71 protein-coding genes (1 of these 71 running past the window's edge) are annotated in these 54,449 nt (G+C 69.8%); 62 read left to right on the top strand and 9 right to left on the bottom strand.

Annotated elements, in window-relative coordinates:
* The 3 genes from ACH4K4_RS35060 to ACH4K4_RS35070 all read left to right on the top strand — a co-directional run.
* Positions 1-2,186: hypothetical protein (locus ACH4K4_RS35060; RefSeq protein WP_398173271.1), on the top strand; the 2,186-nt coding region annotated here is incomplete at its 5' end.
* A 30-nt stretch (positions 2,187-2,216) separates the two neighbouring features.
* Positions 2,217-2,756 (top strand): hypothetical protein, encoded by a 540-nt coding sequence (locus ACH4K4_RS35065; RefSeq protein WP_398173273.1) that lies wholly within the window; start codon positions 2,217-2,219, stop codon positions 2,754-2,756.
* 18 nt (positions 2,757-2,774) lie between these two features.
* Positions 2,775-3,437, top strand: coding sequence for a restriction endonuclease (locus ACH4K4_RS35070; RefSeq protein WP_398173275.1), 663 nt, complete (start codon positions 2,775-2,777; stop codon positions 3,435-3,437).
* Between the two features lie 9 nt (positions 3,438-3,446).
* Here ACH4K4_RS35070 and ACH4K4_RS35075 read toward each other — a convergent pair whose 3' ends face one another.
* From ACH4K4_RS35075 to ACH4K4_RS35085, 3 genes are all read right to left on the bottom strand, one after another.
* Positions 3,447-3,773, bottom strand: a complete 327-nt coding sequence (locus ACH4K4_RS35075; protein ID WP_398173277.1) for a DUF6233 domain-containing protein — start codon at positions 3,771-3,773, stop codon at positions 3,447-3,449.
* Between the two features lie 141 nt (positions 3,774-3,914).
* Positions 3,915-4,223, bottom strand: coding sequence for a hypothetical protein (locus tag ACH4K4_RS35080; RefSeq protein ID WP_398173279.1), 309 nt, complete (start codon positions 4,221-4,223; stop codon positions 3,915-3,917).
* Positions 4,224-4,529: 306 nt separating this feature from the next.
* Positions 4,530-5,219, bottom strand: a complete 690-nt coding sequence (locus ACH4K4_RS35085; protein WP_398173281.1) for a hypothetical protein — start codon at positions 5,217-5,219, stop codon at positions 4,530-4,532.
* Positions 5,220-5,342: 123 nt separating this feature from the next.
* Here ACH4K4_RS35085 and ACH4K4_RS35090 point away from each other — a divergent pair, with 123 nt between their 5' ends.
* Complete coding sequence (locus ACH4K4_RS35090) at positions 5,343-5,879, top strand: hypothetical protein (protein ID WP_398173283.1); 537 nt, start codon at positions 5,343-5,345, stop codon at positions 5,877-5,879.
* A complete protein-coding gene (locus ACH4K4_RS35095; protein ID WP_398173285.1) occupies positions 5,860-7,425 on the top strand; it encodes a terminase large subunit domain-containing protein in 1,566 nt (521 codons plus the stop codon). The genes ACH4K4_RS35090 and ACH4K4_RS35095 overlap by 20 nt, the downstream gene beginning before the upstream one ends.
* A gap of 61 nt (positions 7,426-7,486) precedes the next feature.
* On the opposite strand, the gene ACH4K4_RS35100 is transcribed toward ACH4K4_RS35095, so the two are convergent.
* Positions 7,487-7,714, bottom strand: a complete 228-nt coding sequence (locus ACH4K4_RS35100) for a hypothetical protein (protein ID WP_398173287.1) — start codon at positions 7,712-7,714, stop codon at positions 7,487-7,489.
* Positions 7,715-7,842: 128 nt separating this feature from the next.
* Between ACH4K4_RS35100 and ACH4K4_RS35105 the strand changes: the two genes are divergently transcribed.
* The 33 genes from ACH4K4_RS35105 (at position 7,843) to ACH4K4_RS35265 (ending at position 36,051) form a co-directional block, all read left to right on the top strand.
* Entirely contained in the window at positions 7,843-8,163 is a 321-nt protein-coding gene (locus ACH4K4_RS35105) for a hypothetical protein (RefSeq protein ID WP_398173289.1), read from the top strand.
* A gap of 87 nt (positions 8,164-8,250) precedes the next feature.
* Positions 8,251-8,394 carry a hypothetical protein gene (locus ACH4K4_RS35110; protein WP_398173291.1) on the top strand — a complete coding sequence of 48 codons (144 nt, stop codon included), beginning with the start codon at positions 8,251-8,253 and terminating at the stop codon, positions 8,392-8,394.
* Positions 8,395-8,447: 53 nt separating this feature from the next.
* A complete protein-coding gene (locus tag ACH4K4_RS35115; RefSeq protein ID WP_398173293.1) occupies positions 8,448-10,406 on the top strand; it encodes a hypothetical protein in 1,959 nt (652 codons plus the stop codon).
* A gap of 65 nt (positions 10,407-10,471) precedes the next feature.
* Entirely contained in the window at positions 10,472-11,266 is a 795-nt protein-coding gene (locus ACH4K4_RS35120; protein WP_398173295.1) for a hypothetical protein, read from the top strand.
* Between the two features lie 113 nt (positions 11,267-11,379).
* Positions 11,380-12,114: a hypothetical protein gene (locus ACH4K4_RS35125; RefSeq protein ID WP_398173297.1), complete on the top strand. Its 735-nt coding sequence runs from the start codon at positions 11,380-11,382 to the stop codon at positions 12,112-12,114.
* Between the two features lie 12 nt (positions 12,115-12,126).
* Entirely contained in the window at positions 12,127-13,188 is a 1,062-nt protein-coding gene (locus ACH4K4_RS35130; RefSeq protein WP_398173299.1) for a major capsid protein, read from the top strand.
* A gap of 3 nt (positions 13,189-13,191) precedes the next feature.
* Entirely contained in the window at positions 13,192-13,521 is a 330-nt protein-coding gene (locus ACH4K4_RS35135) for a hypothetical protein (RefSeq protein WP_398173301.1), read from the top strand.
* A 77-nt stretch (positions 13,522-13,598) separates the two neighbouring features.
* The gene (locus tag ACH4K4_RS35140) at positions 13,599-13,934 is read left to right on the top strand and encodes a hypothetical protein (protein ID WP_398173303.1); all 336 of its coding nucleotides are present in this window, start codon (positions 13,599-13,601) and stop codon (positions 13,932-13,934) included.
* Positions 13,931-14,758 carry a hypothetical protein gene (locus tag ACH4K4_RS35145; protein WP_398173305.1) on the top strand — a complete coding sequence of 276 codons (828 nt, stop codon included), beginning with the start codon at positions 13,931-13,933 and terminating at the stop codon, positions 14,756-14,758. Before ACH4K4_RS35140 ends, ACH4K4_RS35145 begins: the two co-directional genes overlap by 4 nt.
* Entirely contained in the window at positions 14,755-15,096 is a 342-nt protein-coding gene (locus ACH4K4_RS35150) for a hypothetical protein (protein ID WP_398173307.1), read from the top strand. The genes ACH4K4_RS35145 and ACH4K4_RS35150 overlap by 4 nt, the downstream gene beginning before the upstream one ends.
* The gene (locus ACH4K4_RS35155) at positions 15,093-15,632 is read left to right on the top strand and encodes a 3'-5' exoribonuclease domain-containing protein (protein WP_398173309.1); all 540 of its coding nucleotides are present in this window, start codon (positions 15,093-15,095) and stop codon (positions 15,630-15,632) included. The genes ACH4K4_RS35150 and ACH4K4_RS35155 overlap by 4 nt, the downstream gene beginning before the upstream one ends.
* 68 nt (positions 15,633-15,700) lie before the next feature.
* Entirely contained in the window at positions 15,701-16,015 is a 315-nt protein-coding gene (locus ACH4K4_RS35160) for a hypothetical protein (RefSeq protein WP_398173311.1), read from the top strand.
* A gap of 283 nt (positions 16,016-16,298) precedes the next feature.
* Positions 16,299-16,523, top strand: coding sequence for a hypothetical protein (locus tag ACH4K4_RS35165; protein ID WP_398173313.1), 225 nt, complete (start codon positions 16,299-16,301; stop codon positions 16,521-16,523).
* Positions 16,516-16,893, top strand: coding sequence for a hypothetical protein (locus ACH4K4_RS35170; protein ID WP_398173315.1), 378 nt, complete (start codon positions 16,516-16,518; stop codon positions 16,891-16,893). The genes ACH4K4_RS35165 and ACH4K4_RS35170 overlap by 8 nt, the downstream gene beginning before the upstream one ends.
* Positions 16,893-17,333: a DUF6093 family protein gene (locus ACH4K4_RS35175; protein ID WP_398173317.1), complete on the top strand. Its 441-nt coding sequence runs from the start codon at positions 16,893-16,895 to the stop codon at positions 17,331-17,333. The genes ACH4K4_RS35170 and ACH4K4_RS35175 overlap by 1 nt, the downstream gene beginning before the upstream one ends.
* On the top strand, positions 17,333-17,728 hold the full coding sequence (locus tag ACH4K4_RS35180) for an HK97 gp10 family phage protein (protein ID WP_398173319.1): 396 nt from the start codon (positions 17,333-17,335) through the stop codon (positions 17,726-17,728). Before ACH4K4_RS35175 ends, ACH4K4_RS35180 begins: the two co-directional genes overlap by 1 nt.
* The gene (locus ACH4K4_RS35185; protein ID WP_398173321.1) at positions 17,728-18,189 is read left to right on the top strand and encodes a hypothetical protein; all 462 of its coding nucleotides are present in this window, start codon (positions 17,728-17,730) and stop codon (positions 18,187-18,189) included. Before ACH4K4_RS35180 ends, ACH4K4_RS35185 begins: the two co-directional genes overlap by 1 nt.
* 125 nt (positions 18,190-18,314) lie before the next feature.
* Positions 18,315-18,785, top strand: coding sequence for a hypothetical protein (locus ACH4K4_RS35190; protein ID WP_398173323.1), 471 nt, complete (start codon positions 18,315-18,317; stop codon positions 18,783-18,785).
* Between the two features lie 97 nt (positions 18,786-18,882).
* Positions 18,883-19,422, top strand: a complete 540-nt coding sequence (locus ACH4K4_RS35195; RefSeq protein WP_398173325.1) for a hypothetical protein — start codon at positions 18,883-18,885, stop codon at positions 19,420-19,422.
* A 26-nt stretch (positions 19,423-19,448) separates the two neighbouring features.
* Positions 19,449-19,793 (top strand): hypothetical protein, encoded by a 345-nt coding sequence (locus ACH4K4_RS35200; protein WP_398173327.1) that lies wholly within the window; start codon positions 19,449-19,451, stop codon positions 19,791-19,793.
* A gap of 14 nt (positions 19,794-19,807) precedes the next feature.
* Positions 19,808-24,493, top strand: a complete 4,686-nt coding sequence (locus tag ACH4K4_RS35205; protein WP_398173329.1) for a hypothetical protein — start codon at positions 19,808-19,810, stop codon at positions 24,491-24,493.
* A complete protein-coding gene (locus ACH4K4_RS35210) occupies positions 24,490-25,389 on the top strand; it encodes a hypothetical protein (protein ID WP_398173331.1) in 900 nt (299 codons plus the stop codon). Before ACH4K4_RS35205 ends, ACH4K4_RS35210 begins: the two co-directional genes overlap by 4 nt.
* Before the next feature lies 1 nt (position 25,390).
* Positions 25,391-26,359 (top strand): hypothetical protein, encoded by a 969-nt coding sequence (locus ACH4K4_RS35215; RefSeq protein ID WP_398173333.1) that lies wholly within the window; start codon positions 25,391-25,393, stop codon positions 26,357-26,359.
* Positions 26,359-27,462 (top strand): hypothetical protein, encoded by a 1,104-nt coding sequence (locus ACH4K4_RS35220; protein WP_398173335.1) that lies wholly within the window; start codon positions 26,359-26,361, stop codon positions 27,460-27,462. Before ACH4K4_RS35215 ends, ACH4K4_RS35220 begins: the two co-directional genes overlap by 1 nt.
* A gap of 1 nt (position 27,463) precedes the next feature.
* Positions 27,464-29,350, top strand: a complete 1,887-nt coding sequence (locus ACH4K4_RS35225) for a hypothetical protein (RefSeq protein ID WP_398173337.1) — start codon at positions 27,464-27,466, stop codon at positions 29,348-29,350.
* Positions 29,351-29,472: 122 nt separating this feature from the next.
* The gene (locus ACH4K4_RS35230; protein ID WP_398173339.1) at positions 29,473-30,300 is read left to right on the top strand and encodes a hypothetical protein; all 828 of its coding nucleotides are present in this window, start codon (positions 29,473-29,475) and stop codon (positions 30,298-30,300) included.
* A gap of 371 nt (positions 30,301-30,671) precedes the next feature.
* Entirely contained in the window at positions 30,672-31,619 is a 948-nt protein-coding gene (locus ACH4K4_RS35235) for a peptidoglycan-binding protein (protein WP_398173461.1), read from the top strand.
* 30 nt (positions 31,620-31,649) lie between these two features.
* Complete coding sequence (locus ACH4K4_RS35240) at positions 31,650-32,012, top strand: hypothetical protein (protein ID WP_398173341.1); 363 nt, start codon at positions 31,650-31,652, stop codon at positions 32,010-32,012.
* Between the two features lie 32 nt (positions 32,013-32,044).
* Positions 32,045-32,359, top strand: a complete 315-nt coding sequence (locus tag ACH4K4_RS35245) for a hypothetical protein (RefSeq protein WP_398173343.1) — start codon at positions 32,045-32,047, stop codon at positions 32,357-32,359.
* Positions 32,360-33,405: 1,046 nt separating this feature from the next.
* Positions 33,406-33,612, top strand: a complete 207-nt coding sequence (locus ACH4K4_RS35250) for a hypothetical protein (RefSeq protein ID WP_398173345.1) — start codon at positions 33,406-33,408, stop codon at positions 33,610-33,612.
* A gap of 74 nt (positions 33,613-33,686) precedes the next feature.
* On the top strand, positions 33,687-33,953 hold the full coding sequence (locus tag ACH4K4_RS35255; RefSeq protein ID WP_398173347.1) for a hypothetical protein: 267 nt from the start codon (positions 33,687-33,689) through the stop codon (positions 33,951-33,953).
* Entirely contained in the window at positions 33,950-35,059 is a 1,110-nt protein-coding gene (locus ACH4K4_RS35260; RefSeq protein WP_398173349.1) for a tyrosine-type recombinase/integrase, read from the top strand. Before ACH4K4_RS35255 ends, ACH4K4_RS35260 begins: the two co-directional genes overlap by 4 nt.
* A complete protein-coding gene (locus tag ACH4K4_RS35265; RefSeq protein WP_398173351.1) occupies positions 35,059-36,051 on the top strand; it encodes a hypothetical protein in 993 nt (330 codons plus the stop codon). The genes ACH4K4_RS35260 and ACH4K4_RS35265 overlap by 1 nt, the downstream gene beginning before the upstream one ends.
* Before the next feature lie 4 nt (positions 36,052-36,055).
* Here ACH4K4_RS35265 and ACH4K4_RS35270 read toward each other — a convergent pair whose 3' ends face one another.
* The 4 genes from ACH4K4_RS35270 to ACH4K4_RS35285 all read right to left on the bottom strand — a co-directional run bounded on the left by ACH4K4_RS35270 (position 36,056) and on the right by ACH4K4_RS35285 (position 37,361).
* Positions 36,056-36,253, bottom strand: coding sequence for a DUF6011 domain-containing protein (locus tag ACH4K4_RS35270; RefSeq protein ID WP_398173353.1), 198 nt, complete (start codon positions 36,251-36,253; stop codon positions 36,056-36,058).
* A complete protein-coding gene (locus tag ACH4K4_RS35275; protein ID WP_398173355.1) occupies positions 36,250-36,489 on the bottom strand; it encodes a hypothetical protein in 240 nt (79 codons plus the stop codon). Before ACH4K4_RS35275 ends, ACH4K4_RS35270 begins: the two co-directional genes overlap by 4 nt.
* A gap of 123 nt (positions 36,490-36,612) precedes the next feature.
* The gene (locus tag ACH4K4_RS35280; protein ID WP_398173357.1) at positions 36,613-36,909 is read right to left on the bottom strand and encodes a hypothetical protein; all 297 of its coding nucleotides are present in this window, start codon (positions 36,907-36,909) and stop codon (positions 36,613-36,615) included.
* A gap of 20 nt (positions 36,910-36,929) precedes the next feature.
* Positions 36,930-37,361: a WYL domain-containing protein gene (locus ACH4K4_RS35285; protein WP_398173359.1), complete on the bottom strand. Its 432-nt coding sequence runs from the start codon at positions 37,359-37,361 to the stop codon at positions 36,930-36,932.
* Between the two features lie 205 nt (positions 37,362-37,566).
* On the opposite strand from ACH4K4_RS35285, the gene ACH4K4_RS35290 reads away from it, so the two are divergent.
* From ACH4K4_RS35290 to ACH4K4_RS35340, 11 genes are all read left to right on the top strand, one after another.
* Positions 37,567-38,508 (top strand): helix-turn-helix domain-containing protein, encoded by a 942-nt coding sequence (locus ACH4K4_RS35290; RefSeq protein ID WP_398173361.1) that lies wholly within the window; start codon positions 37,567-37,569, stop codon positions 38,506-38,508.
* Between the two features lie 80 nt (positions 38,509-38,588).
* Complete coding sequence (locus ACH4K4_RS35295; RefSeq protein ID WP_398173363.1) at positions 38,589-39,620, top strand: ERF family protein; 1,032 nt, start codon at positions 38,589-38,591, stop codon at positions 39,618-39,620.
* Complete coding sequence (locus ACH4K4_RS35300) at positions 39,620-41,278, top strand: DNA cytosine methyltransferase (RefSeq protein WP_398173365.1); 1,659 nt, start codon at positions 39,620-39,622, stop codon at positions 41,276-41,278. The genes ACH4K4_RS35295 and ACH4K4_RS35300 overlap by 1 nt, the downstream gene beginning before the upstream one ends.
* 176 nt (positions 41,279-41,454) lie before the next feature.
* A complete protein-coding gene (locus ACH4K4_RS35305) occupies positions 41,455-41,733 on the top strand; it encodes a hypothetical protein (protein ID WP_398173367.1) in 279 nt (92 codons plus the stop codon).
* Positions 41,734-41,745: 12 nt separating this feature from the next.
* Positions 41,746-42,021, top strand: coding sequence for a hypothetical protein (locus ACH4K4_RS35310; protein ID WP_398173369.1), 276 nt, complete (start codon positions 41,746-41,748; stop codon positions 42,019-42,021).
* Positions 42,014-42,916, top strand: coding sequence for a WhiB family transcriptional regulator (locus ACH4K4_RS35315; RefSeq protein ID WP_398173371.1), 903 nt, complete (start codon positions 42,014-42,016; stop codon positions 42,914-42,916). Before ACH4K4_RS35310 ends, ACH4K4_RS35315 begins: the two co-directional genes overlap by 8 nt.
* Positions 42,913-43,302: a hypothetical protein gene (locus ACH4K4_RS35320; RefSeq protein ID WP_398173373.1), complete on the top strand. Its 390-nt coding sequence runs from the start codon at positions 42,913-42,915 to the stop codon at positions 43,300-43,302. The genes ACH4K4_RS35315 and ACH4K4_RS35320 overlap by 4 nt, the downstream gene beginning before the upstream one ends.
* Positions 43,299-43,712 carry a hypothetical protein gene (locus tag ACH4K4_RS35325; RefSeq protein ID WP_398173375.1) on the top strand — a complete coding sequence of 138 codons (414 nt, stop codon included), beginning with the start codon at positions 43,299-43,301 and terminating at the stop codon, positions 43,710-43,712. Before ACH4K4_RS35320 ends, ACH4K4_RS35325 begins: the two co-directional genes overlap by 4 nt.
* Positions 43,713-44,160: 448 nt before the next feature.
* A complete protein-coding gene (locus ACH4K4_RS35330) occupies positions 44,161-44,514 on the top strand; it encodes a hypothetical protein (protein WP_398173377.1) in 354 nt (117 codons plus the stop codon).
* Positions 44,515-45,005: 491 nt separating this feature from the next.
* Complete coding sequence (locus ACH4K4_RS35335) at positions 45,006-46,310, top strand: winged helix-turn-helix domain-containing protein (protein ID WP_398173379.1); 1,305 nt, start codon at positions 45,006-45,008, stop codon at positions 46,308-46,310.
* Positions 46,311-46,331: 21 nt separating this feature from the next.
* Positions 46,332-47,273 carry a DciA family protein gene (locus tag ACH4K4_RS35340; protein WP_398173381.1) on the top strand — a complete coding sequence of 314 codons (942 nt, stop codon included), beginning with the start codon at positions 46,332-46,334 and terminating at the stop codon, positions 47,271-47,273.
* Between the two features lie 54 nt (positions 47,274-47,327).
* Here the strand turns inward: ACH4K4_RS35340 and ACH4K4_RS35345 are convergent, their stop codons facing one another.
* Complete coding sequence (locus ACH4K4_RS35345) at positions 47,328-47,573, bottom strand: hypothetical protein (protein ID WP_398173383.1); 246 nt, start codon at positions 47,571-47,573, stop codon at positions 47,328-47,330.
* A gap of 54 nt (positions 47,574-47,627) precedes the next feature.
* Between ACH4K4_RS35345 and ACH4K4_RS35350 the strand changes: the two genes are divergently transcribed.
* From ACH4K4_RS35350 to ACH4K4_RS35410, 13 genes are all read left to right on the top strand, one after another.
* Entirely contained in the window at positions 47,628-47,759 is a 132-nt protein-coding gene (locus ACH4K4_RS35350; RefSeq protein ID WP_398173463.1) for a DUF6221 family protein, read from the top strand.
* A gap of 10 nt (positions 47,760-47,769) precedes the next feature.
* On the top strand, positions 47,770-48,198 hold the full coding sequence (locus ACH4K4_RS35355; protein ID WP_398173385.1) for a DUF2493 domain-containing protein: 429 nt from the start codon (positions 47,770-47,772) through the stop codon (positions 48,196-48,198).
* Between the two features lie 205 nt (positions 48,199-48,403).
* Entirely contained in the window at positions 48,404-49,138 is a 735-nt protein-coding gene (locus ACH4K4_RS35360) for a ParA family protein (RefSeq protein WP_398173387.1), read from the top strand.
* Positions 49,138-50,190, top strand: coding sequence for a ParB/RepB/Spo0J family partition protein (locus ACH4K4_RS35365; RefSeq protein WP_398173389.1), 1,053 nt, complete (start codon positions 49,138-49,140; stop codon positions 50,188-50,190). Before ACH4K4_RS35360 ends, ACH4K4_RS35365 begins: the two co-directional genes overlap by 1 nt.
* Positions 50,191-50,607: 417 nt before the next feature.
* Complete coding sequence (locus ACH4K4_RS35370) at positions 50,608-51,003, top strand: hypothetical protein (protein ID WP_398173391.1); 396 nt, start codon at positions 50,608-50,610, stop codon at positions 51,001-51,003.
* Positions 51,004-51,220: 217 nt separating this feature from the next.
* On the top strand, positions 51,221-51,787 hold the full coding sequence (locus ACH4K4_RS35375; protein WP_398173393.1) for a hypothetical protein: 567 nt from the start codon (positions 51,221-51,223) through the stop codon (positions 51,785-51,787).
* A gap of 116 nt (positions 51,788-51,903) precedes the next feature.
* The gene (locus ACH4K4_RS35380) at positions 51,904-52,149 is read left to right on the top strand and encodes a hypothetical protein (protein WP_398173395.1); all 246 of its coding nucleotides are present in this window, start codon (positions 51,904-51,906) and stop codon (positions 52,147-52,149) included.
* A 173-nt stretch (positions 52,150-52,322) separates the two neighbouring features.
* Positions 52,323-52,661: a hypothetical protein gene (locus ACH4K4_RS35385; protein WP_398173397.1), complete on the top strand. Its 339-nt coding sequence runs from the start codon at positions 52,323-52,325 to the stop codon at positions 52,659-52,661.
* A gap of 440 nt (positions 52,662-53,101) precedes the next feature.
* Entirely contained in the window at positions 53,102-53,539 is a 438-nt protein-coding gene (locus ACH4K4_RS35390) for a hypothetical protein (RefSeq protein WP_398173399.1), read from the top strand.
* Between the two features lie 18 nt (positions 53,540-53,557).
* Complete coding sequence (locus ACH4K4_RS35395) at positions 53,558-53,776, top strand: hypothetical protein (protein WP_398173401.1); 219 nt, start codon at positions 53,558-53,560, stop codon at positions 53,774-53,776.
* The gene (locus ACH4K4_RS35400) at positions 53,776-54,168 is read left to right on the top strand and encodes a hypothetical protein (protein ID WP_398173403.1); all 393 of its coding nucleotides are present in this window, start codon (positions 53,776-53,778) and stop codon (positions 54,166-54,168) included. Before ACH4K4_RS35395 ends, ACH4K4_RS35400 begins: the two co-directional genes overlap by 1 nt.
* Before the next feature lie 82 nt (positions 54,169-54,250).
* Positions 54,251-54,406: a hypothetical protein gene (locus ACH4K4_RS35405; RefSeq protein ID WP_398173405.1), complete on the top strand. Its 156-nt coding sequence runs from the start codon at positions 54,251-54,253 to the stop codon at positions 54,404-54,406.
* 1 nt (position 54,407) lies between these two features.
* On the top strand, positions 54,408-54,449 hold the start of the coding sequence (locus ACH4K4_RS35410) for a hypothetical protein (RefSeq protein WP_398173407.1). The gene runs 126 nt beyond the window's last position; only the first 42 of its 168 coding nucleotides appear in the window; its start codon is at positions 54,408-54,410; its stop codon lies beyond the right edge, outside the window.

A 54,449-nucleotide genomic window follows, 5' to 3' on the forward strand; every position in this document is an offset into this window, starting at 1 on the left:
ACCACCGTACGCAGGGCACCAGACCCCCGCCCACCCCACCGCTGACCTGCCCCGAAGCCCCGCAACTTGTCATGTCAGGACCGGGAACAGCTTCTAAGTGGGACACCGAACCGCGCGGCTGGAATTTCCTGCAGGCAGCTCAGCGCGCTGTGCCCGTCCTCACCGGCGCCGGCGTCTACCTCACCCCCCTCATCACCTCCGGCGGACCGTGGTGGGAATGGCTCCTTGCACCCGCCTGGGGCACCGTCATGGCCGCCACGACCCCGCTGACGCACTCCGCCCACCTGACGCCCGAACGCTTCGTCCTGGACGTGCCCCCACCCGCCCCGGCCATGGCTCCCGCCCAATCCCCGGTGCCGGACAGCTACCCCGCCTACCGCGCCCACCAGTGGGAATCCGCCAAAGCCACCGGCACCACCCGCCTGACCAGCGTCACCCAGTACGAAGACCCCCACGGCCAGCTAATCCCGGACTTCTGGGGCATCGTCATCGCCGAAGCCGGCGACGCCGTCCCCGACCTCAACGCCACCGCCCTCGCCGCCGTCTTCGACCTGCCGCCCGGCACCGTCACCCTCTCCCTCATCCAGGGATCCGGCCCCGGCCGCAAACTCCTGACCGCCCGGCCCACCCTCGACGCCCTCGAGCAGCACAGCGCCGACCCGGTGGTGCGCCTGTGGAACGAGAAGATCGCCCGCCCGAACGGCGGCGCCGCCGGCATGAACCTTGCCGGATACCGGCGCGAACCCAACCGCATCGCCCTGCGCGTCACCGCACCCGAAGAGGCGTTCATCCAGCTCAACCAGAAGCAGATCGCCCGCTCCCTCGACTACAAGGACCCCAGCCTCGTGATGATCGAAACCGATGGGCTCGCCGACGGCCTCGTCTCCATCTACAAAAACCACCCGCTCCAGACCGTCCGCGAAGCCACCCTCGAAGACCTCACCATGGCCCCGGACGGCACCATCGCCCTGGGCATGCGACCCGACGGCCGCACCGGACGCGTCCCGCTCTACGACCCGCAGATGGGCGCCATCACCGACCTCTACGTCGGCGCCCCCGGCGCCGGAAAGTCCGTCACCCTCCTGCACATCATCGCCGCCGAACGCATCAGCGGCATCGTCTCCATCGTCGCCGACGCCCAGGACGGCATGAGCCTGCCCGAGGTCGACCACCGGGTCTACCACTTCGGCAAGGGCATCGCCGCGACCGCCGCGACCATCGCCGCCGCCGTCGACCTCGGCAAATACCGCGAGAAGATCAGCGCCGAGAACGGCTGGGGCTCCTTCGAGATCGGCAAGCCGTGGCCGCTCGTCAACATCACCGGCGACGAGCTGAACCGCATCCTGTCCGCCGACGCCGTCGTCCCGCGGGCCTTCCGCAAGTGGGTGACGGGCCTGGTCGGCGACAGCCAGTCCACCGGCCGCAAGATCGGCGAGGGCATCCGCTTCGCCGCCCAGTCCATCCACCTCGCCGATCTCGGTGACAAGGACCGCATCCGCGCCAACGCCAAGAACGGCACCGTCTGGCTCGGCCGCACCAACTCCTCCACCACCCAGCACATGGCCCGCGACGGAGTCCTGCCGGCCGGTGTCGAACTCGAACCCATCCCCCGCTACTTCTCCACCGGCGGCAGCAGCCCCATCGACGCTGCGTTCGAAGGCAAGGAAGCCAAGAACGGCCCCATCACCGCAGGCATGGCCAACATCATCAACGGCGGCAGCCTCTTCGTGAACCGCACTTGGTACGCCCGCAAGGAGAGCAAGACCTACCCGCACCTCATCAAGCTCATGGAATCCCGCCCCATCCCCGTCCTGACCCCCGAGGAAGACGTCGTCTTCCGCACGGCCTACGCCCGCTGGCTCGCCTTCGCCGAGACCCTTCTCGCCGGAGAGGACAGCGCCGAAGGAATCGACGCCGCCGTCGACGCAGAGCAGACGGTCGCCAAGGACCAGCTCGCACAGCTCGGCATCCACGACGACGAGGACGACGAACAGCCGTCCAGCGGCACCATCAAGGACCGCATCCTCGACCTCCTCGCCGACGGCCAGCCCTGGGCCATCCGCGACATCCGCCGCGCCCTGGACGGTGTCTCCCCGGCGAGCGTCAACAACGCCGTCGGCGAACTCCACCAAGCCGAACGCCTCATCGCCCTGCGCCGAGGCACCTACCAGATCAACCCCAACTGACCCCCACCCCTACCAAGGAGAACCCGCCCCGTGAGCCCCCTGCCCGACCCCACCCAGCCGCCCACCGCCGACAAGGCCGGGCAGGCCCACGTCGACGAAACCGCCCGCGCCCTGCTGGACGCTGTCAACGCCGCCATGAGCGAAGCCCACACCACCCTCGCCGCCGAGCAGGCCCCGGCCATCCCCACGTCCTACCGGGACACCACACCCCTGCCCGCCATCGGCACCACCCCGCCCGTACCGCAGCCCGGACGGCCGCCCATGAGCCAGAAAGCCACCGACGCCTCCGGCCTGATGCTCGCCGGCGGCATCGCCTCCCTGCCCCTCGGTGCGGCCAGCGCGCTTGTGCTGTGGGTGCTGGGCCAGGCCGACCCCGTCAACCTCGCCATCGGCGGGGCCGCGCCCGTGGCTCTGGTCCTCGCCGTTGCCGTCGCCGTGCGCTGCTTCCGCGGCGTGCACACCGAACAGCACGACCACTACGAGGGCACCGTCGTGCAGAACACCACGCACCTCACCCAGAACACCAAGGGTCTGATCGCCAAGACCACCAATAACCGCCGGCACCACTGACCCAGACCAGGGGGGACCATGACCGCATCCGTACGCCGCCGGACACGCACCCGCCACCACCGCACCGCCCGCCGGACCCGCACCGTACGCATCCCCTGGGGCTGGCTGCTCGGCGCACCGCTCGCCCTGTACCTCGTCGCCAAGTCCTGGCCCGTTCAGACCGCCATCGCCACGGTCCTGCTCGCCGCGGCGGGCATCACCTACGCCATCCGGGCTCGCAGCGGACGCGCCCCGCGACTCAACGGACGGATCCGCGTCGCCCTGCCCCACCAGCGCCGCCACGACCGCCTCCTCGCCCACTACCAGCGCATGGACGGCACTGCCTTCGAGCACGCCATCGCCGACCTCGCCCGCCGCGACCCTGACGTCCACTCCGCCACCGTCGAAGGGGGCGCCAACGACCGGGCCCTGGACGTCCTGGTCACCCTCGTCACCGGGCACCGCATCGCGATCCAGTGCAAGCGCTACAGCCCCCGCAACCGCGTCCCCGCCGACGCCGTCTACCAGGTGAACGGCACCTACCGGGACTACCACCGCTGCCAGCTCGCCGCGATCGTCACCACATCCGGCTACACCCGCGACGCGATCAGCGCCAACGCCTGCCTCACCCAGCCGATCCGCCTCATCGACGGCCCGGCGCTCGCCACGTGGGCCAACGGCGGACCCGCCCCCTGGAACTGACCCCAGCCGTCAGGCGATGCCCAGCGCCTTGTCCGGCCGGCACACGAAGCACGCCTCGATGCCCTCGGTCAGGAACTGCACCGCCTGCTCCCGCGTGATCTCCTTGCCCTTGCTCTGCGCACAACCGCCCTCGTGTACCCGCAGTGGAGCGCCCTTCGTACCGCCGAGCCGCTCCGTCTCCAGCAGCCACTCCGGCCGCGGCGCCCGGACCGGCTCCGGCCGAAGGCGCTCCCGCTCCTCCATCGCCTCGATCCGTTTCTGCACGGCCTTGAGCTGCAGCTCGAGCCAGGTCTCCAGAGTGCGCAGACGGGTCAGATCCGGCGGCAGGTCGTTCATGCCGCGAGCATAGGACGCTCCTGCTTCTGCCACACTGCGTTCAGGTCCCGTCGCTTCCCCCGTGCGACGGGACCGCCCCATTTTGGCCCCGCGGTCCTACCCGGGACGCCGACTGCAAGGTACGAGGTGACGCCAGCTCACTCAGCCCCAGGGGTGATCTTCCATGCTGCCGAGCAGCCGCTGGATCGACGCCACGTCCCGCCGGATCGCCTCGGTCCAGGGCGTCAGGTCCTTGCGGTGCTCCGCCACCGGATCCATCCACTCATCGTCTGAGCGGAGCCTGTCGAAGCCGAGGGAGTCGTTCGGGTTGTCCCGCCACTCGGCGGTCGCCTCGCCGTCCCCCCAGGCCATGAACCATCGCTCCTCGCCGGGCCATTTGATGGCGATGGCCTGCTCGTACCGGTGAATACGGATCTGTGGGTGCCGGCTCCCCGGCTGTTCTTGGGTCACGCCCCATCATCATGCCGCCTGCGGCCGTACCTTGCGGCCGGTGTCACAGTTAGGACCCCAGGCCCCTTTCCAGGCTTGGGCAGGGCACCGGGGCAATACGGCCCGGACAAGCATCCGATCCTCGTGCACGATCAGGAAGTGCACGGCCCAGCGGACCTTAGTGTCCCCGCGCCGAGGACCAACGGGCCGTGCACACCCCATACGGCGCCCGCGCGAACCCCCAGGCACGGGCGCCCGCCGCCCGGCCCACGCCGCGGCGGTCGCGGCCCCGCCACCACGTCCCCCGTGCGGCGGGGCCGCCCCTTGTCACTGCACCGCCCGCCACTGCCCGCACCCCCGCGCCGTGAACGACCCGTCCGTACTGCGCACCGTCACCGTGATCTGCTGCGCGGCCGTCGCGAACTGGTTATCGAGGATCTCCCCGCCCTTCGACGTGCGCTCCCAGTAGCAGTCCTTCACGTCCTTCACCCGGTACGTGCCCGGAGCGATCTCCTCGTCCCCCTGCGGCTTCGCCTTCACCGTGTACGTGCCGTCCCCGTACGACCGCACGAACCCGCCCGCCAGCGCCTTCTTCGCCACCGGCCACCACTTCGGGCACAGCGACGGCATCCCCGCCCGCAACACCGCCTCCTCGTCCCCCTCCGGCTTCTGCGTCGTGGCCAGCCACTCACCCGGATCCGTTCCGAACCCCTTCTGCGCTGTCATCGACTCGCAGATGTCCGCCACATACGCCGACGCCGACGCGTACAGCCCGTCCACGACCCAGCCCTTCTTCTGCGCCGTACGGTCCAGCCGCCCCGTCGGCGTATCCGGGAACTGCTCCAGCGTCGCCTCCCAGGATGTCTCCGGCGTACTCGGCGCAGCACTCGAGGCCGCCCCCGCGGTCGTCTCCGCCGACCCAGGCTTCTCACCACCGCCCCCACCCGAGCATCCCGCCACCAGCACACCCGCAGCCACCACAGCAGCCGCACACCCCACCCCACGCATCCATGTCATGCCCGGGAGGATCGCACCCGTGCCTCACCGGGGGAAGCCACCCGCCGAAACGAGGGATCATCCAGGTAGGCGCGGGGCCTGTCCGACAACAGCAGCACCAGCCCAGACGGAGTGCCCCCCGCCATGGCCGCATCCAAACTCAAGCAAGACGAGACGACCGTCCGCCGCACCCGGCTCCTCGAACTCCGCCGTCAGGGAGTCCGCTACGACGACGAGCGGATCCTCACCCTCGGCTACAGCAGCCCCGCCGCCGCCCGCCGCGACCTCAACCGCGCCCTCGCAGCCCACCGCGACGAAGAAGCCACCGAGGTGTCCGTCTACCGGCAGCAGGAGAACGAACGCCTCGACGCCCTTCTCGAAGCCGCCTGGCCCCGCGCCACCCAGCCCTCCCCGGTCTTCGACAAGGACGGCAACGTCGTCGACCACGCCCTGGACATGCGGGCCGTCGACACCGTCCTGCGCCTGATGGACCGCCGCGCCAAACTCAACGGACTCGACGCACCCGTCCGCACCGAACTGTCCGGACCCGACGGCGGCGCCGTCCCCCTCGGCACCGGCTCCCTCGCCGAACTGAACACCCTCATCGCCATCGCCGGACAGACCGACACTGCCGACGACCCCACCACCGTGGACGACGCCGGTGACGACAGCGACCGATGACCTCCTCGAGGACACCCTCCTCGGCCACTACCGCACCCTGCCCGCCGCAGAACGGCGCCGCATCGCCAGCAACGCCAGCCCCGAAATACGGCTCCGCCTGGCCTGGGTCGAACGCCAGATGGCCATGGACCGCTCCCCGGGCGCCCTCGCCGCGGTCCTCACCGAAGGCCGGGAGAAGCAGGCCCCGCACCTGGACCTCATCGACGGGGTGTTCCAGCGCATCGCCGCCGGCGAGCGGCTGCAGGTGATGCTGACGATGCCGCCCCGACACGGAAAGTCGCAGCGCGCTTCCCGCTGGGGGCCGCTGTGGTACCTCAGACGCCACCCCACGCACCGCGTCATGCTGGCCTCCTACGGCGCCGACCTCGCCGACGACCACGGACGCTGGGTCCGCGACCAACTCCGCGAATACGCGCCGACGCTCGGCATCCGCCTCGACGACGGCTCCCGGGCCGCCAGCCGCTTCGACCTGGAGCAGCCCCGCGGCTCGTCCGTCCGCGGCGGCATGGTCACCGCCGGCGTCGGAGGCGCGCTGAACGGCAAGGGCTTCTCGCTCGGCATCATCGACGACCCCTTCAAAGGATCCGACGACGCCAACTCCCCAACGCAACGCGAACGCGTGTGGAACTGGTACCAGTCCGTCTTCTACACCCGCCGTGCCCCCGGCGCCTCCATCATCTTGATCAATACCAGGTGGCACGAAAACGACCTGTCCGGGCGCATCCTGGAGACCGAACCCGAGAACTGGACCCTCATCGACCTGCCCGCCCTGGCCCTCTCCGAGACCGATCCGCTCGGCCGCCACCCCGGCCAGGCCCTGTGGCCCGAGCAGTACGACGAAGCCGAACTCGCCCGCACCCACCGCGCTGTCGGAGAACGCGTCTGGTGGGCCCTCTACCAGCAGCAGCCCCGCCCTCTGGCAGGCGGCGTCTGGCACTGGGACTGGATCACCGAGCACCGCATCAGCCCCGTCGCCTTCCGCGGCGTCGACCTCACCCGCGTCGTCGTCGCCCTCGACCCCGCCGGCGGCGACACCGCCAGCCACGACGAATCCGGCATCGTCGCCGCCGGCCGCGACACCGGCAACCACTACTACGTCCTCGCCGACCGGTCCGCGCGTCTCTCGGCCGAGGCCCGCGGCCGCGAGACATGCCTGCTGGCCATGGAACTGCAGGCCGACGCCATCGTGGTCGAAATGAACTACGGCGGCGACTCGGCCAGCCAGACCGTCATCCAAGCGTGGCGCCAACTCGAGCGCGAGGGAGCAACCGAGGGCATGGTGATGCCGCGCATCGTGCCGGTGGACGCTAAGAAGGGCAAACGTCTTCGGGCTGAGCCCATCGCCCAGCTGTACGAGCAGGGCACCGTCCACCACTGCGCCGACTTCCACCAGCTCGAGACACAGATGGTCACCTGGATCCCCGGCATGGACTCCCCGGACCGCATGGACGCCGCCGTGCACGCCCTGACTGAACTCGCGGATCCAGCCGCGGTGAACGTCGGGAGCAGTTCGTACGCTGACCGGCGGCTGGCGGGGCGCCGATGAAAGAGAACGCAGTGCCTCTGAGAGGGGGCCTGGCCTGGCATAACATGCCCTATCACGGGCGCTATTTGGGGTGATTGTCCGCCTCTTCATCAGGGGTAAGCGAACCCTGTGGACCACCTTCCGCCCCTCGCTCGCGGCGCTTCTTCTTGACCCAGTCGTGCATCGCCTCGATGAGCGCGTCGGATGGCGATCGCTCCTCGGACTTGGCGAGCGCCTCAAACTCGTCGCGCAGCGGCTTGGGTGGTCGGAAGCCCATGACCTTCGTCTGTCCGGTGGCAGGCCGCCCCATGGTTCCCCCTCGGTTTGTGTTTAACAGAAACTAGCATCCATCTGGCGCGAGGCGTTGACAAGGGGTGGGGTGTGCGTCATTCTTGTTAAACAGAAACCGGCGACAAGCAGGGGGAAGCAGTGAGTGTGATGACAGAGAACAGGAAGCGAAACCCATATGACGCCGAGCACGTGCAGATCATCGACCGGGGGTACTCCGTCGTTGCCCTGTACATCCCCGACCCGGAGCAGGCGAAGGACCCGGCCTACGTGTGGAATCACCTGCTGGACCGCACCCGGTATGAGGCGGTCGAGGTCGTCGCCGAGGCGAGGCGGTTCTACAAGTGCGACGGCGCGCCGTTCTCCGGCTGGGTCGTCGAGAGCGGCCTGGGCCACACCGACCCGCTCCCGAACAAGCGCGAGGCGCTGGAGCAGCTCCGCCGGGCCATCTCCGCCTACTTCGCCCGCTGATCCATAATGAGCGCCCCCACGTAACGATGCCCCGGCTGAGGAAAGCAGCCGGGGCACCGGCCCGTACCGTACCCGATCGGAGACCGCATGACCGTCCTCGCCCCGCGCCAGCCGGACGCCGCCCCGGCCGCCTACGACGCTGCGACGCTCGCCGTCCTGGCCGCCATGGAAGAGGTAGCCGAGAAGCACCTCGACGCCATCCGGACCGGCACTCGGGCAACGTCTTCCTGATCGCCCCGTACTCTGATCACAGGCGCGGGGCCTACAGCGGACGGAGACCACTGGTGGGCCTGCGCGAGGTCGTCATCCACGCCTGGTCGTGGCTGAACTACAAACCGATCTACAGCGACCAGCTCGGCATGCCCAACCGGCGCGCCTTTCCCGAGGCCAAGGCCTCCTGGGTGCCAGCCGAGGACGAGAAGCGCCTGGCCGCCTACAAGCTCCTCGCGGCGTACGACAACAACCAGGCCGCAGAGCTGGCCGCGATGGGCGGCGACTCCGGCGCGCGTGAGCGCCGTGAGTTCGGCGACCCCTCCACCTACATCGACACCGTCATGGCGCACGTCCTGGGCCGTGAACAGACCATCACCGTGCCCGGCGCCGAAGACGACGGCACCGACAGCACCCCGGGCGCCGAGGCGGCAATGGCCGCCCGCGTCCAGGACCTGCTGCGCCAATGGGCCGACGACGAGCTCCTGCCGATGCGCATCCAGCAGGCCGAACGCAAAGTGGTCGCCCTGGGGGACGGGGTGTACCGGCTGGCGTGGGAGCCCGGCAAGAACCGGCCCACGCTGCGCGTGCACGACCCGGGCTTCTACTTCCCGATCCTGCCGGAGGACGGGGACGCAGGGGAGTACCCCACCCGCGTCCACTTCGCCTGGGACTTCCCCGAGGACCCCAAGCGCGGTCTCAAGGCCCGTGTGCGGCGCATCACCTACGAGCTGGACTGGATCCGCCCGGCCACCGCCTCCGGCGTCGACACCCGCGGCCGCGCCGTCCGCGCCCCCCTCCCGGCTCCCACCGCTCCCGAGGGCCAAGCCGCGGAGACCGAAGAGGCGCCGCCGCTCAGCCCCGGCGACCTCTACTACCCGGCCACCGGCGCCATCGCCCGCCAGTACGCCTGGAACGACGAGCCGTCCTACGTCACCTGCTACCTCACCGACGCCACCTGGGAACTCGGCGACATCAAGGGTCCGGCCGACGTTGACTCCCTGCCGCTGGACGCGGCCACCTTCGCGACCCGCGGCGACGGCGAAGTCCTCGACCACCTCGACCTGCTCATTGACTTCGTGCCGGTCGTCCACGTCCCCAACACCGTTCCGCCTGCGGAGGAGCACTGGGGCCAATCCTCCCTGGCAAAGATCCTGCAGGTGATGGATGAACTGGCGGGCACCGACACCGACTCCTCCAGGGCCTCCGCCACCACCGGCTCGCCCATCATCAGCATCTCCGGGCAGACCCCCGGCCGCGACCAGGACCTGGCCATCGCCCCCGGCACCGTCTTCAAACTGGGCGAGACCGGACGCATGGACACCCTGAACACCGCGCCGAATCTCGCAGAGCTGCGCAACCACACCCACGACCTGCAAGACCGTGCCGCCCGGGTGGCCCGTCTGCCAGCGGTCACCATGGGCGCCGGCGACCCCAGCAAGTTCCCCTCAGGCTTCGCCTTCCAGATTGCTCTCGGCCCGCTGGACTCCCTGATCGCCTCCATGCGTCTGGCCCGCGACCACAAGTACCGGCTGCTTTTGAAGATGGTCCAAAGGCTGTTCCTGGCCGGACAGCACCCCGACTGGGCCGGCGTGTCCGTGCAATCCGCGGAGCTGTCCTTCGGCGCCTACACGCCCACCGACAAGGCATCCGTCCTGGAGCAGGTCACCGCTGGCGTCACCGCGGGCATCCTGTCGCTGGAGACTGGCGTACGGATGCTCATGGATGCCGGTTTCCCCATCGACGACGCCGCCGAAGAAATCGAACGGATCGAGTCCCGCGCCTTCGCCGCCGCCAAGGACCTGGCCGACGCCACCGGCGACACCGACGCGGTCGGCGCCTTCCTCGGCCTCGACCTCAACCCGGACCCCGTTGCCCCGGCCGTCGTGCTGCCCGGCACCGCGACCGGCGAGGACGGCGACGCGTTCCAGGACGACCAGGACACCGCCGAGGAAGACCTCGACTCGGAAGACGACAACGCTCCGACCAGCACAAACAGGCGCACCGGGCAGAGCAGGGGCAACACCCGATGACACCTGTGCCATCTTTGATCTCAGGCGCGGGGCCTGACCGAACTCCTGTGGGAGGGAACCGCCCCATGCGCCGCCCCGCGCTGCACCACCCGCACACCGCCCCCGGCTGGGCCCACCCCTACCCGACGGGTCTGTTCTCCGCCGTGTTCTACAACGACGGCGGCTCCGGCGACGACACCACGCCCCCTACCGTGCCGACTCCGGCTCAGGCCGCCCCCGCACCGCCGCAGCCCAACCCCTCGCCCGTCGACCCCGACCAGGACGGCGAGAAGATCACCCTGACGCAGCGGCGCCTGAACATCATCATGCGGGACACCAAGGAAGCCGCCCGCCGCTCCACCGTTCGCGCCCTCGCCGAAGCCACCGGCCTCGACCCCGAACAGGTCGACCTCGGCCAGATCGGGCAGCTCGTCAAGGACGCCCAGGCCACCCGCGAAGCCGCCCTGACCGAAGAGCAGCGCCGCATCGAGGCCATGGACAAGCGCGAGAAGGCGCTGGAGGCCCGCGAAGCCGAGGCCGCCAAGAAGGCCCGCGAGACCAGCATCCAGGCCGTCCTGGTGCGCCTCGGCGCCACCGACGACGACCTTCTGGACGCCTACGACCTGCTCGAGCGGCGCATTCCCGAGGGCGCCGACGCCGACGCCATCAGCGAGGCCGCCACCGCTCTCAAGGAACGCCGCCCCGACTTCTTCGGCACCGCCAAGGCCCCCGCCGCACCCCCGCCGCTGCCGCCGGCCCCCGGCGGATCCCCGGCCGGCGGACCCGGACCGCGGCCGCAGACCGGCTCCAAGGACGCCGTCGCCACCGCCGCCCGCAAACGCGCCATCGCCATGGGCCTGCGCACCGACGACGCCGCCTGACCCACCGCACCACCCGCACGACCTGCACCGCCTAGGGACCACGCCCGCACCCCCCGTGGACGACACACCGGTGTCCTCACAACCAACCGCGATCCCGCGAAAGGGGCTACGGCGTGGACATCCAGCCGTACACCACCACCGAGACCCTCGCCGTCGGCCGCCCGTGGCTGATGAGCATGCTCGGCATCGAAGCCAACCAGACCGTCACCCTGGACCTGACCGCCTTCGACCAGAACCTCCACTGGACCGAGGCGTCGAAGTACCAGCCCGAGCGCAAGCTCAAGTCCGGCATCCCGCTCGGCAAGAACACCGCCTCGGGCCTGTTCGAGCCGTACGCAGCGGTCACCAACGAGGTCCAGACCCTGACCGTGACCGGCGGCCCGACCGGCGGCACCTTCACCATCACCTGGTCCGGGCAGACCACCGCCGCCCTCGCCTACAACGCCACCGCCGCGCAGGTCCAGAGCGCCCTGGAGGCGCTGTCGAACATCGCCCCCGGCGACGTCACCGTCACCGGCAGTGCCGGCGGGCCCTGGACCCTGACCTGGGGCGGCACCCAGCTCGGCGAGGACGTCGCCGCACCAACGACCACCGAGTCGTTCACCGGCGGCACCACTCCCGACATCACCATCGCCACCACCACGGCCGGCGGCGCCGCCACGGCCTCGGACGGCACGCAGGTCTTCGCCGGGTTCCTGTTCACCGAGGTGTCCTTCTACCCCGGCACCGCCAAGGTGGCCGCGCCGCTCATGGTCCACGGCCAGATCGACGTCGCCAAGCTGCCGGTCGCCTTCGACCCCACCGATGTGCCCGCCGGCTCCAACCTCCAGTTCATCTACAAGGTCTGATCGGGAGACCCCATGCCGAACGACATGCTTGAGGTCCTCCTGCGGGACATCAACCCCACCGAGATCAACGCGTTCGTCCGGGAGATCCAGACCCCGGCTGACTACCTGCTCACCCAGTCCGTGGTCCCCGAGCGGACCGTGAATTCCGTGAAGTGGCAGGCCCGCGGCACCAAGCGGCGCATCGCCGCCGCCTCCTACCGCGCGTGGGACGCCCAGACCAAGGTCGCCACCCGGGAAATCTCCCGCTGGGTGACCGAGGGCAAGCTCCTGCCGCTCGGCCAGAAGTACATCGTCGGCGAACTCGAGACGATCCTGCAGAACGTGCAGCGCGGCATGGACGGCGACGACCTCGTCCAGTCCATCTACGACGACGCCGCCGCACACGTCCTGTCCATCAAGTCCCGCATGGAACTCGCCGCCGGCGACGTCATCGTCGACGGCAAGTTCACGCTCGAGGGCGAGAACGGCCTGACCATCGAGGCCGACCACAAGGTCCCGGCCGGCAACATGCCCACCGCGCCGACCGCCTGGACCGACCCGACCGCGGACATGCTCGCCGATGAGCTGCGCTGGATCGAGTACCTTCGCTCCACCGGAGCTCCCCGGCCCACCCGCGCGCTGACCTCGTACAAGACGATGGCGCTGGCCATGGCCAACGACTCCTACCGGGCTGCCTACTACCAGTCGGTCAGCCCCTCCACCACGCCGACCGCGGTCCTCTCCCCGGCCGACGTCAACGTGGTGCGCGCCCGCTACAACCTGCCGCCGATCACCGACTACGACGTCAAGATCGACCTGGACACCGGCGGCAACACCCGCGTCCTGCCGGAGAACATGTTCTTCCTGCTCCCGCCGGACCCCCGCCAGATGGCCGAGACCCAGTACGGACTCACCGCCGAGGGAATCGTCCTGTCCAGCGGCGGCAACCCGTCCATCGACCGGGAGGAAGCCCCCGGCATCATCGTCACCACCGGCTACCAGGACGACCCGGTCCAGGTCTGGTCCAAGGGTGCCGCCGCCGCACTGCCGGTCATGTACACCCCCGACATCCACATCGCTGCGACGGTGTGGTGAACCATGGCCCAGCTCAAAAGCACCGTGTACGTCACGGACCCGCAGACCCACCAGACCGTGACGCTGGACGCCGGCACCAACCCGCCAGCACGGCTGGCGGCACTGGTGACCAACCCGGCCGCCTGGGTCGACGGCAAGCTTCCGACGGCAGCGAAGAAGACCGCCCAGGACAGCGGCGACGGCCAGGGAAACGGCCCGGACGCCGCCGCTGGCGCTTCCTCCGCCGCCGCTGACAACCCGCCCGAGGCCACGGGCGACAAGCCGACCGCCAAGAAGGCGGTCAACCGGCCGGCTCGGGGCCGGACGTCAGGAGCTGAGGGCAGCAGCGACTGACACGGTGCGGGCCCCGGCAGGGGCGCGCCAGGGCCCGCACCCACACCCATCACGACCACGACACCGAGGAGACCGCGGTGGACGACGCAACCCAGAAGTGGCTGCTCGACCAGCTCGGCACCGCCACTGACACCGCCGACCTCGATACCCGCTACACCCGCCTCGGCAGTGCCCGCGCGGTCGCCATCTCCGTGCTCACTCAGCGCCACGCAGACTTGGTCAACAACCAGCCGGCCTCCATCAACGTGTCCGCCGTCGTGGGCGTGACCTACACCGAGAACATCAAGGCCCTCGAAAGGAAGATTGCGTTCCTTGAGGGGGGCGGGTCTCCTGCACCGGACGAACCCGGCGCCGACGACCCGTCCGGGCCCGGCTGGTCGGTGGTACGCCTCATCGAACGGCCCCGCCGATGACCACACCCACCCGCACCCGGCGGACCCTGCGAGCCCGGCTCCTGGTCTTCATCCAGGACGCCACCGGACGGCTCACCGCCGCCTGGCGCATCCTGTCCACCGCCCAGGAACGCCTCCTCGCCGCCCTCGCAGCGGTACGGCCCGGACGCGGCACCACCGCCCTCACCCGCGCCGCCACCGCCGTCTTCCAGCGCCAGCTCGCCGCCTTCGACCGGGCCGTCACCGCTTTCGCTGAACGCTGGGCCAGCGTGGATCTGCCTCTCGCCTACCGCGAAGGCGCCTTCACGATGCTGGACAACGCCGACCGGCCCACCAGCCGCTGGACCTGGACCCGACGCCACCAAGAGGCCGTCACCGCCCTGTCCGCGCAGTACTACGTCGACCTGATGGCCCGCATCCGCGAGGCCCTGCGCCGCGCCCGGGCCTTCCTCCGCGCAGCCCAGGACGCCGCCCGGAGCGGCCGCTTCGACGTCGACCAGCTGCGCGCCGACCACCCTCTGGACCGCGTCATCTACGCCGGCGACCACCGCCACCCCGTCCACGCCTGGGCCGAAGCCGCCCTGTCCTGGCAGACCGTGTCCACCGCCAACGCCGGAGCCGCTCGCACTGCCCTGGACGACCTCGGCATCCAGTTCCTCGAGGTTCGGGACGGCGCCGATTGCGGGTGGGCCGTACACAGCGATCCCGACCGGGCGGACCGGACCGTACGCACCATCGCCGACGCCCTCGCCCACCCAGCCGCTCACCCGAACTGCCGACGCGAGTTCCTGCCCCGCATGGACCTGACCGGCCGTACCGACATCAACTCCGGAGCGCCCCTATGAGCACACATGAAGCCCTCGAAGTCGTGGCCCGCACCCTGCACGTCTTCACGCTGGCACATCACCACATCCAAGACGGCCGCCCCCCACTGGACGACGGCCGTTTCAAGACTTGGGACCAGCTACCAGAAGGGGCCCGCCGTGCCACCCGGTGGAAGGCACAGAAGGCTTCCGAGTTGGCCACCTTCGCCGCCTTCTACGCCTGGACGACGTTCATCGAACGTCAGATGGGCCAAGACGTTCCGGCAGCTGACAGCAACACCGAGCGGACGCGTGGTACCCGAGCTGAGTACTACCTCGTACAGCACCTGATGCGGATCGACTCCGGAGCCCTGCTGTGACTGCTATTGACTACGATCTTGAGTTCCTGGAGGACGGCCGCACCATCCAGCTGATCTCCATCGGCATGGTGTGCGACGACGGCCGCGAGCTGTACGCCGTCAGCGCCGAGTTCGACCAGAGTGCGGTACGGCAGCACCCTTGGTTGCGAGAACACGTCTGGCCACAGCTGCCCATCAAAAAGAACCCGCTGGGCGTGCGTGGAGTCGACCAGCTCGACCTCAACCACCCCGACGTGCGGCCTCGCGCGCAGATCGCCCGCATGGTCGCGGAGTTCATTCAGGCAACTCCGGATGTCGAGCTGTGGGCGAACTATGGCGCTTACGACCACGTGTGTCTCGCACAGCTCTGGGGCCGCATGATCGACATCCCCGAGGGTGTGCCGATGTTCACGAGCGATATCCAGCAGGAAGTCCGCCGCCTCGGCCTGAGCTGGGACGACCTGCCCAAGCAGGAGGACGGCGAGCACAACGCGCTTGCTGACGCCCGCCACAACCAGACCGTGCGGCGCTGGCTCACCGAGAGGGCGGCTTCGTGAGTACTGCACCCGGACACCAGCCGACCACGTGGCCCCAAACAGCACGCACGATCTACGGCGGCCACGGAATGCCCGACGAAGACCTGCGGCAGAAGATCTGCACCTGGCTGACCGCGAACGGAATCGACCCGAAGAACGTTGCACCTGCCCCGATCTACGTGCTGTCCGTCCCGCATCTGCACACGACCATCTCCGGTGAAGAGGCGTGGATGCTCGACGTCATCGTCTTCACCGAGCAATACCGCAACTCTGACGGCACTAGGGAGATCAACTTCCTGACCGACGAGCCCGTCACCTGCCAGCGCACCGTGCCACTGCGGTACCCCTGGGAGTCGGCGCCGACCGGCCGCACCAACACCGTCAACCCCGGAGACCCCGCATGAATGCGACCGCCACATCGCTGCTTCGCGAGTACCACCGGCGCCAGACGCACTCCGACGTGCGCACCCGAACACTCGACCCTCTTGCGTCCGCACAGATGCAGGGAGAGCTCATCGGGCTCAGGGGCGCTCTCGGGATCGCTTTGGGCGCTCAGGTCCAAGGCGGCGAAGCCGACCGATTGGCCGCTAAGGAGTACGTCCGGTGGAAAAACGGTCGGGACGCCGACGCTGCGTCCTGCGCCTGCGACCTGTGCGTGGAACAAGCGCCGAGCAGAGAGCCCTCCTGATGCGCCTGACCATCACGAGCGGAGGACGTACCGTCGACCTCCGCACCGATCCGAGCGAGCAGGTCAGCCTGCGCTCAGCCGAGGGAACCGCGCTGCGCCTCTTCCGCGCGCTGCCAGCAGCCGACAACGACGCACCTGAGAACGACACGGCGTTCGGGTTCGCTCTGTCATCTGACATTGAGCGGGCGCCCGAACCGGTTTCAGAGGAGGAAGACGATGGCTGACCAGCCCGCCGCGTACGGCGTGCGCATCAGCGCGCAGCCCGGCCACGCCTCCATCCGCCTGGACGACACCGAGCTGCCCCAGGGCCAGGTGACCGGGTACACGCTGCACCACTCCATCACCGACGCCCTGCCCACCCTGGTGCTGCACACCCGCCAGCCGGACGGCGCGGTGTGGGAGGGCCTGGCCCGCGTCGCGGTCGGCGTGCAGCAGTCCCCGGCCGACGTCGTGCGGACTTTCCTCGCCAGCATCGACCCGGTGGAGCTGGACCGGGCGGCGATGTCCCGCACCGACTTCGGCGGCGGCAAGGCCGAGGTCGCCCGCGCCATGCTCGCCGTCCTCGCCGACTGGGCACAGAACGGGGACAGCTGATGCCCGGCCTGGACCTCACACAGATTGCGCAGGTTGTCGAAGGCCTGATCCTGCTGGACACCGTACGCTTCGCCGTCCCCGGCACCGGCGCCCCCGTCTTCGACCCGGACACCGGGGAGTACACCTACCCCGAGGCCGCGACCGTCTACGAGGGGCCCGGCGCCGTCCAGGCAGCCAGCGCCGCCACCGGCATCACCAGCATCCCCGTGCCGAACCTGCCGTGGCCCGCCGAAACCCGCAGCCCGTACCGGGCGCTGACGCCGCTGTCTGCCCCGATCGCGGAGAAGGACATGCTGGTGACCGTGGTGGCCGTCCATGCGGGCGGTGACCAGGCGCTCCTCGGCCGCCAGTGGCGCACCCAGGACCCCAGCCTCGCCGGCACCCTTGGCGCGGTCCGCATCACCTTCCTGGACCAGATTCAGCAGAGCAGGGAGGCGTGATGGACCTGGACGAACTGGCCGACCGGCTGGAAGCGGCGGCGGACCGGGTGGGGCCGGAGGCGGAACGCACGGTGCACCGGCAAGGCCGCCTGCTGCGTGCCCTCATCATGGAGAACGCTTCCGGGCGCCCTGGCCCCAACGTGATCACCGGCGACTACCGCGGCTCGTGGAAGCCCGAGCCGTTCCCTGTACCGCACGGCGGAGGGGTCACGATCGGCACCGACAAGCCGCAGGCCAAACGCCTCGAGTTCGGGTTCTACGACCGGACCGACAGCCTCGGGCGCCACTACTTCCAGCCCCCGTTCCCGCACGTCGAACCCGCCGTCAACGAACTGTCGGCACAGTACAAAGCCGCGTTCCGCGAGACGCTGGACCGCATCTTCGGAGGCGGCTGATGCTCGACCGCAGACCCGTCACCAATGCTCTCGCCCAGCTGCTCGCCACGCTCACCGGCAAGCCGGTCGGCCAGCAGACCGTCCCGCTCAACCCGGCCACCGGCAAGCCCTACCTGCCGCCCTACACACTGCTGTACTCCCTGGACCGGGACAACGACGACGGCACCCTGGCCGACGCCGGCACAGCCGGTACCGCCGACTACCAGGCGACGTTCGTGTCCGGCCCGAACGCGACGCAGCAGCAGGGCACGGAGGAACAAGTCGAGTGGCTTGCTGACAAGGGCCGTGCCGTCGTGGCGCGGCCGCCGGACGGCAGCCACGGCTTCCTGCACCCGCTGACCATCCCCGGCATCATCTGCTACCACCGCACCGCCCACGAGCCCGGGGCAACGTCGGATGCGAACGATGCCATCATCAGTTACGTGATCCGCTTCCGGCTCTACCTGGAAGCCGCCGCCTGACGAAGGCGGCCTTACCGCACCGCGGCGGGACCCCACGCGGACGCCACCACCAGGTGGCCGCCACACACCACCACGTGTAGCAGGGGCCCACCTGTCTGGCCCCGGACCGCCGAGGGGCCGCACCCATGAGGTTCAACCGCAAGGGCACCACGAAAATCAAGTTCCTGCCGATCATCGCGTCCACGGCACTGCTGCCGACCCGCGCCGAGATCACGGCAGGCACCGACCTGACCAAGCACATCGCGGCGATCGACGGCTGGTCCCTGGAGAACCAGCCGATCGAGACGCCCGACATGGAGTCGACCTTCGTCAAGAAGATCGACGGTGACGACTCCGCCGAGGACTCCTCGCTGACCCTCTACGAGGACAGCCTCCTGGACGACGTCGAGACCGATCTCGCCAAGGGCACCGTGGGTTTCATGGCGATCTTTTCCAAGGGCGACGTCGCCGCCAACAAGGGCCTGGACGTCTTTCCCGTGAAGGTGGCGTCCAACAGCAAGCAGTACACGACGGACAACGAGGCCGCGCAGATTCAGGTGCAGTTCGTCATCACCGACCGGCCCGCCTTCAACCAGACCGTCCCGGCCATGACCTGACGCACCCGCGCGTGACATCACCCACCAGCCCCCGGCCGGGCCCGACGTACTGGGAAGGGCGCCGCGCGCCCGGCCGGGCCTTCCCTCCGGAGACCCGATGACCACCAGCAAGACCACCGCCACCAACTGGGACCGCCTCGCCAAGCGCCTGGACACCCTCACCCCGGCCACCACGACCTTCACCATCTGCGACGACGCCGACCTCCGCCAGCGCCTGGCCCACGCCAAGGCCGCCGTCGCAGACGCCGAAGGGACCCTTGCCAGTCTCCAGACCGCGGACGAGCCCAACCGGCCCATGTTCCACAAGCGAGCCGAGGACGCTCGCGACGCCCTGGCTGCAGTGCAGGCGGAGTTCGACCAGAAGGCCATCCGCCTGCGCTTCAAGGCCCTGGCCCGCCAGGAGCTCGAAGCCCTCCAGAACGCGCACCCGGCCAGCGAGAAGGAGGAGGACGCCGGCGAGGACTACGAGATGGAGACCTTCGCCCCGGCCCTGATCTCCGCTGCCTCCGCAGACGGCATGCCGGTCGAGTACGCCAAGCACCTCCTGGACACATGGTCCGCCGCCGACGCACGCGCCCTGTGGCACGCCGCCTGGAGCATCCAGCACCAGTCCCGGACTGACCTGGGAAAAGGCTGACCGATGACCCAGCGTTCCGGGCGGAGATGGAGCTGTGCGACCGCTGGGGCATCCCCCACTCGAAGTTCCGCGGCCACGGTGACGGCACCTGGACGGACCTGGACCGCCGCAAGGCCCTCGCCTACGCCGCCTACACCCGCGCCGTGTGCCCCGGCTGCGGCACCCGCCCCGCCGAGTGGGACGAGGAATCCGGCGGCGACGAGGACGCCTACCGGGCCGTCACCCACCGGTGCGTCGGCTGCCAGATCCTCGCCGACCGGCAGAAGAAGGTGCCGCAGGGAGACGAGGGGCACGGCGTGAAAGTCCTGCTCATCCCCACCGCCGTCCACGCCGCCCTCGAAGTCGCACGCACCCACACCACCCGCCACTGACGGAAGGAGGCGCCGTGTCCCAGTGGAACCTCTCGGTACGCCTGTCCGGCCAAGGGTCCGACCTGGTCACCACGCTGCGCCGCTCCTCCGCCGAAGCCCGCAAGCTCCAGCGCGACATCGCCGCCGCCCGCCGCGAGATCACCCAGCTGCGGCAGGCGGCCCGCAGCCCCATCCGCATCGGCGTCACCATCGACGCCCGCAATCTGCGCCGCGAGGTGCAGCAGGCCGCCCGCGGCGCCGGCGGACAGCGCATCACCATCCCCCTCAGCATCGACGGCCGAGGCCTGCGCCAGCAGGTCCGCACGGCGCTCGCCTCGGCCGGCACCGGCAACCGGCTCCGCATCCCCCTTGCGGTGGACGCCTCCCGCATCCGGCAGGAAGTACGGCGCGCGGTCACCACCGCCGGGGCCGGCAACCGCATCACCATCCCGCTGCACGTCGACAGCGACCGGTTCGCCGCCGCCCTCCAGCGGGCCACCGCCCAGGCATCCGCCGGTCTGGGACGTCTCCAGGAAGCCGCCCAGAACACCTCCCACTCCCTCAACAGCTTGCAGCGCTACACCCGCGAGGCCGGCAACGAACTGCAGGAACTGCGCACCCATGCGCTGGGAGCCGCCGCTGCGCTGCGTGCGGTCAACACGGCTGCCGGCAGCGCCGACGGCCGCCTGAGCACCCTGTCGACACGCTCCCGCACGCTCAGCACCGACCTGGACGGCCTGGACGGGGCCGCCCAGCGCGCCTCGGGCAGCCTCGGCGGCCTGCGCGGAAACCTCGGCAGCCTGGGGGCTGCCGGCAGCAGCTCCAGCCGTTCCGTGCGCGGGCTGCTGGTGCTTCTGGCCGGGCTCGCGACCGCCGCCATACCCGCTGCGGCATCCCTGGTCACCGCCGCCGCGCCCATCGCCGCCACCTTCGGTGCGGCAGGCGCCAGCGCCACGGCGTTCGGCATCGCCCTGGCTGGACAGGTCGGCGCCCTAGGAGACGCCGCCGACGCCCAGACCAAGTACGACGAAGCCGTACGCGACCACGGCGCCACCTCCAAGGAAGCCGCCGAGGCACAGCAAGCGCTCCAGGCGCAGCTGGCCGCGATGCCCGCCCCCACCCGGCAGGCGTCCGCGGCCCTGTCCTCGCTGAAGACGCAGTACCAGGACTGGTCCGACTCCCTGGCCGGCTCCACCATGCCGGTCGCGGTCAAGGGCTTCCAGACGATGAGCGCCGTCATCCCCAAGCTCACCCCTCTGGTAAAAAGTTCGGCCAACGAATTCGACCGGCTGATCACCCTGACGGCGGGCGGCATCAACAGCAGCGCGTTCGACGAGCTGTTCGCCGACTTCGACCGGTTCGCCGCCGGGTCCATGGACGAGGTCGTCGATGGAATCGTGCACCTGCTGCGGGTGCTGTCCGGCGACTCGGTGCCCGGCAGTTCCGCGCTGCGCGAGTTCATGGACTACGCCCGCAGCGCCGGCCCGCAGGTCGCCCAGACGCTCCGCAGCCTGGGCGATGCGTTCATGAACGTTCTGGAAGCTTCCGCGGACATGGGTGTCACGGCCCTGACCGTGGTGAACGCCCTGGCCCAGCTGGTCAGTGCGGTACCTCCGGGTGTGCTGAGTGTTTTCCTGCAACTGGCCCTCGCCTTGAAGGCGGTGCAGCTTGCGGCTGGCGGGTTCGCGGTGGTCAGCGGGCTCGTCGCGGCGTTCGCCGCCCAGCTGGGAGTTGCCCGCACCGCGGCTGCCGGCGCGGCCGGTCCACTGGCGTCGGCCGCCGCCGGGTTCATGGCGCTGTCCCGCGCCGCGAAGGTCGCCGTCATCGGCACTGCTATCGGCGCGATCGTCGTGGCCCTGTCGCAACTGTCCGATATCGGCAAGTCCACGCCGCCCGACGTCGACAAGCTGACCACCTCCCTCGGCAACTTCGCCCGCACGGGCAAGGTCGCGGGCGAGGCGGCGCGCGTCTTCGGCAGTGACCTGTCCGGCCTGTCGGACGCCCTGCGTACCCTGGCCCGCCCCAGCAACGCCGAAGGCGTCCAGCAGTGGCTGACCAAGCTGATCGGTATGGACTCCACCCCCGTCGCCGACGCCAAGGAGAAGATCGACGGGCTGGACAAGGCCCTCGCCAACCTGGTCAAGAACGGCAATCCGCAATTGGCGGAAGCCGCTTTCCAGCGCGCCGCCAAGGCGATGAAGGGCCTGTCGGCCAAGGAGCTCAAAGGCCAGCTGGACGACTACAAGAGCGCGCTGGCCGACGCCGCGTTCGAACAGCAGCTCGCCGCGCAGTCGATGGGCCTGTTCGGGCAGCAGGCCCAGGCCACCAGCGCCAAGCTGGATGCCCAGAAAGCGTCCGCGGACGGACTGCGCCAAGCCATCCAGGCACTGAACGACGCAAACAGGGCCGGGCTCGGCGGCATGATCGGCTTTGAGGCTGCCATCGACGCCGCCGCCGAGGCCGCCAAGAAGAACGCCGGCGCGCTCACCATGACCGGCGGGCAGCTCAACCTCAACAGTGAGAAAGCCCGCACCGCCGCCACAGCCCTGAACGACCTGGCAGCCAAGACCGACGAGGCCGCAGCCAGCGCCCGCCAGTCCGGCGCCTCGTGGGAGACCGTCAACGGCATCTACCAGCGCGGCCGCAACCAGCTCGTCGCCAGCGCCATGCAGATGGGCCTGACCAGCGCCCAAGCCCGGGCTCTGGCTTCGAGCATCCTGACCATCCCGGACAAGAAATCGACCCAGATCGAGATGAAGAAGGAGGACGCGCTCGCCGGACTGAACGCAGTCTCGGCGAAGCTCAAGGAGACGCCGGACGCCAAAAGCATCACCGTCAAGGCGCTCAGCCAGTCAGCGATCGATGCGCTGACGGCGGTCGGTTTCGAGGTACAGCGGCTACCGGACGGCACCGTCAAGGTCAGCGCCCTCACCGACGAAGCCAAGGCCAACCTCGCGGCCCTCATAACGGGGGTCCAGTCCGTACCGGCCGGGAAGAGCGTGACCATCGACGCTCAGGTCGTCGCTGCAGTCCGCGACCTGGAGGCGTTGAAGGCGAAGGTGGCCGGGACGCACGGCAAGACCATCACCATGAACGTGCCGACGGCCGAGGGCCGCCGTCAGCTGGAACTGCTTGGATTCAAAATCCAGAGCACCAAAGGCAAAACCGTCACCGTCGCCGTGCCCACCGGAACCCCCCGGTCGCAGGTGGCCGCCATCCAGGCCGCCATCAACTCCCTGCGCGGCAAGACCGTCACCAACACCGTCCGGACCAACTATGTGCAGGTAGGCAACCCGCAGACGCAGTTCGGCGGCCCTGACCTGTACAAGAACGCCCGCGGCAGCGTGATGGACTTCTACGCCCGCGGCGGCATCCGCCGCGGCCGCGTCCAGCAGTTCGCCGGGGGCGGCTTCGCTTCCGGTGACCGTCCCAACCAGCATGTTGCACAGATCGCCCCGGCTGGGTCGTACCGCGTGTGGGGGGAACGGGAGACGCAGGGCGAGGGTTATGTGCCGTTCCGGCGGTCGGGCCGGCCCCGCTCCCGCGCCATCACCGAGGAGATCGTGCGGCGCCTGGGCGGTGACCCAAGCTCCGTGCAGTGGAACGCCAGCGGCGGCGTCACCCGGTTCGCGGGCGGCGGCATGGACTTCTCGTACTCGGCTTCCAGCTCCGGCCCGTACAGCCTCTCCAGCCTCATCAGCGGCTCGCAGGACAAGAACGGAAAGTTCTCCCTGAGCACCTTCGCGAAGAAGCTCCAGGCGTCCGACGCGGCCTTGGCCACCTGGCGCAAGAATCTTGCGGCCGTCGCCTCCCGGGCCGGGCAGGACGTCGCCGACGCCCTGGAGGACATGGGCGAGGACGGCATCGAGCTGACGAAGAAGATGGCCACCGGCTCCTCCTCCTACATCAACTCGATGGCGAAGGACCTGCGCAACCTCGCCAACGCGGCCAAGGCGTCGCTCGGCGAGTACACATCGAAGATGAAGCAGGCCGTGAAGAACCAGAACACTTTCCAGGCGGACCTGGCCAAGCTGGCGGCCATGGGCTTCGGCGACCTCGCCGGGCGCCTCGCCAAGCAGAACGACCAGGCCGCCGCCGACCTCGCCTCGCAGGCCGCGCGGGACCGAAACAAGGCCGCGGCCGCGAACCAGGCCGCGAAGAGCGCCAACAGCACCCTGGACAGCGAGCAGGTCACGCAGCTGGTGCAGATCATCGCTGCGATCAGCAAGTCCACCACCGGCATCCACGACGTGGCCGCGGCCACCGGGCTGGGGGAGGACGACATCGTCGCCGTCGCCACCAAGGCGCGCGCACAGATCTCCTCCAGCCTCGGCAGCCGCGCTGGGCGCTTCCTGTCCGACCTGGGCAAGGCGCAGAAGGGACTGGCCTACGCGAACGGCGGCATCCGCCCCGGCATCTACGGCACCCGCGCCGGTGCGGTGACTTTCGCCGAGCCGGCCACCGGGGGAGAGGCGTACATCCCCCTCGGCGCCAACAAACGGGCCAGCGCCACCCGGGTCCTCGGGGATGTCGCCGGGCGCTTCGGACTCGGCCTGCAGGACGCCGGCTCCCGTGTCGTCGTCATCCGCGAGCAGGGCCCGCTGGTCGGCAGCCAGAACTTCCAGATCTCCAGCGGCGGCAACGCGACTGACACCGCGCGGCAGGTCGAATCCCGCACCGCCTACCAGCTGCGGCGCCTGGCCCGAGGAGGCGCACGGTGACCACCCCCATCGAACTCGAGGACGGCCAGCACCAGCTCGGCCCGGTCCTCATCGGCAAGGGCACCGCGGTCACGATCGCCGCGATCGAGGGCCTGGGCCAGCCCCCGCTGCGCACCGCCGACGTGGAGCTGGCGGGGGAGGACGGACTGTGGCTCGGCGCCGACTACTACTCCGGCCGCACCCTGCGCCTGGACGCCGCCATCAAGATCCCCGGCAAGCCGCAGGGCGTGCTGGACAAGCTCGCCGAGCTCCAGAATGCCGCCGACACCCCGGCCGTACGGGGCTTCGGCGGCTCCACCATGGACCTCCGCCTGAAAATGCCCGGCCGCCAAGCGCGCGTCGTCCGCGGCCGGCTCCGCAAGCTCGAAGCGGACTTGACCGCCTACCGGCACGGCTGGGTCCCCCTCGATGTCGAGTTCCAGGCCAGCGACCACCTCTTCTACGCGGACACGTCCGACACCACGTCCATTCCGCTGGGCCTGCTCACCACCGGCGGCCTGACGTTTCCGCTGGAATTCCCGGTCATCATCAACGGTGACCCGGCGGCCGTCGGCCGGCCCGGTTTCCTGACCGTGGGCGGCACCGCGTCCACGTGGCCGGTGCTGCGCATCGCCGGGCCGTGCGCCAACCCCACCGTCACGCACGTCGGCTCCGGGCTGTCGCTGACCGTGCAGACCACGCTGGCGTCGTCCTCGGAGTGGGTGGAGATCGACACTCGGCCCGGGTGGCGCACGGTGCTGCGCGAGAACGGCGGCGGCGCGCCCCTGACACCGCAGTCCCGCATCGACTTGTTCCGGCTCACCCCCGGTATGAACGAGATCCGCTGGACCGCCACCGACAACACCCTCACCAGTTCCCTGGCCGTCACGTGGTGGCCCGCATGGAAGGCGCTCTGAGATGGCCCTCAATCCCGTACCGATCGCGACGACCGGCGCGACGCACACTGCCCAGCAGTTCCGCATGATGGTCAAGGACCTGGCGCGGGACCAGCAGGGTGTCACCACCGGTAGCGACCTGAAAGTCACCGCGCTGTCCACGCCCGGGGCCGGGGTCCAGGTTTCCGACGGGTCTGCCGTCATCGCCGGGAAGGTGTCACCGGTCCAGGGCCACTACAGCGCCTACAACATCGGCACCGACACCGTCAGCATCTCCGCGACCGGCGGCTCACCCCGCTCCGACATGCTTGTACTGCGCGTCGAGGACCCCCAGTACGAGGGCACGCGGGATCCGGCGACCGACCCGGTCGTGTTCTGGGAGGTCATCCCCAACGTCAGCTCGACCGCCACGACGGTGCCGTCCGGCTACTCGGCGATCCCCCTGGCCCGCATTGACATTCCCGCGTCCACCGCGACCATCACTAATGCCTACATCGTGGACCTGCGGCAGGTCGCCAACCCCCGTCGCGAGCGGATCCTGACCCCGTACTACTACCCCACTGCCCTGACCGAGATCACGGGCACCAGCGAGACGTGGAAGACCCACCCCGCCCTCGCCTCGGCATCCCCGCCCGGCGCCATGTTCAAGCTGGCCGTGCCGTCCTGGGCGGCCACTGCCAAGGTCATATTCGGCTGCACCAACCTGCACCTCGCGGACGGATACGTGTTCGGCGGTTTCCGGTTCATGCTCGGCACCGTCGAAGCCGCCGAGTGGGTGTCCATCGACGATAACTCCGCCGGAGCGCGCCGTACGTACATTGAGATGATCGAGACGATCGACCTGACCACCACGGCCGGGGCGGCGATGCGCGGCACCACCCAGTCCGTGTACTCACGGATGCGGACCCGCTCCACCAACGCCGGAAAGATCGGCGTGGACGGTGCCACGACATTCAAGCTGGACGTAGAGTTCCTCGAGGGCCGCCTGTAGTGGCCGGCCGCTGGCGCTACTGGGTACAGCACGTCCTCACCGGGCAGATGCTGATCCCCGCCCTGCCCCTGACCGACGTGGAATTCGGGCGGGAACTGAACGGGCCCGGGCACCTGTCCGGCACGCTGTCGCCCAAGTTTCTGCAGGCCAGCGGACAGAGCCTCGAACCGCACAAGGCACTGATCTACGCCGAGGCGGACGGCTTCCTGCGCTGGGGCGGCCTGGTGTGGTCGGTTGAGCCGGAAGACCGGGAGCTGCGCATCGAGGCGGCCGGCTGGTCCTCCTACCTGACCCGCCGCTACGACCACCACGGCGAGCTGCGCGGCCGCGGACCGTACGCGAACACCGACCCGTGCAAAATCATCCGGGACGTGTGGGCGTACGCGCAGGAGCAGCCCGACGGCAACCTCGGCGTCGTCGTCGATTCGACCACCAGCTCGGCGAAAGCCGGCACGACCGCGGAGCCGTGGCACTCGTACTGGTATGAGACCCCCAACCTCGGTGACCACGTCGACAACCTCGTTAAGGAAGACGGCGCCCCCCAGTACACCTGCGCGTCTGAGTACCAGTCCAACGGCACTGTGAAGAAGCGGATCCTGCTCGGCTACCCGCGGCTCGGCGCCCGCCGCACCGAAATCAGCTTCCGGACCGGCGTGAACATCGTCAGCGCCCCGCCGGTCGAGTACGCCGGCGACGACTACGCCAACACGGTCATCGCCACCGGCTCCGGTGAGGGCACCGCCCGCCGCTTCGCCGTCGACTCCGTCCGCGACGGCGGCCTGCGCATGGAAGCCGTCCTGGCCCTGCCCGACGTGAACGGCACCGATGTCCTGGGCCGCCGTGCCGCCGCCGAGCGAAAGCGCCGGATGCTGTGGGGCGAGGTCACCTCCATCGAGGTCCGCGACCACCCCAACGCCCCGCTCGGCTCCTGGCAGATCGGCGACGACGTGATGGTCGTCGTGCACAACGACTGGGCCTCTTGGAGCGGCTGGTCCCGCATCACCGCCGACACCTACCGGCCCGGCGACGAGGGGGGAGAGGACCGCGCCACCCTCACCCTGGCTCGCGCCGACTCCTTCCACTACGGCTCCCCGGAGGCCTGACATGACCGACCGGTCCATCGCCCGCGAGCTCGACCGGCTACGCCGGCAAATCGACGCGATCGAAAGGGGACAGCGCGTCGCCCACGGCGCCTCCATCGAGAATGCGTCCCTGGTGGTCCGCGACGACAGCGGGAGCCTGCGGGCCATCTACGGGCAGCAGGCGGACGGCACCAGCGGCATCCAGGTCGTCAACGGACCCCCGCCTCCGGCACCGTCCGCACCGGTCGTGGCATCCGTCCTGGGAGGCGTTACCGTCTCCTGGGACGGCGGTTTCGCCGACGGGGCGGTCATCCCGCTGGACTGGTCCCGCATCGAAGTCCACGCGTCCACCAGCGCCGGATTCGAGCCGACCGCGGCAACGCTACAGTCCACGATCGAGACGGCGCAGGGCGCCACCGTGGTCGTGGTGACGGACGACCCGGTGTACGTACGACTCCTCGCACGGAACACGTCCGGCGCCGCCTCACCCTCCTCCGCCGAGGCCGGACCGTACGGGCCGGCGCCCGTCGTCGCCACCGACATCCTCGACGGCATCGTCACCGAGGTGAAGCTCGCCAACGATGCCGTCACCGCAGCGAAAATCGCAGCGGCAGCGGTGGGCACCACCGAGATCAGCGACGACGCCGTCACCACCGCGAAGATCGTGGCCGGGGCCGTTCTCGCGGGCCAGATAGCCGCCGGCGCCGTACTCACCGACAAGCTAGCCGCCGAGGCCGTCACCGCAGCCAAGATCGCGGCCCTAGCGATCACCACGGACAAGCTGGACGCCAACGCAGTGACGGCCGGCAAGCTCGCTGTGGGAAGCGTGGACGCTACCGCCATCGCCGCTGACGCCATCACCGGTAAGACGATCACGGGCGGGACCATCAACGGCACCACGATCAACGGCGCGACCGTCACGGGCGGCGTGCTACAGACCAGCACGTCCGGTGCCCGGGTCGTCGTCACCCCTACCCCACCGGCAGGCATCGCCCTGCGTCCATCCGTCCTGCTGTACTCCGGCGTCAGCGGCGAAACCATCCCTGCCATCCTCAACTCCGGGCCACACTTCGCCGACTCCACCCAGGCCATGACAGCGCTCGGGTCCCCCGTCACCGGCCAGGACAGCGGTGGTAACCCGACACAGGCAGTGATGTTCCTGGGCGGATCCAAGGCCGGCTCCTACCCCGGACGCGTCCATCTCTACTCGAACACCCCCACAACCAGCGAACTCGGCTACACCCTGTACGACGCCCGCTCCGCGACCACCAGTGCCGGAGCTTCGTCCATCTCCTTGTCGGCCAAGGACGGCAGCGCCGCACCTGCTCTGTCAGCCATCTACGTGACCGGCACGTACATCAATGTCGACGCCAACGGCGCCATCGCCACCTTCACTAACACCGGCTTGACCATCCCCGGCACGGTCACCGCCCGGAACACGCCCACCATCATCACCAAGACCGGCAGCACCGACCGGACGAGCACCACCACTCGGACCGCCGACCCGGACCTGACCATCTCCCTCGCGGCGAGCGCCACGTACACGGTCGAATTCAACTTGCTCCTCGGCGGAAGCCAGTTCGCGCTGGTCGTCACGGAGTGGCTGGTACCCAGCGGCGCCACCGGCCTCAAAGGAGTCATGGGACCCGCGTCGTCGGCTACCAACACCACTGCGGGGAACATCAACGCCGACGGAATTCTGATGCGCAGCGGCGCGCACGGCTTCGGCACCGCCGTCACCTACGGCCGCCGCGACATCAACACGAACTTGGTCTTCGCCCAGGAGATCGGCACGGTCACCACCACTAGTGCCGGCACCTTGTCCCTCGCGTGGGCCCAGTCCACCTCCTCGACGACCTTCAACCGCGTGGGCGCCGGCTCCTGGATGCGCGTCACCCGCATCGCCTGACCGACCAGGGGCAATGCCGCCCCACACCCGCCCTACTCTGATCACAGACGCCCCTTCCGCCACCACGAAGGGACGTACACAGCCACATCAGCTCAGGCGCGGGGAGTGCAGGAGCAAGGTCGGTGCCCGACCTCAGCGTGCACGAGTACACCCCAGTCCCCGGGCTCGGACGGCACCAGGTACTCGACCCGCGTAGCCTCGCCTACCGCCGACGCTACGACGGACAGCCGATCCGGCCCACCGCGTGGGAGCCCCGCCTCCCCGTCCTCGACCAGTCCAATCTGCTGACTCAGGGCATCCACACAAAAGCCCTGTTCAGCGAGTCGGATGTCGATTACCTGGACGCGCTCGCGTCGTGCACAGGCAACGCCGCCACCACGCTCCTGTCCACCATTCTGACCAAGGACGCGTGCGCGGCCGCGGGCCTCGACACCGACAACGCTGCCGCCGCCGAGACCTGGGCCATCGGCCTGTACGCCGACGCCACCACCTACGACCAGTGGCACCAGTACACCTGGCCGACACAGGACTGCGGCTCCTCCGGCCTCGGCGTCGCCAAGGCCCTCCGCGGCCGCGGCCTCATCGACCAGTACGGGCACGCCACCACCGCCGAAGAACTCTGCACCCTCCTCCAGACCGGGCCGGTCCTGATGGGCCTGCCCTGGTACGCCGCCTGGGACACCCCGCCCGCCACCGGCCTTCTGGACGACATCCCCGACTGGGACCGCTCGCCGGTCGCCGGCGGCCACGAGGTCGTCATCACCGCCCTCGAAGCCGTGGCCCGCATCGACGGTGACCTCTCCTACGACCACACCGTGCTCCGGGCCCAGAACTCCTGGTCCGCCTCCTGGGGCGATCACGGCAGCTTTCGCCTGTCCCTGGACCTCTACGAGCGCCTCCGCGCCGACATCGACCTCATCCAGCCCCGCTTGGACGGATCCCGCGCATGACGACCTACCACGTCGCGGTCGACCACCTCGACCCCGAGACCAGCGAACTCACCACCACCTACCTGGGCACCGTCGACCAAGAGCATGCCGACGAAGTCCGCGCCATCGCCGACCTCGAGGACACCCCGCGCTTCGTACGGGAACACCCCCGGCAGGCCGGGGCGTTCATGGTGCTGCGCGACGACGGCGACCTGGACGTGTACGTACCGACCGACGCGCCGGCGTTCGAGGTCCGGGAGCCGGACGCGGCACCGCTGTCCGAAGTCCAGCTCGCAGAGGGCGAGCAGTACGTTCCGCTGCCGCGCGGCGCCGCGGGCCCGGCGTACATCTCCGGCGTCGTCCGCTTCGGTGACCAGTCCATCGGCGGCGCCATGGACACCCCCGGCAACCCGCCGCGCGCCGTGTGGCACACCACCGAGTCCCCAGCCGGCGGCGGGTACTTCTCCAGCATCGCTGCCTACCTGATCCGGGTTGGTGCAGAGCCGCAGGTCATTTACGACCCGGTCACCGACCAGCTCGGCCAGCTCGGGCCGCTCACCCAGTCCGGCCGCGCCCTGCGCAACGACGGCTCCCGCCGTACGAACCGCGAGGGCAAGGTGAACATCCAGGTCGAGGTCCTCGGCCGCGCCGCGTCCCCGTGGACCGCCGGGTTCGACCCGGCGAAGAAGCCGAACTTCCGGAAGCTCATCGCGGCAATGAGGGCGCACGGCATCCCCGACGTCTGGCCTGCGGGGAAGCCAGCGGCGACCGCTTCGACGGCCAGGCGGGACCGCGCGACGTGGCAGTCGAAGGGTGGTCACTACGGGCATTCACATGTACCTGGCAATGATCATTGGGATCCGGGCAACATCGACACGGCGAAGGTGCCCGGCGGCGCGTCCAGCGGCGGCGACTCCGACAGCGGGTCCAGCACCGGTACGTACACGGTGCAGAAGGGCGACACGCTCTCCAGCATCGCCACCAAGTTCAAGACCACCGTTGCCACGCTGGTGTCCCTCAACGGGATCAAGGACCCGAACAAGCTGTCCGTCGGGCAGAAGCTGAAGGTGCCCGGCTCCACCCCGGCTCCGTCGTACGAGCCGTTCCCCGGCGCAGCGTTCTTCCACGCCGGCCGCAACAGCCCGGTCATCACCGCAATGGGGCGTCGCCTGGTCGCCGAAGGGTGCGGCCGCTACTCCCAGGGACCCGGGCCTAACTGGACCAACGCAGACAAGGCCAGCTACGCCGCCTTTCAAAGGAAACTCGGCTACTCCGGCTCCGACGCGGATGGCATCCCCGGTAAGAGCAGCTGGGAAAAGCTCCGCGTCCCCAACGTCTGACTCTCACTAACTACTCATCGGAGAATCATCGTGAAGATCCTCGGGCGGGAGCCCGCCCTCATCCTCGGGCTCGTCGCCATCATCGTGAAGGTGGTCTCGGCGTTCCTCATCGAGGTCACCGCGGACCAGCAGGCGTGGATCAACGCCGTCGCCGCGGCCGCCGTCGGCCTGGCGCTCGCCGTCATGACGCACGACGCGATCGGCGCCGCAGTCCTGGGTTTCGTCCAGGCCGTCGTCGCACTCGCCGTCGGCTTCGGGCTCGACTGGTCCGCGGACCAGCAAGCCGTCGTCATGTCTCTCGCCGCGGTCGTGGTCGCCATGTTCGACCGTACGCAGGTCACCGCGCCCGTCGCGGCTTCGGCGGTGAAGACACCCATACGCCCGGTCTCCTGACCGCCATTTGTTAGCCCCCTACGGAGCACCTCATGCCTGATGAGCCGTCTCTGGGAGAGCTGGGACGGCTCATCCAGCTCATGCGCGGTGATTTCCGCGACGACATGGCGCAGCTCAGCATGCGCCTTGACAAGGTCGTTTCCGTTGAGCGGTACGACCCCGAGCAGGCCAGCGTGAAGAAGGACATCGCTGATCTGACCAAGGCAGTGGAGGGCCTGGCCGCGCAGCGGGAGAAAGACGCGGAGCGTGTCACGCAAACCCGCCGCTGGATGATTGCGTCGGTCATCGTCCCGCTGATCGGCATAGTGCTGCCTCTGATGGTGATGCTGCGAGGAGCTGGAGCGTGAGTAGGGCACAGGCAGGGAAGCAACGCCGGCGCGGTGACTACCTGGCGGCGGCCGGGGCGATCGTCGCCGCGGTGGCGCTGGCCGCCATCGTGACGGGATTCCTCGTTATGTCCCGTCAGCTGACGGCGGCGAACGAAGCCCGGGATCAGTTGGCGGCGCAGGTACAGGCGTTGGGTGCTACGCCGGTGGCGGGTCCGCCGGGGTCCAGGGGCGGGCCGGGGGACGTAGGTCCGTCAGGACGGCCGGGACAGCCGGGACAGCCGGGGCGGCCGGGCAAGAACGGATCCGATGGGGTTGACGGTGGTGCGGGTCGGCCTGGGGACGACGGCGCGGACGGGTCGCGCGGGAAGGACGGGAAGGACGGGGCTCCAGGTCCTGCGGGATCACCGGGCCCGGCGGGAGGGGATGGGGCCGACGGCAGTAGCGGTGCCGACGGCCAGCCCGGACCGGCTGGCCCAGCAGGGCCGGCCGGAGAGCGCGGCCCGGCGGGGCCCGCGTGCCCGGACGGCTATTCGTTGCAGCCTGCTCGGGATGATCCGGATGCATTGGTGTGTCGACGTGACGGGGCGCCAAGTCCGGACCCGTCACCGACTCCGGATGCGGTAGCCGGTCTGACGCCGGAACGGAGGCGGTCCTGATCCTGTGTCGTATAGGGATGTTGAATAAATAACGCGATCTTGCTTAGACTCCGCTTATCCAGCCATGCCTGCCCTTGATCTGGTCGTTTCCCGTTTCCCTGGCTCTTTGGCTGATGCCCGGGCATCCTGTTGACGGACCGTCCGGTCGGGCACCGCGAAGGCTCTGGCGGCGTTGCCGAAGCGCTGATGGGGCAGGTACGGACTGCCGGGAGCCGCAGGGTTCCAGGACTGGCGGTGGTCCCTGCACAAGGGGCGGTTTCGCGCACGATGGCTCTCAGCGAAGAAACGGTGGCTGCCTCCGTTTCATGCAAGGTAACGCCGTCATTTCGCTGAGGCAGCAGCGATGCCCTCGCTCCGGGTAATGTCCCTACACACGGCCGAACGAGCGCCCCTCGATGGGAGAACCGGATGAGTCACCGGATCGACAACGCCGGCATCGGTACGGCCTGGCTCGCGGGCCTGTGCTGGCTCATCGTCATCGGTTCCGCGGTTGCTTGGGCCGCCGGCGAGTCCGGCGCGGTGAACGCGCTGATCGGTGCGGCCGCTCCTGCGGTCTTCCTGACGTTCGCTGCCGTTGGACTGCTGCGGCAGGATCGCTCTGACGCACACGCATAACACACGTTATGCGTAACGGGTAAGATCGGATCAGCAAGAGCAGTCGATGGTCCGGACACCCGAAAGAGGATGCGATGCCCGCCTTCAAACGGCTCACCCGCGACGACCTCGACACGCTGACCCGCGCCGAACTACAGGACCGGATCGAGGCCGAGAGCGCCTACTGGGACCGGAAGTGCCGACGCGGGCTGAGCGAACAAGACGCCGCCGCCCACCGTGAGTTCGGCGTCATCCTGCACGCCGCATTGGACCCCGGAGCGGCGATCGACCACGCTCTCCAGTACGTCGAAGGACGAGGAGACAACGGCTACTGGGATCAGAAGCCGGGGCAGCCACAGTGACTGCGGACGCCATCACCGCAAGACCCCGCGCCGAGCTGGCCCGCCCCGGCTCCGCCGACGAAGCCCTGTTCTGGCTGCGCGACACCCTAGGCACCGTCGCCCCCCGCGACCCGGTCACCCGGCGCCTCGGCGAACGCCGCTACCGCCTGGAGATACTGGCCGAACTCTGCGACCGCGAGACCTTCCTCCTGGTCACCTCCTGGCTCGGCTCCGAAGCCGTCCCCGCCGTCAAGTCCAAACAGGACTACGCCGACGACCTGCGCCTGTGGGCCGGTGCCGCACGGGAGTTGGGCGGCCACGAACGCTTCTTCGTCGGCGCCATCACCCCCGGCATCATCGAGACCTGGACCAAAGTGCAGAAGGCGCAGGGCAAGGCGGCGCGCACCATCAACCGCCGGCTGTCCGTCCTGACGGCGCTCACCGAGTATGCCAAGTGGAAGACCAAGGACAGCGACCTCACCTCCCCGGTCACCAAGCACGACCGGGTCAAGGTTGACCCGCACGACGAGACCACCGCCACCCCGATCCTGGAAGTGGACGAGTTTCAGGCCGTCGTCAACGCCGCTGTCACGCCCCGTCAGGCCCTTGTGCCCGTCCTCATCTACACCCTCGCCGGCCGCGTGACCGAGTGCTGCACCGCCCAGTTGCACCATCTGAAGGTCATCAGCGGTGAGCGGAAGCTGGATCTGCGGCGTAAGGGCGACAAGGGCCGTATCTGGACCATCCCCGAGCGCCTTGGCCGCCTCATCGACGTCTGCATCGACGGCCGCAGCGAAGGACCGATCCTCGTCGACGACGAGGGCGGTCCCATGGACCGCCACGCTGTCGACTACCTCCTGACGCGTCTGGGCAAGCTGGCTGGCGTGCTGCCCGGCCGCGATTTGACCCCGCATGTGCTGCGGGCCTCCCGGCTGACTCATATGCACGATGCGGGTCGGCCGGTGGAAGAGATCCAGGAGTACGCCGATCACGCTGCGATCGGGACGACGCTGCGCTACATCCGGCTCCGGGACTCGGCCGTACGCAAGGCCAGGCACGCCGCGGCGGCTGTCGTCGTGTACGACCATCTTGTCGACCGGTTCCTGAGGACATCGGAGGCGCGGTAGTGACGGAACGGCAAGCAGCGGTGATCCGGCGTCTGGAGGCGTTGGTGGAGCGGGTGGCGCCGCGGGACCAGGAGGCGTGGGAGCAGCGTCCGGCGTTGAAGCGGGGCCGGCTGGTGTCCGTCTCGCGCGCCCGGCAGTTGCGGGCCACGGTGCGGCAGCTGGGCCTGGCCGTCGGGCACGAGGGGATGCCGGACGGGTGCGGGCGATCGGTGAAAGCGCTGCTGGCGCCGCAGGCGGTGGACACCTTCCTGGAGCTGGCGGCCGAGGGCGCGTTCCGGGATCCGGGCAAGCCCGCTCTGGCGGGCCGGCCGTTGCCGTGGTCGACGATTGCGATGCTGCGGGACTGCCTGGTGATCCTGGGCGAGGAGGCCGGGGTGGCGGTGGTGGCGCCGCGGGTGTACCGGGAGCGCCTGGACCTGGCGCCGGTGGCAGATGACCGGCAGCTGGCGGCGGTCTACGGCCGGCTGGTGCAGATGCTGGGCGAGGATCCGGTGGATGCGCTGATGGCGCGGTCGTTGGCGTGTGCGGGGCTGGTGCTGGATGCGCGGATGCGGTCGGGGGATCTGGCGTCGCGGCGGGTGGAGCATCTGCATCTGGAGGATGAGGCGGGTGCGTGGGTGGAGGCGGCGTGGACGCCGCAGGGGCTGGGGCGTCCACGGTCGGGGGAGGTGGTGTTGTCAGCGGGTACGGCGGCGGCACTGCGCAGGTGGCTGCCGTACCGGGACAAGCTGGTGGGCGGCCTGGAGGGGTCGGATCACGGGATGCTGTGGGTGACGGTGAAGGCGCGGGGCCGACCGGTGGACGGGGTGTTCCAGACGTATGAGGCGGGGTTGCCGCTGCGGCCGGAGGGGCTGCGGATGGGCTTTGCTACGGGGATGCGCCGGCTGAACGTGGTGCTGGCGAAGCAGTGGCGGGGGCCGGGGCAGTGGGAGGCGTTGCCGTTGCGGATAGAGCAGTGGCGGCGCGGGGTGGAGTGGGCGCAGGAGCGGTAGCCGGTCATGTGCCGGGTATGGGGTCCTGGTCGGCGCCGGTGGGGTAGCGCTGGACGCGGGTGAGCGGGTCGCATTCCGGGCCCATGCCGCGTGTTCTGCTGGTCGCGTCGTGGAGTTCTCTTCGGCAGCGTCGGCAGTAGATGCGGGTGCGCCCTCCCGCGGTGGTGTCGGGGAGGGCGTCCTGCGCGGGCCGGGAGGTCACGGAGTGCTCTTGGCCTCGTCGGCGATGCGGCGGATTTCGGCGAGAAGCCAGTCCACGCCCTCGGAGAAGTCGGCCGACCGGTCGGGATTGGCGGTCTCCGCCCAATCAGCAACGTCGCGGAGTGCGGCGCTTGCGGCATCCTTTTCGACCTCGATAACAAGTTCGTCGAAGGCGTCAGCGTGTTCGTCGGTGGGGTGCTGGATGAAGGCGTTGAGGCGGTCACGGGCGGATGCCATGGGTGCTCCTTGGGGTGGGGGTGGCGGTCTGGTTAGTTGATCGGCTACGCTGGGGCGTATCAGCGGAATCTGTTCTTGAGGCCACCACCCGGTTCGGGGCGGTGGCCTTCATCGTGCACGGGGTTAGCGTGAGAATGTAACGACCATGGCGTCTGGTGACGTCTGCAGAGGGTCGGTTCCCCTGTTGCGGCAGAGAAAGCAGCGGTAGCCGATCTGTCCCTCGGGGGCCATGTACAGGTCTGCGTCGCAGAAGTATCCGCCGCAGCCGTACTCGTCGCCGCCGGGCGTCTCACCGCACAGGGCATCCAGTCCGCGTGAGATCGTCGCCGTGCAGTCGGGCTTGTCGCACATGGCCTCGACGCCGTACCCGGCCTGGATCTTCTCACCGTTGCGGGTGATCTCGTAGAGGGCGTTGCCCATGGTTCCTCCTTGGTAGTTGATCAGGCGGCCAGGTCGGTCTGGCCCCGTACGAGAGGGCGTATGGGGAGGTAGTCGCGGCCGAGTTCGCGGGCGATGAGTTGTGCGGGCGTACGGACGATGATGACGCGTCCGGCGGGGGTGGTTGCCTCGGCGGGCTCCAGGACGTAGCCGCAGCGGTGGAGGGTGTAGCTGACGATGCGGTGGAGGCCGAATCCCCGGGCTTCGGACCGGAGTCGGCACATGGCGCGGATCTCGATGCGACCGGACTTGGTGGTCCGGATGTCTGCGATTTCGATCGTCCGTACGGTCTCGGTGCCGTCGGTGTCGCGGTAGGTGATGGTGACGGCGGTGCGGCGGTCGAGGGCTCGGTACAGGTCGGTGAGGGGTTCGGTGGGTGGTCTGGTGGCGGGTGTGCCGCATCTGGTCCCCCGGGGGGCTTGTTGACGTGACACCACTATCCCAAAGTTCCATTGCTTACACAATGGGCCTGCGCTACATTGGTGGAGCCGGGTAGCCGCCCGGCCCCGCCCCGTCGTACGCAAGCCGCCTTGTGTACGCAATGACAACCCGTGGAGGACACTGGTGGCGACCGCCCGCACGCGCCCGCCGAACCGTCCCCGGTCCGAACGGCGCGCCCCGCCGAAAGGACCCCACCCCGTGGCCCTCAGCCGCAAGGACCAGCAGATCAAGGACCACCTCGCCGCCGCCTCCACCCGGCTGCGCGACATCGGCGAACCGGACCTCGCCGGCGCCGTGTCCTTCGTCCTGTCGCCCGACGGCCTGCCGTGGCTGCGCCGGGTCCGCGCGGACGACGGCCCCACCGAGCGCACACACCTGATCCCCACCATGCCGAGCGCCGAGCGGGACCACTTGCACGCCGCGGCGAAGGAAGCCGGGGACGACCTGAGTCGCCTGGCCACCCAGGGCCTGCGCGAGTTTGTCTCCGGAGCCTTCCGGCCGGCTCCGCTGCCCACTTCCCCGTGGGGGTCGGCTAGCAACGCCACCTCCGTCAACCTGAACCTGTCGGTGGACGCGGACGCCAAGGCCGCGGCCGCCGAGTACGCCCAGCAGGAAGGTGTCGCCGAGCGCCTGGGGTGGAAGCCGCCCCGGCGGCTGCGGCCCGCCAACGTCGCCCGCGCCTACCTCCTGCACACCTTCCCGATGTTCGAGGGATGGCCGCTGGCAGAGATGGCGGAGCACTACCGCACGACCGAGTCCGCGGCTGCGGTCGCCTCGCGGTTCGGGTACCCGGAAGATCTGGTGCTGCTGGCGTTGGAGCGCGAGGGCCTGCGGGTGTACGAGCTGGAAGTTACGGAGGGCGGGCGGGGCCTGTCCGAGGAGGAACGCGCAGAGATCGTTCGGCGGGCCGCCGCGGGGGAGAGCGTCAGGGCTTTGGCGGCGGATTATGGGGTGGCCATCATGGCGGTTCACCGCGTCGTCGCGGACGCCAAGCCGAAGCCTCGCCGCAAGACGCTGTCCGCCCAGCAGCGGGCGGAGATCGCCGCTCGGTACGCAGCCGGCGCGTCCGCCGATTCGCTCGCCGAGAGGTTCGGTGTGCACGTGAACACCATCTACCGGTACGCGAAAAGCACCCCGTAGACCTACCCGGCGGGTTGCGGCTGGACGCCGACACCACCGGGCCCCGTCGAATCACATACAACCCCATACGGAGACCTGTCATGGCGCATGACGTCCAGGCCCCCGCCACCGCGGAGGGCCCCACTCAGCACACCCAAAACCAGGACCACCCCTCCATCTACCAGCTGATGTCGCTGGTCATGAAGGACGTCGGAGCCGTCGGGAAGAACGGCCGCAACACCGCCCAGAATTACGCCTTCCGCGGTGTGGACGACGCTATCGCCGCCCTGGCCCAGCCCCTGCGCGACCACGGCGTCTTCATGACCCCCGAGATCCTGGACTGCATCGCCGAATCCCGCGGCAAGATGAACGCCGTCCGCATGCGCGTCGCCTTCCACTTCTACGGCCCGGCCGGCGACTCGGTCCGCACCGTCACCATGGGCGAAGCCTCCGACGTGGCGGACAAGGCGTCCAACAAGGCGATGTCCGCGGCCCTGAAGTACGCACTGATCCACACCTTCATGATTCCCGTGGACGCGAAGTCCCTGGACGACGGAGACCGCGACCACCCGGTCGGGCACCGCGCGCCAGCGGATGCCTACATGGAGCGGCTGCGCAAGCCTGCGGTGTGGCACAACGTCACGGCACTGTCGGCGATGCACACCGAGGTGAAGGCGGACGGACTGCTGGCAGAGCCGGTGGACGGACCGGACGGGCCGACGACGCTCGGCGATCTCATTGTGTCTCGCGGCACCGAGCTGAAGACAGCAGCCGCAGAGCGGGAGGCCAGGCAAGCGCAGGAGGCGCCACAGGCCGCTGCTCAGGTCGCAGCCGAACACGGCGCGACTCCGACTCCGACCGATACCCACGCCCTACCGCAGCCCGCACGGTCAGGGGCGTCCGAGAGCGACCCGGTCGAAGACGCGGTCCTGGACAAGTTGTTCCTGCAAGCGGTCGGCAACCGCAGCAACCTGGACGTGCTCGCCCAGGTCCGCGGTGAAGCCGTCGCGAAGAACGTCATCAAGCGTGAGGTGCAGGGCCCGCCGCCGGAGCGCGCGTGGATGCCCTTCCACCAGCTGCTGGACGCCCTGGAAGCGGACGCCAAGGCCGCACGCGAAAGGACCGCTGCCTGATGTACCTCGACCACGACCACCTGCCCGCCGCATTGCCCTCGCACTCCCCGCGTACCGGCGGTGACCTGACCGTCATGGACTGGTTCTGCGGCGCCGGCGGTTCCTCTCAGGGCGCCCACGCCGTCCCGGGTCTGACCGTCACCAGAGCTGCGAACCACTGGGCGCGGGCCATCGACAGCCACGAGGCGAACTTCCCGGAGGCCAGCCACTACCGCGGCGACATCCGCAAGGCGCCGGTATGGGCGTGGCCGGTGACCGACATCTTCTGGGCCTCGCCGGAGTGCACGAACTGGTCCGTGGCCAAGGGCAAGCGTCGCGACTTCGACAAGGCGCTCCAAGGTGACCTGCTGGAGCTGTACGCGGAGATCGAGCAGGAGCGGTTCGACACCGGCAAGACCGACGAGGCGGAGGAGGAGTCCCGGGCCTTGATGGAGGAGGTCCCGCTGTATCTGAGGGGCGTCATCGAGCGGGGCGGGCTGGTGAAGGCCGGGGTGGTGGAGAACGTCGTGGACGTGCGGTCCTGGGACCAGTGGGACCGGTGGATCGGTGAGCTGCACAAGATGGGCTACCGCACCCGGGTCATCGCGCTGAACAGCATGCACGCCAACCCCCGCACCCTGCACAAGGCGCCGCAGTCCCGCGACCGGCTGTACGTCGGCTACTGGCACGAGTCGCTGGGACGCACCCCGGATTGGGACAAGTGGCTGCGGCCCCGGGCCTGGTGCGAGCCGTGCGGGACGTTCGTGCAGGCGATCCAGGTGTGGAAGCGGCCGGGCATGGAGATGGGCCGCTACCGGCAGCAGTACGTGTACCGGTGCCCGTCGGTGTCCTGCCGCAACGCGGTGGTGGAGCCGGAGGCCCTGCCCGCGCTGGCCGCGATCGACTGGTCAATCCCCGGCCAGCGCATCGGTGACCGGGCCAAGCCGCTCGCTGCGAAGACGCTGGCGCGCATCGAGGCGGGACTGGAGCGGTTCGCCCGGCCGGTGCCGCTGATGGTCCCGGCCGGCGGGACCTGGCGCACCGACGCTGCCAGCGTCCTGGAGCCGATGGCGACGCGCACCACGCGGGAGAACGACGCCCTGGCCGTCCCTCCGCTGCTGGTGCCGGTGGAAGGTCGGGAGGGCAAGCAGCCGGCCCCGGCGACGATGCCGTTGCGGGCGCAGACCACCCGCAACGAGACGGGGCTGGCGTGGCTGCCGTTCGTGGCCGAACTGCGCGGCGGCGGCTCGGTCGCCCGCTCGGTGTCCGAGGCCCTGGCCACCGTGTGTGCCTCCGGCAACCACCACGGCCTGGTCACCCCAGAACACGTCGCCGAGCACCTGCTGGTGCCGTACTACAGCAGCGGCACACCCCGCCCGGTAACCGCACCGGTGGGGGCGCTGACGACGCGGGACCGCTACGCCCTGGTGCACGGCAAGCCCGCCATCGAGGACGTGCGCTTTCGGATGCTGGAGCCCCACGAGATAGGGCGCGCCATGAGCTTCGCGGACGACTACATCGTCCTTGGTTCGAAGCGGGAGAAGGTCCGCCAGTACGGCAACGCCGTCACCCCGAATGCCGCCGAGGTCTTGCTGTGTGCGCTGGTGGAGGCCATCACCGGCGAGGACATCAGCCGGTACGAGACCCCGGCGCCCGGTGAGCTGACGACGGCCGCCTGACGTGGCTCCGGCCCGTCAGATCGATGTGGAGGGGCGGGAGGTCGCGGCCGAGACGGTCGGGCCGCCCGCCCCTCCACCGTGTCCCCGCCGCCCCGTACCGACCCCGCTGGAAGTGCTGCTGTCCGGACCGTGTCCCGGCCAGCTCGGTATCCCCCTTCCCCTGGAGGAGTCCTCCCGTGAAGCGACTCTGTTCTGACATTGCGGCCGCCGGCCTGGCGGTGGCCGCGCTGCCGCTGCTCGCCGCGGTCAGCGCCCAGGCCCTGTACTGCCGGCTGCTGCGCCGCCTCAACCGACGGCGCTGGCGTCGGGAACGCCACCGCCGCTTCATGGCCGCGGTGCATGTCCAGCGCACCGCCGAGGCCATCGTCGCCGACCATGCCGCGCTGTGGGCGGGCCTGTACGACACCCCCACCACCGAACCCCGGCCCGATCGGGGTCGTTCCGTCACCGCATAGGAGGTGAGCGCCATGCTCACAAGCCTGTTTGTGGCCGTGGCGCTTCTCCTGGCCGGCCTCACCTTCGCGGTGAGGCGGCTGCGCCGCGCCCTGGCCGCCGAGCACGCCACACGCCGCCTGACCGAGGCGGCGTTGCTGCGTGACCTGAACACCGTCAACCGGACCGTCCGCGCCGTCCAGCAGCATCACCGCGCCGAGCGGGCAGTCCTCGCCGACGCCGCCGCCGTCATCGACCGCGCCTTCACCGCCCACCACCGGCCCCGCAGAGAGGGAGACGGACATGCATGAAGCCAGCCGCGCTTTCACCTCCCTCATCGACCACCGGCACTACCGCTACCGCGGCTGCGCCCCCGACCCCGACCAGCCCACCCAAGCGCAGGGCGCCCCGCACATGCCGGTCGATGCGTGGATCGCGCCGACAGTGGACGGCGGGGAGAGCAAGCGGGACCGCGCCGCCCGCGAGAAGTCCGCCGTCGCGGTGTGCGCCGCCTGCCCTGTCACCAAGGAGTGCCGCACGTACGGGCTGGCCCTGGACCCGGGTGGCCGGCTGCTGGCGGAGCCGGAGGGCATCTGGGGCGGCATGACCTCCCTGGAACGCCACCGGCACCTGATCGAGCGCCGCAAGGACGATGCCGCCTTCCAGGCGGAGTACGCCGCCGAGCAGCGCCGCCGCGCCATCCGGGAAGCCTCCACGCCGCAGAAGCAGGCCGTGCTGGTCGCGCTGGCGCGGGAGACCGACGAGCGGATGGTGGCCTGGCGCGCCGACATGGATGTGCGCACCGCCAACTGGCACCGGGCCTCGTTGACGGGGTTGTTCGGGCTGGACCGGGAGACCGCCACCCGCCGGCAGCTCCTCACCGCCGCCCGCAAGCTGGGGGTCCTCGGGCCGATCCCGGTGCGCCGGGACGGACGGTGGCGCATCATCGCCGCCCCCAACACCGAGGGCACCCGGCAGCGCCGGCTCGCACCGGGCATGCCCGTACGCAAGGCGGGTGAGGTGCCGGTGCAGCTGGTCGTGCCGGGCTACGAGCACCTGCCCCGTACCTGGCCCGCCCCCAAGCCGGCACCCGTCCCTGCGGCGACCGGCGGCTGCCGGCTGCGCCTCGTCGCCCCCCTGGCCGAACAACTCACCCTCCCCCTGCCCGCACCCGCGCCCGCACCCGTCCTGGAGCCAGCCGCATGACCGCACCCCCCGCACCGGACACCGCCGCGGTCGACCGGGCCCTTGCCGGGCGGGCCGTCACCTCCGCCACCATGCTCACCGGCCTCCTCACCGCCGGGATGCTCGACACCGCCGGCCAGGTGGACCGGCTGCCCATGCTGCTGTGGCCGGACGTACCGGAGGACGTGCTGGCGGAGATCTGGGGCCGGGCCCTCGCCGTCGGGTTCCTCGCCGGCCGCATCACCGGCGCACCCCGCTGGCGGCCGGAGGAACTCGATGCCGCGCAGCGGGCCCTGGCCGACGCCGGATACACCGCGATGGCCCGGCAGGTCGCCGTCACCGCCTCCCACGGCCGCGGCGCCCACCCGGCCGACACCGACCCGCCCGCCCGCGGAGACCACCCATGACCGCAGCCCCCAACCCCGGCCGCGGCCGCCCCGTCACCTTCGACCAGGCCGCCCAGGACACCTACCTCACCCTCATCGCCACCGGGACCCGCCTCGGCGACGCCGCCGCACAGTGCGGCATCGACCGCACCACACCCCACCACCTCGCCCGCCGCAACACCGTGTTCGCCGACCGGTGGCGCGACGCCAAGACCGCCGGGCAGGCCCGGCGGGAGAAACCGAAGGGCCCGGTCCACGGGCGGGCCGGCACCTACACCAACCACGCCTGCCGCTGCCCGCCCTGCACCACCGCCGCCACCCAAGCACGAGCCAACGCACCTGACCGAAAACCGCCCCCCATCCGCCGGCTACCCGCACCCCACACATCACCCGCAGAAACGGAGTTGCTCATGCTGGCCGATGTCTCGTAGTGCCCGGCCGCAGGCCACAGACCCCGAGCAAGATCGCGTTATTTATTCAACATCCCTATACGACACCCTGGCACGGGAAAGACGAGGCGGACATGACCAGCCGATACGAAAGTGCGACGAGTTTCCGACACGTGACGCAAGGGGGTGGAGGAGTGGCGAGTTCAACAGATAGGCTGAGCCTGCGCCAGACGACCACTCAGGTTCCGACGGCCACTCAAACTGCAAATGGAGCGGCCCCGCTCCCCCGGCTGGTAACCGGGATCAAAGCGAGGCCGTTGCCGGGAGCGACCCCGGCCGCCGCCAACCCAGCCAACGACAAAGAGGCCAGCGACATGGACGAGCGTACCCGGCTACCCGGGCTATCAGACAGTGGGACTCAAGCCACCGCCGTGAAGATCACACCGGCGAGGACGAGCGGAGCCCCTGTCCCCACGACCAACGGCCTCCGGTGACCGCCCCCGGCGAGGCATTCCTCGCCAGGACCGCCCGTTTTCCCCGCGATCGACGCCGCCGCGGCGTCGATGCACAGCCCGGACCGCTCCACGCAGCGCGGGCCTGGGCCGCGGTGCTCCTCGACCGCTCCTGGTGGCGCCTTTCCGCCGAGGACCGATACGCCTACCGCAGCGGAGTCTCCCTCGCCCTGTGGACCAAGCGGCAGGTCCGCCGCAGCGGCCTCTGTCAGATCTGCTGGTTGCAGGAGAGCTACGACGGCATCAACGGCTGCGAGGCCGGCGACTGCCGGGCCTTCAACCGACTGCTGTGGCAGTTGACTTCGCAGGTACCTGGAGATGGTGCGCGATGAGCGGCTTCTCTGATGTCGATCCCATGAGGACTGGGCAACTACTTGCCCTCCCCGATGCGATCATCACGGGCAACAGCCCCAGGGACTTCCTCGCCGAACAGGCGCAGGGACAGACCCCACCCGCTGAGGGGGATCAGATGACGTAGTCCATCTCGGGCGGGAGTTAACTCAACCGCCCTGGCCGCGTTCCCGACTGGTGTTTGCCGACACCGACTGGGTCTTGCGGCCTCTGCTGCTGGATTGGCTTGCCGGCCTTCCAGCGTTCGGGTCGACCCGGCTGCCACACCGGCTTCGTCCCGAGCAATTCACCCGGTTCTCTCCTGAACCACCACCGAACACGAGGGGCTTTTTCATGCCCTCCGCCGGACGGGAGTGAGTACATCTTGCACGACCGCAGCACCCTTTGTCAGCCCGAGCGCGCCGCCATGGGCGATTCGCGCCGAATGTCCCCCGAAATCGGCGGCACCCAGTGCCCCCACCCCCCCCTCCGCGTGGCACCCGCCGACCAGTGGATCAGCACCACCGCCGGACGCATCGCCACCTGCCCCTACTCCTGGATGCAGGCCGTCCACTGGGTCGCAGGCTCCGGCCTCTACACCCCCAGCCGCACCCACGGGCCGAAGTGGGGCCCCACCACCGTCGCCATCGCGCAGGAGATTGCCGCGCTCGCCGAGTGCCGGCCCGGCATCTCCTACCTCGCCCGCAAGGTCAAGGTCTCCGAGCGCACGGTGAAGTATCACCTCGGCATGCTGCGCGAGGCCGGACTGCTCGCCTACCGCTCCAAGGGCACCCGCATCACCTCCGCCATCCGCCAGGCGTCCGTGTACGAGCGCGTCATCCCCCCGGCCTTCGACACCGCCCTCGGCATCCGCACCCGCCTCGAGGACGGTGCCGCCGCCTACACCCGCCGTCCGGTCGGCATCGCCGAGGAGAGCCGCACGCTGATCGGAAAGCTGGCGAAGAAGGCCGCCCGCAAGGTCCGCCGCCGCCGCTCCCGCAAGCCCTCACAGCGGGGACCGCGTTGCACCCCAATGCAGGGTGGTACCTCAGCGGCTTCTACTGCGGGTACATCTGGGTTTCCCTCTGAGAGCAAGCTCGCAAGCGGGAGCACCGAATCCCCCACCCCCAAAAAGCCCAGCAACACCCGCCGTACCCCCAACCGCGTCGGACGCCGCTACCAGCTCGCCGCCGAACTCATCACCGCCCTGCCGTGGCTGGGCCGCGCCAGCCGGGACCGCATCGCCTGGGTCACCCGCCACGTCGCCGACGCCGGCTGGAGCGCCACCGAGGTGTGCGCCTACCTCCAGCAGATGCCCCTTGGATCCGACGACACCATCCGCCGCCCCTCCGGTGTTCTCGCCCGCCGGCTGAAGGGCGCTGTCCGGCTGCTTTCCACGCCGGAGGCGCGCCGCCGGTGCGTGGAGGCGATGCAGGCGTCGCGTGCTGCCGAGCAGCAGCGCCACAACCCGGCCCACTACGAGAACTTCGGCGGCGAAGGGCCCCGCACCGTCGTTGCCCGCCGCGAGTGGGACCGTGCCCAGGAGCTCATCCGCCAGCGCGCCGCCGCCACGCTGCCGCCGGTCGACGAAGCCGACCTCATCACCGCCGACAGCACCGGCATCGATTTGGAGTCCCTGACCCGCGCCCAAGTCCTCGACATGCGCGCAGCCGCCGCCCAGGACCCGGACGTCATCGGCCTCGCCATCGACCTCATGGGCGAAGACCAGGCCCGCCGCCTGTACACGAACACCGCCGTCAACCGCTACCTCGCCGACCAGCAGACCACCCATGCGTGACCACACCCCTAAGGACAGGACGTGACCGAACCCGCAGAACTGTCCGGCGCCGACCTCGCCCGCCAAGTCCTCGCCGACTACAAGAAAACCACCTGGGCCATCCCCGGCCACGCCCCCGCCAAGCGGAAACCGCGCCCCGCCCGCAAGCGGGCCAGCGACCGCCGCGACCCAGTCGGACTCGGCAGCGTCCTGGGCCGGATGGAGGAGGAGCAGGGCTGGAAGACCGGAGTGGCCGGCGGCAGCCTCCTCGAGCAGTGGCCCGCCCTCTGCCCCGAACTCGCCGGAAAGGTCGCCCCCGCCCACTTCGACCCCGACACCGGGCGCCTCGACCTGCGGCCCGCCTCACCCACCTACGCGCAGCACCTGCGGCTCCTCGGGCGGCAGCTCATCGCCCGCCTCCAGGCCAAGGACATGCCCGTACGGTCCATCCGCGTTCTCGCCCCCGGCCCCCTCCCGGAGATGTCCACTTCGCCTGCCGCAGAGAGCCCGGCCGCTCAACACGACGCCCCGGTCAAGGCCCGTGCCGACGGATGCGCCGGCTACCACGCAGCGATAGCCGCCCACCAGGCCGCCGCCGGTCACCGGACCGACACCGAGATACAGCGACGCACCCGCGCCGCAGCCGAGGAGCAAGTGCGTGCGATGCGCGCCCATCGTGAGCCGGAGTCCGAGAACCGTGACGCGTACTGGTTCACCCGCGACCTTGAGGAGACCGCGGCGGCTGACCCGGAGCAGGTCCGGCAGGCCGCCATCCGCCGCGCCCGCGACCAGAAAGCCGACCGCGCACCACGATTATCTAGGGCCTGGGGGCACTTCGCGCAGGTCAGGCTGCCTGGGCAGCACGGGCAGGAAGTGGTTCGGCCGAACCACTTCGTAGACGCCCGTTCAACTGTGGCGGACCGGCGCCTCCGCCGCGGTGTCTGCCTGGAAGCTGGAGCCGGCAGACGGCACCAACAGAGCTGACCGGGGCCCGGGACAGTGCCGCACCCAGTCGCCCCAAGCCCCGGAGCTGTTGCTCTACTCGCGCGGTCCAATCGGGGCGCGGAGCTGGTAGTCCGGGCACTTGTCGGGGCCGCCCCACGATGCGGTGTGCGGTTCCGTGCTCCTGCACCAGGGGCAGGGGAGCACGGGACGGGCCTGGCTGCCCTCGATGCCGCAGTGGCCAGCGTCGCCGAATTCCGCGTTGCTGTAGACGACAACGGCCGGGCGACCGCAGGTGCACAGCTCTCCGGAGGCGGCGGGGCGTTCTGTCGAGTCGGTCATACCGAAAGCCTGCCAGGGAGCAACGGCATGGGGACAGAACTTGCCTGACATTCGATTCGCACCCGAGATAACCGCCGTCCCCACCGCCTTCCAACGCACCGCCTGAACCTGGGTCTGCCCGTACTCCAGCACCTGGCTACCGTCTATGCCGACCACCCCGACTACCGCGACGAATGGCGACCGTAAGACTGGCTTCATGACCGACGCCCGCATTGTGGTCACCGGCAGCCGCGCGTGGACCGACGCGCAGCTCCTCGCCGACGTCCTCCTCGACACCTGGCACGACGCCACCCAGCTCGGCCACACCAGCATCGTCATCGTCCACGGCGGCGCCGACGGAGCCGACACCCTCGCCGGCCTCTGGGCCCGCGGCCACGGCCTGGACGTCGAAGTCCACGAGGCCGACTGGGAGCACTGCGCCGACGACTGCCCGCCCGGACACCGGCGGTCCCGGGCCCGCGGCGGCGACTACTGCCCCACCGCCGGCCCCCGCCGCAACCAGCAGCTCATCGACGCGGGCGCCGACCTCGTCGTCGCCTTCCACCGCGAGGGCTCCCGCGGCACCGCCGACTGCCTCCACCGCGCCCAAGCCACTGGGCTGCCCGTACGCCGCGTCACCACCTGACGTCGGCTGCCGCTCAAAACCCGGTTTTGAAGCCGGGGAGCCGATCCGGGAACCGGAGCCTTCAAAACCCGGTTTTGAAGACGCCCCGCGACGACTCGCCGACCCTGCACCATCCCTCCGACCTCGTCCGTGCCATGCTGTCCCGGTCCGCTAGTACCGACCCCCAAGGGGTCGGGAAGCATACGGAATCTCTGGAGCACAACTCATGGCACGGATCACCGCGCTCATCAACCGCAAAGGCGGAGTGGGCAAGTCCACTCTGACCGTCAACACAGCGGCCATCACCGCCAACGTCCTCGGCGCCGCCCCCGAAGGCGAACCCAACTACGTCGCCGCTATCTCCGCCGACCCCCAAGGCTCCGCGACCTGGTGGTCCGAGCGGGTCGGAGAAGGACTCCCCTTCTCCTTCATCCAGACCAAGACCCGCGCAGACCTCGACTTCTTCCCCGAGCTGAAGAAGTCCCGCAAGGTCAAGCACGCCTTCATCGACACCCCCGGCTGGATGGATCTGCCCGAGGACGAACGGCAGAAGGCCGGCGATCCGTTCGGCAAGAGCGCCGCCGCCGACGCCATGCGCGCCGTCCTGGCCACCGCCGACGACATCATCGTCCCGGTCGAACCCGAACCCCTCGGCTTCATGCCCACCAAGGACACCATCGAGCAGGTCGTCAGACCGCTCGGACTGCCCTACCTGGTTGTCATCAACAACTGGGACCCCCGCGACGGCGTCGCCGACCTCGAGCAGACCCAGGACTTCGTCCAGTCCCAGGGATGGAAGCTCGCCAACACCGTGATCCGCCATTACAAGATTCACACGCGGGCCGCGCTCGAAGGCACGGTCGTCACCCAGTACCGCAAGAACCGCGTCGCCATGGAGGCCCGCGAGGACTTCTATCAGCTCGCAGTGGAGATCGGCGCCGGAAAGAAGGACCGCCGCTGATGGCCAAGCAGAAGTGGGCGGACATCCTCGGTCCTGGCACCACCGGCAGCCAGGAGGAGGACTCCTCCTCCAAGGCAGAGGAGTCGGCGCCCCCGACGACCGTCCTGATGCACACGGTGGCCCACAATCCGAACAATCCGCGCACGGAGTTCGACTACTCCGACGACGACGGCGAGTTCCGGGAACTGAAGGCCAGCATGCAGGAAGTCGGCCAGCTTCAGCCCCTGGCCGTCATCTCCCGCGACGTGCACCTCCGGCTCAAGCCGGACCACGCCGCAGCCATCGGCGAAGCCGACTACGTCGTCGTCACCGGCAACCGGCGTCTCGCCGCAGCCCGCCAGCTCGGGTGGACCCGTATCGACATCCGGGTCCAGGACCACCTCGGCGACGACGATGGAGCCAAGGTCGACGACTCCGTCATCATCGAGAACATCCACCGCAAGAACATCGCTCCGATCAAGGAAGCCGAGTTCCTGCAGGGGATGGTGGAACGCCACGGGTCCCAGGACGAGGTGGCCCGGCGCATCGGCAAGTCCCAGATGTACGTGTCGCACCGGCTGGCCCTGCTCAAGCTGGCGCCGGACATCCAGGCGGAGGTCAACGCGGGCACGCTGAAGCTCAAGGACGCTCGTCAGCTGGCCAGCAAGACCGGCGACCACAACGAGCAGCGGCAGAAGGCCGACGAGATCAAGAGAAAGGCTGCCGCCCCGAAGCCCCGGCGGAAGAAGGCGTCACCGCCGGTTCAAAACCCGGTTTTGAAGCACCCGCAGGGGGACGGTACCCAGCGCACGTCGCCTGCCGTTCAAAACCCGGTTTTGAACGGCAACTCGTCCCTGACCCCGCCAGGGGGCGAAGTGTCCCCACAGCCAGATGCGGGGCCAGCTGGCAGCACTGGCAAGGGAGACCCGCCCAGCCCGCCGTCGGCCGAGGCATCCACCGCCGTGATTCCGTGGCACAACATCGAAGCCGTCGCCCGCATCATCTGCGATCACATGTCGGATGAGGACGTGAAGCGGCTGAAGAAGACGCTTGGGGAGAAGTTCCCGGACTGAGCAGCACCACCTGGAAACGGCCCTGCCCCCAATGGGCGGGGCCGTTTTAGCGTTTCCGGTTCCGGCGTGTTCCGGCCGTTCTGCTGGGCTCTACCCCTGTGGTCAGTAGCGGGGCTAGACTGCCGTCATCTGACGGTCATGCGCTGGTCAGGTTTCGCGCCCCCGGCGCCTGGGTCGTTGTCGGCTACACCGCCCCACGGACCGCCGGGGCGTCCTCATGTCCACTCCGCGGCGTACGAGCTCCTCCGACCGAGGCGGGCCGAATACCTACGCCTCCTGGGTCACGCAGGTATCAAAAAGGGCCGTCCGCCCTTACCGCACACCATGTGCAGGTGGCACTCTGGCCTTCCGGCCGGGGGCACCGGCAGCCCGCCCGGAGGAGCGCCCTTCCCACTGCCGGACCGAGCGGAGACGCCCATGCCCGGACACCCGGCAGGCACCACACCGCCGCCCACCGCCCCCGCCCCGGCAACCCCCACCGCGACGGCTGAGATCATCGACATCAGCGGCCGGACCCGCCGGCCCGGACCGGGGGAGGCGACCGTGAACCCGCACGCCGCCCCCACACCGCCCTCCGCGGGCACCGACCCGCGACTCGCCGGCATCGTCCAGGCCCTCTACACCGCCCGCGGCTACACCCTCACCGACCCGGTGGTGGCCGACGCCTACGACATCGCCCTCGAGGCGATGGTGCTGCTTCTGGACGGCTCCTACCGCACCGGGTCCCTCGGCGAGAGCGAGCACCACCGGCTGCGCGCCATGGTCGACACCGCCCGCATGGTCCCGGACTACCTCGAGACCCGTCACGCCTAGCGACCGCCTGCGGACGGTAACGGCGGGACGAATGTGACGACTTGGCTACGACGTGCACAGTCAGTAGATCAACAGTCGCATCTTGTTCAACTCGCGACCATCCCGTGCCATCATGTGGTGTCCGGTAACCACCGGGAGTCACGACTCCGGCCTGCCGCACGCCACGGTGCCCCCACCACCCGCGCAGCACGGGCCGCCTCTGGGAAGCGGGGACACCATGGGCGGAAGAACAGACGACACCAGCACCAGCTACGGCAGCACGGCGGCCCGCAGGCTCCGCGCCGTACAACACGAAGCCCGAACACCCCCCGGCCGGCCCGCCGACCCCGGACCGCGTGCCACCCGCGTCCACTCGCCGGCCCTCGTCGACCTCGGCCTCCTCGACTACATCGAGGCCGCCGCACACGAAGTCATCGCCAGCACCTACACGGCCGTGCCCACCGCCGGCCCCGCCCCCGCGGCCGCCGACGCCGTCTACGCCTGGGCCGAAGCAGCCACCGCCCACCTGGACACCGAACGCCGCCGCGCCCACGACGCCCTGATGCTGCGCCAGGCCATGGAACACGCCCTCGCCACACGCGACGAGACGCTGCTACGACGCGAACCCTGCCCCGGCTGCAGATGCTGGGGCGCCCTGTTCTGGAACGCGGCCGCCCACCGCGCGGTCTGCGTCAACCGCTACTGCACCGACCGCCACGGCGGGCCCACCACCTGGACCCTGGCCCACCTCGCCGACCGCCACATCGCCGCACGCGAAGAACGCACCAGGAAGAGCGCAACCTGAGACACCCCTCATAGGTCTCACCCAGCACAACCGCACCATCGCACTACCTTGTGGAATCACCAGTTTCGGCCGGTCGGCGCTGCGAACGACGGCCCCCGGACTGCTGGAGCGGCCCCATGGCCCTGCCCACCCTCACCCCCCAGGCCGACGCACTGCCCGATGACCTGGTCTCCCTCGAGGAAGCCGTCGCCCTCCTGAGGCTCACGCCGTTCCCCACGTCGATAACCACCCTGCGCCGGTGGACCACCAAGTACCGCATGGACACCTACCGGTGCGGGCGCCGCGACATGGTGAGCTACTCGGACGTGCTGGTCGCCCACCGCGACGAGAACCAGGGCCGCGCCCCCAGGGCCGGCTGGTGACGCTCCGGCCGTAGCGCTCTCCCCGCAGGCACGCCCCGACCCCCAGACCCCGGGCCGGGGCTTTTTCACACCCAAGTCTGCGAAAGCTATTGCGTCAACAATGCTTTCTAGGGATAGTGGTAGTGCCGACAACGACGGGACACACTCCCGGCGCAGAGCTCTCAGGAGCACCCATGACGCTGACCCTGGACCGGCCCGTGCCCACCCGCACCGCCGCCACCAGCTACCACACCCTCACCCCCGCCCAGCAGGACGGCTGGCACCAACTCCTCGACCAGACCGCGGACGCCACCGACGCGGCCACCATCAAAACCCTCCACGCGGCCGCCGCGGTCTTCCTCGGCATCGACCTCCCCGACGGCGACGAACTCGTCGAATGCTCCTGCGAGCAGTGCCCCGACGACTGCGACTGGATCGGCCCCCAGAGCCTGTGCGCCGAGTACCTCGACGGCACCGTCCAGCGAACCCAGTGCCCGTCCTGCGCCGCCGACCACCGCCACTACGGCGACTGAGGAGAAGACGACGGTGAGTAAGCGATATCGAGTGGAGTGCCTGAACCCGCACTGCAAGTGGACCGGGTACAGGCGCAATGCCTACGAGTGCGAGTGCTACGACTACCCCTGCCACGCCACGAGCCCTGGAATGGGCTGCCCGAACGGAGCGAATCTGCGAGCCCGATGCCCTCGCTGCAAGAGCGACTGGCAGCCGAAAGGGATCCACTCGTGGGCTGGACCGGAGTACTTCGTCGTCCGTGAGACCTGGAGCCGCGAGTACACGGCCCAGATCCTGCGAGGCCGCGCCGCCCTGCGCCGCGACCCCTCCTCCTGACACACCCACAGACTCCGGCCCGGCCCCGGTCGAACACCCGACGGCCCCCAAATCCCCACCCCGGCGGCAGTAGCTCCCCCGGCCGGGCCGGACACCACCTTCCTGCACCGCACGGGAGACACCCATGCTCAGCGTCGCCACCATCCTCACCACCGCCGCCGACGACATCAGCTACCACGGCCTCCACCAGAACCCCGCCGTAGCCCACTTCGTCGACACCCACGGCCGCCTCGACCTCGCCGGCGCCCTCTACCGCGCCGCCACCGGCACCACCCCCACCGAAGCCGCCGACTTCACCCCCGACTTCATGAACCTGGCCATCCGCACCCACGACGCCGCCATGGAAGCCATCCGCTGGACCTCCGCCGCCATCGAGATCCGCACCCAAGTCGGACCGCCCCTCACCAACGGCCACCCCGACTACATCGAGCACATCACCCGCTGGGGCGAAGGAACCGCCATCTTCCAGACCCAGCCGCCCCTCGTCTGCGAGGTCATCGGCCTCCTCCACCGCGCCGCACGTCTCACCCACCCCCACACCACACCCGCGCTCGCCGCCTGACCAGCGACAGGAGACCCCATGCACACCACCTACAGGACCGCCACCGACGCCTTCAACGCCGGCTTCCTCGACGGCGAACTCGCCGCCATCACAAAGCTCCCCGCCCGCCAAGCCCACGCCCGCATCTCCATGGCCGAGCAGCACGACCCCCTGTACGCCCAGGGCTACTCCGACGGCTACCTCCACGCCACCGCCACCAACGCCGCCCTGCGAGTGCGTGGGGGAAGTGAGCGGTGATGACCACGCTTCCGCACCTCGTTCCCACCGACATCGAGTGGCAGCTCACCCCCTACAACATCAACCAGATCGACGACCAGACCGACCGCGACGGCATCTACGCCAAGGGCTATTTCGAGAACGTCGACGGCAAGACCGTCGTCACCGGACTCCGCATCGGCACCGGCGAGAACCGCATCGTCGCCAAGTTCGGCGACACCGTCATCCGTCACCGGGCCGGCAAGTACTCCGTCCGCCCCGCCACCCCTGAACAGGCTGCCACCTACCACCGGCTCACGGCACTCCTCGCCGAACAGCGGCACCAGTACCGCGACCTCGACACTGACAGCACCGTCTGGCCCGGCCTCGGCAAGCTCACCTGCCCCGCCTGCCCGCCCAACACGAGTACCTGACCCTGCCCGCAACTTGAAACCGGCGGAGGAGGCATTCCAGCGCCTCCGCCGCCCCTCCCCACTCACCTTCCCGGGAGCAGCCATGCCCGCCACCACCACCGACCCTCGCATCCAAGCCCTCCACGCCCGCATCCGCGAACTCGAAGAACAGCTCGTCGCCCTCCACGCCGAAAACCAGCGCCTCCGCTCCGAGAACCGCGACTACGAGCGGGCCCTCGGCCTCAACGACAGCCCCTGACATGCACACCTGCCCCCACGGCCCCGCCCTCCGCAACGCCGAA

This window comes from Streptomyces sp. NPDC017529 (assembly GCF_044329785.1).
Lineage (GTDB): Bacteria > Actinomycetota > Actinomycetes > Streptomycetales > Streptomycetaceae > Streptomyces.

Coding starts and splice junctions, on each gene's coding strand:
- ACH4K4_RS35160 (WP_398173311.1), top strand. CDS start 15,701: ATGCCCGACGAAGACCTGCGGCAGAAGATCTGCACCTGGCTGACCGCG.
- ACH4K4_RS35325 (WP_398173375.1), top strand. CDS start 43,299: ATGACCGCAGCCCCCAACCCCGGCCGCGGCCGCCCCGTCACCTTCGAC.
- ACH4K4_RS35300 (WP_398173365.1), top strand. CDS start 39,620: ATGTACCTCGACCACGACCACCTGCCCGCCGCATTGCCCTCGCACTCC.
- ACH4K4_RS35400 (WP_398173403.1), top strand. CDS start 53,776: ATGACCACGCTTCCGCACCTCGTTCCCACCGACATCGAGTGGCAGCTC.
- ACH4K4_RS35345 (WP_398173383.1), bottom strand. CDS start 47,573: ATGACCGACTCGACAGAACGCCCCGCCGCCTCCGGAGAGCTGTGCACC.
- ACH4K4_RS35365 (WP_398173389.1), top strand. CDS start 49,138: ATGGCCAAGCAGAAGTGGGCGGACATCCTCGGTCCTGGCACCACCGGC.
- ACH4K4_RS35075 (WP_398173277.1), bottom strand. CDS start 3,773: ATGAACGACCTGCCGCCGGATCTGACCCGTCTGCGCACTCTGGAGACC.
- ACH4K4_RS35190 (WP_398173323.1), top strand. CDS start 18,315: ATGAGGTTCAACCGCAAGGGCACCACGAAAATCAAGTTCCTGCCGATC.
- ACH4K4_RS35130 (WP_398173299.1), top strand. CDS start 12,127: ATGCCGAACGACATGCTTGAGGTCCTCCTGCGGGACATCAACCCCACC.
- ACH4K4_RS35145 (WP_398173305.1), top strand. CDS start 13,931: ATGACCACACCCACCCGCACCCGGCGGACCCTGCGAGCCCGGCTCCTG.
- ACH4K4_RS35310 (WP_398173369.1), top strand. CDS start 41,746: ATGCTCACAAGCCTGTTTGTGGCCGTGGCGCTTCTCCTGGCCGGCCTC.
- ACH4K4_RS35315 (WP_398173371.1), top strand. CDS start 42,014: ATGCATGAAGCCAGCCGCGCTTTCACCTCCCTCATCGACCACCGGCAC.
- ACH4K4_RS35405 (WP_398173405.1), top strand. CDS start 54,251: ATGCCCGCCACCACCACCGACCCTCGCATCCAAGCCCTCCACGCCCGC.
- ACH4K4_RS35120 (WP_398173295.1), top strand. CDS start 10,472: ATGCGCCGCCCCGCGCTGCACCACCCGCACACCGCCCCCGGCTGGGCC.
- ACH4K4_RS35295 (WP_398173363.1), top strand. CDS start 38,589: ATGGCGCATGACGTCCAGGCCCCCGCCACCGCGGAGGGCCCCACTCAG.
- ACH4K4_RS35090 (WP_398173283.1), top strand. CDS start 5,343: ATGGCCGCATCCAAACTCAAGCAAGACGAGACGACCGTCCGCCGCACC.
- ACH4K4_RS35200 (WP_398173327.1), top strand. CDS start 19,449: ATGGAGCTGTGCGACCGCTGGGGCATCCCCCACTCGAAGTTCCGCGGC.
- ACH4K4_RS35165 (WP_398173313.1), top strand. CDS start 16,299: ATGCGCCTGACCATCACGAGCGGAGGACGTACCGTCGACCTCCGCACC.
- ACH4K4_RS35275 (WP_398173355.1), bottom strand. CDS start 36,489: ATGGCATCCGCCCGTGACCGCCTCAACGCCTTCATCCAGCACCCCACC.
- ACH4K4_RS35215 (WP_398173333.1), top strand. CDS start 25,391: ATGGCCCTCAATCCCGTACCGATCGCGACGACCGGCGCGACGCACACT.
- ACH4K4_RS35370 (WP_398173391.1), top strand. CDS start 50,608: ATGCCCGGACACCCGGCAGGCACCACACCGCCGCCCACCGCCCCCGCC.
- ACH4K4_RS35195 (WP_398173325.1), top strand. CDS start 18,883: ATGACCACCAGCAAGACCACCGCCACCAACTGGGACCGCCTCGCCAAG.
- ACH4K4_RS35245 (WP_398173343.1), top strand. CDS start 32,045: ATGCCTGATGAGCCGTCTCTGGGAGAGCTGGGACGGCTCATCCAGCTC.
- ACH4K4_RS35235 (WP_398173461.1), top strand. CDS start 30,672: ATGGACACCCCCGGCAACCCGCCGCGCGCCGTGTGGCACACCACCGAG.
- ACH4K4_RS35175 (WP_398173317.1), top strand. CDS start 16,893: ATGCCCGGCCTGGACCTCACACAGATTGCGCAGGTTGTCGAAGGCCTG.
- ACH4K4_RS35105 (WP_398173289.1), top strand. CDS start 7,843: ATGACAGAGAACAGGAAGCGAAACCCATATGACGCCGAGCACGTGCAG.
- ACH4K4_RS35135 (WP_398173301.1), top strand. CDS start 13,192: ATGGCCCAGCTCAAAAGCACCGTGTACGTCACGGACCCGCAGACCCAC.
- ACH4K4_RS35375 (WP_398173393.1), top strand. CDS start 51,221: ATGGGCGGAAGAACAGACGACACCAGCACCAGCTACGGCAGCACGGCG.
- ACH4K4_RS35355 (WP_398173385.1), top strand. CDS start 47,770: ATGACCGACGCCCGCATTGTGGTCACCGGCAGCCGCGCGTGGACCGAC.
- ACH4K4_RS35185 (WP_398173321.1), top strand. CDS start 17,728: ATGCTCGACCGCAGACCCGTCACCAATGCTCTCGCCCAGCTGCTCGCC.
- ACH4K4_RS35150 (WP_398173307.1), top strand. CDS start 14,755: ATGAGCACACATGAAGCCCTCGAAGTCGTGGCCCGCACCCTGCACGTC.
- ACH4K4_RS35070 (WP_398173275.1), top strand. CDS start 2,775: ATGACCGCATCCGTACGCCGCCGGACACGCACCCGCCACCACCGCACC.
- ACH4K4_RS35110 (WP_398173291.1), top strand. CDS start 8,251: ATGACCGTCCTCGCCCCGCGCCAGCCGGACGCCGCCCCGGCCGCCTAC.
- ACH4K4_RS35320 (WP_398173373.1), top strand. CDS start 42,913: ATGACCGCACCCCCCGCACCGGACACCGCCGCGGTCGACCGGGCCCTT.
- ACH4K4_RS35180 (WP_398173319.1), top strand. CDS start 17,333: ATGGACCTGGACGAACTGGCCGACCGGCTGGAAGCGGCGGCGGACCGG.
- ACH4K4_RS35255 (WP_398173347.1), top strand. CDS start 33,687: ATGCCCGCCTTCAAACGGCTCACCCGCGACGACCTCGACACGCTGACC.
- ACH4K4_RS35225 (WP_398173337.1), top strand. CDS start 27,464: ATGACCGACCGGTCCATCGCCCGCGAGCTCGACCGGCTACGCCGGCAA.
- ACH4K4_RS35085 (WP_398173281.1), bottom strand. CDS start 5,219: ATGACATGGATGCGTGGGGTGGGGTGTGCGGCTGCTGTGGTGGCTGCG.
- ACH4K4_RS35170 (WP_398173315.1), top strand. CDS start 16,516: ATGGCTGACCAGCCCGCCGCGTACGGCGTGCGCATCAGCGCGCAGCCC.
- ACH4K4_RS35250 (WP_398173345.1), top strand. CDS start 33,406: ATGAGTCACCGGATCGACAACGCCGGCATCGGTACGGCCTGGCTCGCG.
- ACH4K4_RS35360 (WP_398173387.1), top strand. CDS start 48,404: ATGGCACGGATCACCGCGCTCATCAACCGCAAAGGCGGAGTGGGCAAG.
- ACH4K4_RS35385 (WP_398173397.1), top strand. CDS start 52,323: ATGACGCTGACCCTGGACCGGCCCGTGCCCACCCGCACCGCCGCCACC.
- ACH4K4_RS35390 (WP_398173399.1), top strand. CDS start 53,102: ATGCTCAGCGTCGCCACCATCCTCACCACCGCCGCCGACGACATCAGC.
- ACH4K4_RS35100 (WP_398173287.1), bottom strand. CDS start 7,714: ATGGGGCGGCCTGCCACCGGACAGACGAAGGTCATGGGCTTCCGACCA.
- ACH4K4_RS35280 (WP_398173357.1), bottom strand. CDS start 36,909: ATGGGCAACGCCCTCTACGAGATCACCCGCAACGGTGAGAAGATCCAG.
- ACH4K4_RS35395 (WP_398173401.1), top strand. CDS start 53,558: ATGCACACCACCTACAGGACCGCCACCGACGCCTTCAACGCCGGCTTC.
- ACH4K4_RS35380 (WP_398173395.1), top strand. CDS start 51,904: ATGGCCCTGCCCACCCTCACCCCCCAGGCCGACGCACTGCCCGATGAC.